The sequence below is a fragment of the Pseudoalteromonas sp. SW0106-04 genome (genome assembly GCF_001293805.1).
Taxonomy (GTDB): Bacteria; Pseudomonadota; Gammaproteobacteria; order Enterobacterales; family Alteromonadaceae; genus Pseudoalteromonas; species Pseudoalteromonas ruthenica.
On sequence record NZ_BCAI01000002.1, the window covers coordinates 57672 to 115342 of the forward strand.

Consider the following 57671-nt stretch of genomic DNA (forward strand, 5'->3'; position numbering starts at 1 on the left):
ACAGCGGCGAAGTGATCTCTCAACTCGGGCGCTCTTTAGACATTCGCGAGCTCTACTCGCAACAATTAGTGCAAGATTCTTCTATCATAGAAGATACTCCCTCCGGATTATTTGGTTACACCTTTCCGTTAATTTTTGAGTTTTCCGGGCGCGCCACCCAAGTGGGTGATGTCACGCTTTTTTCCAGCCGAGATGTGGTTGTCAGCCGTATTATCGTGTCAATCTATCTTCTGGTCGGCAACGCCATGATCAAAACCGCGTTTTTGATCTTATTGTTTTTATTGGCTTTTCGTAAACACCTCACCCATCCGCTCAATCAACTTACCGAGCAGATTGAAAGCCTTGAGCTAGATGACTTAGAAGGGACAAGAATAAACCTCGATAGTAATGAAAAAAACGAGTTGAATGTCATGGCGCAGTCATTCAACAACATGATCAATAAAGTAGTCGAGTATCGCAATAAACTAGAGCACACCCAAAAAGAGTTATTGAAAAGCAATGAAAAACTAGACCAGCAAAACTTACAGCTGGAGCAAGAGGTAGCAAGAAAGACCTCAAACCTAAGCCAAGCGATGATGGATTTGCAGCAGCAGAAATATGAGCTGGAAAAACAAAAGCTCAACTTAACGGAGGAAATTGAACTGCGCCGTCATACCGAGCAAGAGTTGCTAACCAAGCAAAGCGAGATGCAGCGTTATGTCGATGAGCTCAATTTGGCCCAAGAGCGCTTGCTTGGCTCGGAGAAAATGGCAGCGCTGGGTGGTTTAGTCGCGGGTATCACTCATGATATCAACACGCCAGTGGGAATAGGTGTTACCGCAACCTCCTTCTTACAAGAGCGTCTCGATGCCATTGAGCATGCTTATAAAGAAAAAACACTTTCCCCGAAAGCGCTAGAAGAGTTTATTAAAGATGCGAAGCAAAGTACTGAACTGCTCACTTCAAATCTTGCCCGCGCCTCAGAATTAGTTGCCAGCTTTAAACAAATAGCGGTCGATCAGGCCAGTGAAGCGGTGCGCACCATAAACTTTAAAGAGTACTTGGGCGAGGTGATTCGCTCACTGCATCCAAAAATTAAGAAAACTCAACATCAGGTGGATGTAAACTGCCCCGATAACTTGGTGCTTAATTTACCTGCTGGTGCTATTAGCCAAATCTTCACTAACCTAATTATGAACTCACTCATTCATGGCTTTGAAGATGTCGAAAAGGGCACTATCACTATTGATGTGAGCGAAAATGATGGCCTAGTGGATATCAACTATCGTGATAATGGTCGTGGTGTTGATGCCGAACAGCTAGATAAACTGTTTGACCCCTTCTTTACCACCAAACGTGACCAAGGCGGCAGTGGTCTGGGCACTCATATCACCTTCAATTTGGTTAAACAAACCTTGGGGGGCGAGATTGAAGTGAGCAGCGAGCCGGGCCAAGGTTTGCAATACCGGATTACTATCCCAAAAGACTTACCAAAGCCAATGCAAATGTTTAATTAGTAAGGTGACTCCTGCTATGATGGCGCCACATTTAATTCGAGCCCACAGCTCAACGGAAGTAAAACTATGTGGTTTAGCAACCTTATCTGTTATCGCTTTAAGCAAGACATCAGTTACCAACAAGACGATTTTGAAAAAGCCCTAGAGCAAGACGTATTCCGCCCCTGTGGCAGCCAAGACATGCATACCTTTGGCTGGACCAAGCCGTTTGGCAAACATGGTCAGATGCTCAGTCACTTCTCGCAAAGTACTGTTTTAGTGTGCGCTAAGCGGGAAGAAAAAGTACTGCCCCCTGCGGTCGTCAACGAGATGGTGCAGGAGAAGGTCGATCATTTAGAAGCTGAAGAAAACCGCCGCGTTAGCAAAAAAGAAAAAGATGAGCTAAAAGAAAACATTTTGCATTCTTTGCTGCCGCAAGCATTTAAGAAGTCTAGCCTCCAATTTGCTTTTATCGATATGGAAAATGGCTGGGTTGTGGTCAATAGTGCCAGCTTTAATAAAGCAGAAGAGTTACTTGCGTTATTGCGCAAGTCACTAGGTACATTGCCTGTTGTGCCAGCGTTTGCAAATTATGATCTTGGCTTATTTTTAACGTCGTGGTTGAAGGAATTCAACGCTCCAGAAGGCTTCGCGATTGGCTTAGACGCCGAGTTGCAAGAGCAAGATGACAATGGGGCACAAGTGAAGTTTAAAGGCCATGACCTATCCAGTGATGAGGTTAAAAACCACTTAGATAATGGCAAAGAGGTCACTAAGCTGGCGCTGGAGTATCAAGAACGAGTGAAGTTCTTATTGCAAAATGATGGCTCTATTAAACGCGTCAGTTATGCCGATACGTTAAAAGAAGAAAACGCCGATATTCCTAAAGAAGACATGGCAGTAAAGCTTGACGCAGACTTTATTCTTGCCTCGGAAGAAATCAAACAACTCCTTGATGCATTGACCAATCAATTAGGCGATGCCGAGGATTTGTAAGTACAATGCATAACTGAAAAAGGAGCCTGAGGCTCCTTTTTTTAACTGAATATTTCTCTTATATCACCCACGACTTCCTGATACTCATCGTCAGCAAATATTTCCACAGATGGGATAATCCCTTTATCGACATAAACATTCAGTGCGGACGACTTATCTGACACTTGTAAAATGCCCTCCATGATCGCGCCCATGCGGATGAAATCGACAAACTCCACCTCTTTAGGGCGATAATTAGGGTCGGCCCAACACTTTGCTACTTCTACGAATTCATCAGAGAAGTCCCAAGCGGTTAAAATAGCAGCACCAATGCGCCCTGCTAGTTTTTGAATGGCATGAGCTAAAAAACTCGGATTAGCAAACACCTCTGGGTGCTTCTCAGCCTCGGTGAGAATAGGCAAAATACCAATATTGTAGGTCAGTGCTGCCAAGGTGATAGTTTCGGTATTAATCGTGTCATGACGCTGTTGCTTGCGAAAATTCTGCACCAGCGCTATCGAATGGCAGGCAACACGAATTGTCTTTTGCCATGCCTTATCCATATAGCCTTTGATCAGCTCATGCTGAGAGACGAATAGCTGCTCCATGGCCATCGCTGTGGCGATATTTTTTATCTGCCTTAGTCCTATGCGCGTAACGGCTTGGTTTATAGTCGTCACCTTCACCGAGCGACTCATCAAGGCGCTATTCGCAACTTTGATCATCCGAGCTGCTAATGCGGGATCATTGGCGATCACGTCCGCCATATCATGTAAGGTTATATCCGGGTCATCTGCAGCGTTACGCACTCGAAGTGCCACTTCCGGCAAGGTTGGCAGCACCAAAGTATCGTTATTTATGCGGTCAACCAAGATGGTCAGCAAAGCGTTTTCTGTGGACATGTCGCCAGTACCCTTTAAGTCAGCAAAGCCGTTTTTTCTTATAAATTAGCTATAAGTTACCGATAAAGTTTAGAAAGTGATAGCGCAATTGCCCATTTATTTACAAAAAATAATTACCTATGTTCCCATAATCATTATTGCCAGCCAGCCCTTGAGTTGCTTTAATGCCCAACAACACGGGGCTCTCCCCCGCTATAACCGAATCATAAACTCTCTCAATGGACTGTGTTTTTTGTCTTACTTTACAGTCCAATAACGAGTTACACCGAAAGAGGATCCCATGAGTAAATTGTCGAAAATTTCTCAAGCACTGCTTATTAGCTCTGTATTCGCACTTGGCGCCTGCTCCAAGCAACCACAGTCAACTACTGAACAAACAGCGGCGAGCGCACAACCAAGCAGTGGCCCTGAATTGATAAATATTGAACGCGAGCGGCTTAACATTTACACCGATTTTGAGCTCAATACCGACTTGTCACACCTAAGCGGAAATCAGCAAAAAATGCTCGCTAAACTGATTGATGCCTCAAAAATTATGGACCAACTGTTTTGGCGTCAGGCTTTCGGTGGCGAGCAACAAGATTTCTTAGCGAGCCTAGATGATGAACAAGTGCGTCACTTTGCCAAGATTAACTATGGTCCTTGGGATCGCTTAAACGGCGATCAGCCTTTTTTAAGCGGCTATGAGCACAAACCAGCAGGGGCTCAATTTTACCCAGCTGACATGACGAAAGAAGAATTAGAGCAAAGCAGTGTAAAAGATAAAACAGGCCTTTATTCCATCATCAAACGCGATGACAAAGGTGAGCTTTACAGTGTGCCTTATTCAGTAGAATACGCCCAAGCATTGGAAGCTGCCGCAGATTTGCTGCGCCAAGCGAGCGAACTGGCCGATAATAAAGAATTCGCTAACTACTTGAGTATGCGTGCCGATGCCTTGCTAAGTGATGACTATCAAGCCTCTGATTTTGCTTGGATGGATATGAAAAATAACCCCATTGATGTGGTTATTGGTCCGATCGAAACCTATGAAGATCAACTTTTCGGTTATCGTGCGGCTTTTGAATCCTATGTTTTGGTCAAAGACATGGCCTGGAGTGAGCGTTTAGCAAAATTTGCGCAATTCCTTCCGGAGCTACAAAAAGGTCTGCCTGTGGCGGAGCAATATAAGCAAGAGGTTCCCGGTTCAGACGCCGATCTGAATGCGTATGATGTCATCTACTATGCTGGCCACTCCAATGCTGGCAGCAAAACCATAGCCATCAATCTGCCTAATGATGAGCAAGTGCAACTGGAAAAAGGCACTCGTCGCCTGCAACTTAAAAATGCCATGCGCGCTAAGTTCGACAAAATCCTCATGCCTATTGCCGCTGAGCTCATTGTGCCCGAGCAGCGCAAACACATTACTTTCGACGCCTTTTTTGCCAATACCATGTTCCACGAAGTGGCGCATGGCCTAGGTATTAAAAACACCATTACCGGTAAAGGCACCGTACGCCAGTCGCTTCAAGAGCACGCGAGTGCATTGGAAGAAGGCAAGGCGGATATCCTTGGCTTGTATATGGTTGAGCAGCTATTGAAAAAAGGCGAGATTACCGAGGGTACGTTAGAAGATTACTATGTCACCTTTATGGCTGGAATCTTCCGCTCTGTGCGTTTTGGCGCATCCAGCGCGCACGGTAAAGCTAATATGATCCGCTTTAACTTCTTCAAACAAGAAGGCGCGTTCTCCAAAGATGAAAACGGCCTATATCAGGTAAATATGGATAAGATGGCTGCAGCCATGAGCAAGCTATCAAATTTAATTCTTACCCTGCAAGGTGACGGTGACTATCAGAAGGTGGACCAGCTCGTTGCTACCATGGGTGAAATTAAACCTGAACTGGCCGCTGATTTAGAAAAGCTCAGCAAAGCGAATATCCCTGTGGATGTCGACTTCATCCAAGGCAAAAAGGTACTAGGCTTAAACTAAGCCAGTATTTATAGACGACATAAAAACAGCGCCTTTCGGCGCTGTTTTTTTATAGCTGCAAATTCTCTTTAATCTGTTGAATTTGCGCTTCAGTATAAGGTTTAGGTGGGTGTACCCCCCACACCGGTTTGGGCCATGCGGGGTCTTGCTCAAAGCGAGCAATATGATGAATATGCAACTGCTCAACCATGTTACCTAAAGCAGCAACATTTAATTTTGCCGGTTTGAACACAGTTTTTAACATACAGCTAAGCTTCGCCGATTCACGTCCTAACACGATTTGATCGCGATCACTTAAATCAATGATCTCTTTTAATCCGCTTTTGCGCGGTACCAGAATAAACCAAGGGTACTGGCTGTCATTCATTAACAGCACTTTACACAACGGCCAATCCGCCAATTCAATACAATCTCGTTCCAACTCTGGTGCTAATGCAAACATAGCATCCTCCTGTTGCTGCAAGTTTAGTGGCATAAAGTTGCGCTTATGACAGTGCATCAGTACCATCAACGCATCACTACAACAATAAGGTTTACCCGTGTCTAATACAACCAAATACTTATCTGTTGCCTTGGCTGCAAGCTTAGCCTGCGGCGCAGCGACTGCCAAAGAGCTGACGCTCGAGCGCATTTTTGATGACCCTAGCTTGGCTGGTAAAGCGCCTGTAAAGCTTAAGTTTTCTCCAGATGGTAGCCGCGTTACCTACTTGCAAGGAAAGAAAGAAGACTACAATCGCTACGACCTATGGGAATACAACCTCAAAGACAACAGCAACCGCATGTTAGTCGATTCGCAAGCATTGTTCTCAGGGCCGGAAAATCTCTCTGATGAAGAAAAAGCACGCCGTGAGCGCCAACGTATTTTTGGCCGTGGAATTTTGGAGTATACCTGGTCCAAAGACGGACAAGCGTTGCTTTTCCCACTCAATGGGGACTTGTATTACTATCAACTGGCCAGTGGCGAAAGCCGTAAGCTCACCGATACCGAAGCGTTTGAAACCGACGCGCGATTCTCACCGAAAGGCAATTTTGTCTCTTTTATCCGCGACCAGAACTTATATGCCTTAGAACTGGCCAGTGGCAAAGAAATCCAGCTCACTCAAGATGGCGGCGGCGTCATTAAAAATGGCATGGCTGAGTTTGTGGCGCAGGAAGAAATGAGTCGCATGACTGGCTACTGGTGGTCCGGTGATGAACAGAAAATAGCCTTTACCCGTATCGATGAGAGCCCCGTAGAAGAGGCGATTCGTAACGAGATTTATGCCGACGAAGTGAAGCTATTTAACCAGCGCTACCCCTATACTGGCACCGACAATGTGGCCATAGAGCTAGGCGTTGTCCGTATTGATGACAAACAGGTTGATTGGATTGATTTAGGCACCGACAAGGATATTTACATTGCCCGTGCAAAATGGCTCAAAGACAACCACACTCTGTCTTATCAATGGCAAAACCGCTCGCAGCAAGAGCTTGAGCTGCGCTTTTATGATAGCGCCGAAAAAACCCAACGCGTGGCCGTAAAAGAGAGCAGTGATACATGGATTAACCTGCACTTCGATCTGAAGTTTCTGCAAGATAAAGAGCACTTTATCTGGGCGTCAGAGCGCGATGGTTACAAGCACCTTTACCTGTACAAGGTCGATGGCACACTGGTACGCCAAATCACCCAAGGGGATTGGATTGTTGAGTCATTAAAAGGCGTTGATGAGCAAAATGGCGTCGTGTATTTTGCCGGTCGCAAAGACACGCCGCTGGAAAGCCACTTGTATAGCACCCCCCTATTTGAAGCTGGTGAGATTACGCGCATCACCGCAGCGGGTGAATATCATAACGTCGTTCTTGCAGAGGATAGCAAGACCTTTATTGACCGTGCCTCGTCGGTAAATCGCCCTCCCTATGTTGCACTGCGTAAAACCAATAGCGACTTTGTCACTTGGTTAGAGCAAAATGCCATTGATGAACAACACCCACTCAGCCCTTACACCAGCGACTTAGTAGAGCCTGAGTACGGCACCATAAAGGCACAAGACGGTCAGGTAATGCACTACCGCCTGTTCAAGCCTCGCAAACTGAATAAAAAGCAAAAGCACCCGGTCATTGTCAATGTATATGGCGGCCCACATGCGCAGCGAGTTACCAACAGCTGGCGCAGTAAAAACCTATACTTTCAATACATGGTGCAACAAGGCTATGTGGTATTTCAGCTGGATAATCGCGGCTCCTACAATCGCGGAAAGCGCTTTGAAGACGTGATCTACAAACACCTTGGTGAAAGTGAGGTGCAGGATCAAATTAAAGGCGTCGAGTTTTTACGCACCTTAGATTACGTAGACCCGCAGCGCATAGGTATTTATGGCCATAGCTACGGCGGTTACATGGCGTTAATGGGGATGTTTAAAGCTGGCGATTATTTCAAAGCCGGTGTATCAGGTGCTCCTGTTACCGACTGGTCGTTGTATGATACTCATTACACAGAGCGCTATCTTGGCCACCCAAAAACTAATGCCAAAGGCTATGAACAAAGCGCGGTCTTTCCATACAGCGATGGCCTCAAGGGTCCGCTCATGATTTATCATGGCATGGCTGATGACAACGTGCTCTTTACCCACGCCACTAAGCTGTTTAAACAGCTACAAGACAAGGCGTTGCCGTTTGAAATGATGACCTACCCAGGCTCGAAACATAGCTTGCGAGGTAAAAAGGTACAAACGCACCTGCATCAAACCATTACCAACTTCTTTAACCGCCATTTTGATATGGCTCAAGAGTAAGTTTCTACGCTTCAATCAGGCCAGCTTCTGCTGGCCTGATTTCTTTTACAATCTACTGAAAATCCATACTTATTTTTAGGCTCACTCACTTAGAATCGACTAAACTCATAGCATTACCTCGTTCCAAGGATTTGTTATGCAGCACCTTCGTCGCCTTATATTGCACTACTCGTTCTTGCCCTACTCGGTATCATCATCTTAGTCGCGACCTCACTGACTAACCAATACAGCTCTTTGCTGGATGGGCAACATGAGAAAACGCGCAACCTAGTAGAAAATGCACACAGCATCGCGGCGTATTACCACCAACAAGCACAAACGAGCGCCCTCACGGATGAGCAAGCGAAAGTTGCCGCTAAAGATGCCATTCGCACTTTGCGCTATGGTGATTCCAATTATTTTTGGATCAATGACACCAGCCCGACCATGGTCATGCACCCGTTTAAGCCGCAGCTCGAAGGCAAGTCATTAGCTAACACCGCCGACCCCGATGGCGTGAAACTATTCGTGCAAATGGCTGAGCTGGTCGAGCGTCAAGGTGAAGGCTTTGTGCCCTACAAGTGGCCAAAGCCAGGAAAAGATCAACCTGTCGATAAAATAGCGTTCGTTAAGGGGTTTGAACCCTGGGGCTGGGTGATTGGCTCCGGCGTTTATATTGATCACATTGAGGACTCGTTTGCACGTAGCAAAACAATTCTTATCCTCGAGGGCGTTGTTATTCTCGCGGTGCTGTTAGTGATGGGCTATTTAATAGCACAAAGTGTGATGGGGCCTATTCGTCACGCAGCAGACATGATGAAAGATATAGCCCAAGGTGAGGGAGACCTAACCCAGCGTTTAGACAGCAGCGGCAATGACGAGGTCTCTCGCCTTGCCAGGCACTTTAATGATTACACCGAAAAGATGCGCCAATCCATAGAAGCGGTCAATGAGCAAGCCAATAAAGTGAGTGAGCATGTGGCGCAACTACAATCGACGGCCCAGCAAAATCAACATCATATTGAGCTGCAGAGCGACAGCTCAGCACAAGTGGCCACAGCAATGGAACAGGTAAGTCACCAAGTGAAAGACATCAGTGATTATGCCAATAACGCCGAGCAAGCTAGCAACGAAGCGAACAGTTATGCAGATCAAGTAAAATCAGTGGTTCATAACACAGTGAATGCGATCACCCGTTTAAGCACACAAATTGAACAAGTCGCTGAGGTGGTGCAGCAGTTAGCCAGCCAAAGTAATAATATTGGCAGTGTACTGGATGTGATTCGCGGCATTTCCGAGCAAACCAACCTTTTGGCGCTCAATGCTGCCATAGAAGCGGCTAGAGCCGGCGAGCAAGGCCGAGGGTTTGCAGTTGTTGCAGATGAGGTGCGCACGCTAGCCAGCCGCACAGGCCAAAGCACCGATGAAATTCAAGCTATGATCGAGCAGTTGCAACAAGGTGCGGAAAAAGCAGTGCAGGCCGTACAAAACAGCCAACAGATCTCGGACAATACTGTTGAGTCCACCGCGAATACCACCGAAGCATTGGATGAAATCAACCGCTTGGTTGACTCTATCCGGGAGATGAACGCTCATATCGCCCGCGCCACTGAGCAACAAAATGACGCCTCTAGCGAAGTGTCGCAGCGGCTCAATGATTTAGCCCATGCAACCAATGAGTCGCTCTCCAGCACACAGGTTATGAACCAGGCGAGTAACGAACTAGAACAGGCCAGTCAAACACTCGACGGCATAGTTAAGCGCTTCAAAATATGAAGTCATCGCTTTCCGGTCATAAAAAGGCCGCCCAACGGCGGCCTTTTTAGCTTAACAATATCGGCTATTGCTGCCAGCGTTAGCGACAGTATTTAGCAAATAAGCTTGCTACCGTAGCCGCAGTTGGTTTTCCATGCTGCCAATCGCCGCCTTCCACACCACTGCCGGCAATATCCATATGTACATAAGGAAGCGGCTGCTCGCTATCTAAGCCATGCTTATCTAACCCACCCACAATCGCCAAAAAGGCCATCGGGAACTGGTGGCCCCGAGCAGTGACTGCCGATGCGGCATTATTACTGGAAAGCACATCGTCAGCTAAGGTGCGTGGTTGCACAAAATCATAGTCTTCGCGACGCGAACGCGATACCTCGGCGCAATCGGCCCATAAGTCACCCTGCTCCACCAATTGCTGTGAGAGCTGCACTTTACGCGCTGGACCATTTTCAACATAGGCACTATAAGGCCCCACAGCTCGGGCGGCATGCCCGGTGAGAGTAGCAACGGTAAAGAGCTCAGGATTCACCTCGCCTTTAGCCACTTCTTTAGCCTCACTGAGTAAATCACCCATTGCCAAGCGGCCCTCAGCATCGGTATTACCAATGCGCACGCGGATGCCTTCACGGCTGGTAATAATCTCATCAGGAACAAAGCAATCCGAACCAATGGAATTACGAACCACGGCCAAATAGGCAATCACTTTGACTCCTTTAGGCTGTGCTTCAGCGACGGCTTTCATAAACCCAGCGACAGATGCAGCACCGCCTTTATCGCGACTCATGCCGGCCATGAAGCCACCAACTTTTAAGTCCGCACCACCGGTATCGTAAACAAGGCCTTTACCGACAAAGATCAACGTGCGTTCAACATTGCCTTCAGGCACATAGACCATTTTTACCACGCGTGGGTGATGACGCTCTACCGCATAGGATGCGCGAGCGACGGTACTAAGCAATGGATACTCTTTATCAATCGTCGCGATATCACTGATCACATCAACCTTCACCGCAGTACCAGCAAAAGCCTCGACACAATAATCAGCGAAGCGAGGCGGCGCCATACGCTCTGGTTCAGTGCCACATAAATCGCGTGCCACATATTGGCCGGCGGCAATCGCATTGACCTGTTTTAGTTGTTCATCTGTAGCGCCGACTAGGCTAATCGTACTCAGTGCAGAGATAGCATCGCCATGATATTCACGTGCTTCTAAGGGCTGCCATAACGCTTGGTTAGCACCTAAAAAGGCCACTTCCAATGCGAACTCGTAACCTGGACGCTGTTGAATATTATGCACATATAAAGCCGGCTTGATTGCACCTGCTTCCTTCGCTACGGCAATGCCTTTTTTAGCCGCTTCAAAGACACGGCGCACATCATCATAATCCCGCCCTAAAGGGCCTGTGGGAGTCACAATCAAGCGCTTACCTGGCGCTTGTTCGCTGACCAATAATGCCGGCTGCTTACCTACACGGCTATCTATCGCCGCGTGAGCATTGATTTGTTCAGCATAGGCTTGGGGCAGCGCATCAAGGGAGTCACAGATAATAATAAGAGCATCGTTTTCGCTGGTTGCACTAAGTGCATCAAGACTAGCGCAAGACGTAGCGCGTGCATAAGACATAAAAAAGGTCCTAATCTAAAACAAAGGACCTACATTATCGGTGATTTACTGGTTCTTGACTAGCGAAGCTCTGCGCCACCTTAGGGATTGTAAAGTGGCGTTGACAAGTTGTGCTTACGCTTGCTCTGAGCCTTGCTGTTTTTCCCGCTTATGTTTAGCGATCACAGACCACGCCTCAAGCATGACCAACACACTGACAATAAGGACGATGGCATCGAGTACAACAAGCAACCAGTTCCCCTGTTGGTAGTACTCAGCAAGTTTAATGACCCCCGCAAAGAACGCCATAATCAATACAAAGACCATAGGGATCAGCGTGAATTTAGCCGGACGTCCTGCTTTTATAAGCATCACCGAGATCACCAGTAAGGTTAAGCTGGCAAGGATCTGGTTGGTAGAGCCAAATAGCGGCCAAATAATCATGCCACCACTGCCAGATGCACCACCGGCGCCAAAGGCAAGTAACAAACAACACCCCACCGCAACTAACGTAGCAACGACGCCATTTTTAAGTGCCGATATTTTATAAATGTCGCCCCACTCTTGAATGATATAACGCTGGAGACGCACACCCGAGTCCATCGTTGTGCCTGCAAACAACACCACCATTACCGCCAATAGGGTTGACGCAACTTCGGTGGAGATACCCCAGCCACTTTCAATTAAATTAGCACCGCCAGTAATAAAAGCACTCACACTGCCAGCGCCTAAATGACTGTATATTTCATGCCACTCCTCTGGGGAAACAGCTAAGGCCACACCACTAACGGCCACCAGCGTGATAAGTGCTAAACATCCTTCTCCCACGGCACCGAGGTATCCCACAAAGCGACCATCGGTCTCTTTATTCAGTTGTTTTGAGCTCGTTCCTGAAGACACGATGCCATGGAAGCCTGACACCGCACCACAGGCTATGGTGACAAACAACAAAGGAATAATACTGGGCGTGTCAGCAGCGGTTTGCATGTTAAACGCAGGAGCTGTGATATCAGGCATAGAAACAAAGACTGCACCGTAGAGCAGAACCAGCCCCACCAACAGCTGCATGCCGTTAATAAAGTCGCGCGGTTGCAGTAGCATCCAAACAGGTAATAACGAAGCAATTGCTGCATAAACGAAAAGAATAATGATCCAGTTGGCTTTATCCGCTAACCCAAACATTTCACTAGGCAGCGCCAGAGGCATTGAGCTGCCCATGTAAATCGTCGCGTAGAGTACGCCAACACCAATGGCACACAAAGGAATAAGCGGCATATTTCGACGCAGCAGCTGACCTATCACTAAGGCCACCACAATCGCCGACCATGCTGGGAATACCGCATTAGGTTGCGATACAAACGAGTTCGCAATCACCACGCCAAATACCGCATTCACCATCAACAGCACCAAAAACACCACAATCATAAATAAAGAACGGGTGCGTGAGCCTATGACTGATTCTGATAACGCCCCCATGGATTTACCCTTGTGCCGAGCACTGGCCCATAAGGCCCCCATGTCGTGAACACCAGCAAAGAAAATCGTACCAAATACCACCCACAATACAGCAGGCACCCACCCCCAATAAACCGCAATTGCGGGGCCAACAATGGGCGCGGCCCCCGCTACCGAGGTAAAGTGGTGTCCCCACAATACCACTTTATTGGTTGGCACATAATCAACGCCGTCTTGGAGCTCATGAGCTGGAGTTACAAACTTATCGTCCATTTTGAAGATTTTTTCGGCGATAAACTTGGAATAGACGAACCAGCCAAATAGCATGCCGACAATACCAAGCAAGACAATAACTACTGATTGCATAGTCTTCTCTCTTTATTTTTGTTGTCATTACAATACGCTTCGCTTTAGCAAAGTGTATTAGTCGCACGAGCACAGGCCGACGAGGCTAAGTGCCTAAAGTAGCAATTTACCTTATCAGCTTAGTTTAAAAATTCATTAACGCTTTAGTCTAAAATGCTTAACTGAGTAGCTTGTTGCTGTTGCGGTGAAATTCCAACGCCTAGGCCCAGTAATCTCACCTCTGGAGTGTTGCCCCGTTGGTAGGCTTTCGCCGTTAGCGCTGCGAAAGTGTCTAGATTCAAGGCGAACCCACTTTGATCAGCGGTAGTCACCTGAAAATCGGCAAACTTTACTTTGACTGACAACTTGTTAATAGCGTTGCTAAGTTCGTTGCGCTCAAGGCGTTGTTGCAACTCCTCGAGTAAAGCGGGTAAGGCCTGGTGACATTGTAGCAATGAGGTTTTGTTATATTCGTAAGTGTGTTCGACGCTGAGTGACTTGCGAATGCGCTCGGTTTTAACTCGCCCTATTACTTCGCCTGCGCACTTTTGGTATAAGGACACACCAAAATTCCCTATATGCTGCTGCATCCAGTTTACTCCCTTATCCAGCACATCCTGGCCTTTGTATAATCCTTTCTGATGCAACCGCTCTAGCGTCACTTTGCCAACACCGGGGATTTTTTTTAAGTCCAACTGAGCAAGAAAGTCTGGCAGTTGCTCAGGAAGAATTACGCATTGCCCATTGGGCTTATTCTCGTCGCTGGCTATTTTGGCAACAAACTTAATAGGTGCGACTCCTGCTGAGGCTGTCAGTCCAGTTTGTTGGAAGATATCTTGGCGAATTTGCTCAGCAATAAGTGTGGCACTACCACGGCATACCTGTGCTTGAGTCACATCCAAGTACGCTTCATCTAAAGAAAGTGGCTCGATAAGGTCCGTATAACGGCTAAAAATGGCACGAATTTGCTGTGAGATTTGTTTATAAAGTTGCATCCGCCCCGGCACAATAACTAAATCTGGGCACAATTGTTTCGCATGATAATTAGACATCGCCGAACGTACGCCGTACTGACGAGCAATATAGTTTGCCGTTGATAGCACCCCACGACGGCTTCGCCCGCCAATGGCCAAAGGCAGGTTCGCAAGTTCAGGATTGTCGCGCATCTCTACGGCGGCATAAAAGCAATCCATATCAATATGGATAAATTTCTTCATCGCGCTTGTGTGAGGCAAGGGCAGCCCAACAGTTTTAGGTGAAGCTATAGTGACAAAAAGTGTAAGAAAAAGCCACAAACAACTGTATAAAACACTGTATAGACAATCAAACTAGGGTTTTGGTGCGTTATCTCTGCGCTTGCTACGTTTAAACAGTCCAAGCCAAAAAATAAGCTCACCCACGACCGCCACCAGCACCAAGGCAATCACACCTTGGCGACTACCGATGGCGTAGCACAACAGCGCCAAAGGTAAGGCCCATAGCCACAGGTACTTTCTCAGCGTCATTGATGTTTCTCGTAAATGTACTTAACTCTACCTTACTCAGTGCTCGCTACGCTGTATACGAGCAAAATGTAAGCAGTTATTGCTGGTAGCGTACTAAACGCACAAATACATCACTGCTTTTAGCATGAAGACTATTTTTACCACTGTAAAATTCATACACCCAAGCATGATCTGCCGGTGTTACTGCAGATGTGCTGGACCAGTAATTATCATTACTAGCATCTAAAAACAGGTCTAAATTTAGGCTGGGCTCAACACATCGATGTTCAACAATGGATGCGAGTTCTTTACTGTTAGGCAAGTGCCAGTCATCAAAACCGGCAAACTCATCATTAGTGGCGCTTTGCAGTGCCTGCTGCCAGCTAAGCTGTTGCGCCGCCCCAGAGCAACTTTGCAGTTCAGCATCGAACTGTTGCCCATAGCTACAACGTTGCCACATCAGCCCAGTGGCGTTATCAGTAATCGTACCATCAGTATTAATCACAAAGCGCTCTGCCGGGGTACTAGCTTGCAGGTTATAACAGCGCTGTTCAGCCCAAAGCGATGTACTCACCACAGCCGCCACGATTAGAAACGTATAATTCATGATCACTCCTATGGGTTGCGCACCAAACGTACGTAAGCGGTATTACCTTTGGGGTAAGCCAAATCGTTACCTGAGCTCATATCGATAATAAAGGCTTGAGATAATGATTGTCCGTCAACGCTGGTGCGTGATGTCCAGTAGTTTAAATGCCCCAGTAAACTCACCGACGGGGTGTGAATAAAATAGTCCGGGCTAATCATGTGTGCCTGACCATGACGTTGATAATCCACCAAGCTCAGCAACTCTACATAGGTAGGTAGGCGCCAATTGGCACCACCGCAAAAGTCGATGGCATTGACCTCATCAATATATTGTTGCACTGAGCAATCGACATCACTAGGACATGAGCTATTGGCTGGCGCGCGCTCACTCCCGATAAGCACGCCTCCCTCACCGTTAAGCGCCCAGCTGTAGTGATTCTGACCTTCGCGCAAGTCGGTATTTGGTAAAGTGTGGGTGTTGGCTTGTTTCACTTCCCATATAAGGCCAGTGACATTATCGCGTACACAAGCAAACTCGGTGGCAGAGTCGGGCAATTCGTCGGCAAATTCATTCAGTTTAGTAAAGTCAAAGGCCATATCCCCTTTACCCACTTTGTCTAAGCGCTGCGCTACACTGTCTCGGCCTTGCTGCGCATCTTGCCCTTGGAAATCGGTGCTATCACAGCTGATTGCTTGGCTGTTATTAAAGCACGCGCTCATACCAGTGTCGTTAATCAGCCCCAACGCGCGACGCTGCACGCTCACAGTGACCTCATCACTTGCACTGCGGTTAAGTTCATCGCTCACCCTAACGCTAAAGCTCAGTTGTTGTGCTACATCGATGTCGGGAGCAACAAACTGCGTTTCGCACTGGCGCTCACTGGCGAGGGTCACGGCACTGCCGCTTTGTTGCTGCCAGTAACAGCTAAACTGACCACTCACCGTTTCACTATTACCGGCATTAAGCGTCACAGTGTCAAACTCAGTGACTTGCTGGTCGTCCCCTGCGTTAGCGATGACCACTTGCGCGGTTTTATTTAGCAGCAGGCTATACTCGGTGCTCACTTGACCGCCCTCGTCATCACTGACAAACACAGTCCACGCAAGCGTGGTATCACTATCTAGTAGCGGGTGACGAAAACTTAAAGTGGCTTCATCCACAGCGCTAAACTGCAGTTGCGGGCCCTCAGTTTGTTGCCATAGATAACTCGCAATAAAGCCGTTTTCATCAGGATCGCTAGAGCCAGCCGCACTCAGGGTGACAACATCATTATATTGTGAGGGCAGTTGTTCGGGGGCAATTTGCGCTATGGCTATCTGTGGTAACTGGTTTGCTGAAGCGATATTAATGGTAAGCGTGTCAGATACTAGGGTATTGTCTGGGGCCCGATAATCGACCTTAATTTGCGCCGCCCGGTCACCCTTAACGTCCGGGAGCATCAGCGCCAACTCTTGCTCTTCACTGGGTAGCCCTTCGATAGCCGGGCCGGAAAGTTGTTGCCACCTGAAAGTGCCTCCAGGAGGTGACACTTGCGCGTTGATAATTAATTCTGATTTTTCTACCGCATCGCGATCAGCACCAACATTAATACTCGCATTTTCAGTGACTTCGTCGCTGCCACTGCCACCACAGGCAACCAATCCCGTGGCCAAAATGATGCTGAGCGCGCTATGAATAAATCGACCCATGATGTGCTCCCAATTATTGCATAGCCCTACCAACGCAAGTTGCTTGCCAACATCATCAACAAACCGCATTTATCAGGTGTTATAAATAACTGTCCTGGTGAATACGAACAAATAGTTTAGTACCAACTTTGGAGTAATCGACTTTGTATTCTCGCCCATCCAAAGCTTGAATAAATAGCAAGCGTTTTTCTTCTGCAAAAACATCCGGGCTGGCAATGTACACCATCTCAAGATAGCGCTCTTTAGCCTCTCGACGATTTTTGGGAAGCTCTTCTTTAAAGGGCTCTAGGCCGTGCTGAGTCACTTTAATTTTTGGCTGCTCTTCGCCATTAACTATGACCAAATCCAGCTTCTTAACTTTATGAATGATGGTATTACGACCACTTTTTATAAATGCTCTATCGTCAGACATATGTCTTATCCTGTCTACTTGCTACTGTGGCTATTGAGTTGTTGCAACTGCACCACAGTGTTAGCCGGGTCGCGTTGCCATCTATGTAATAAATAGCTGAACGCCCAAATATCACGGTCTAACATAGCGGCGGGTATTAATATTTCATACCCAGTCAAAAATTTTAAGTTCTTCATTCTATTAGCAAACATAGCTAATAATCCAGTATATTTTTGCCCCGACTGGCTGACGTACTCGGTATCCTCAACCAACCACTGTGGCGGGCATTCATTGCCATCGCGGCAATACGCTTTGATCGCCTGCAGCAGATAATGACGTTGTTCCACCAGCAAACGGCCCGCCAACCGGGGTGAAAGCTTATTTAAGAACTCATCTTCTCGCTTTAAGCTCAGACCCACAACATTTAACTCGAGCGTCTGCATTGCTTGTTCGATACTCACCACACCGACCTGTTGTAGGTTATCGACATCGAGCTGCCACCAGCCGTATTTATGATTATAGCTAAGTTTCTGTTTGTCGAGAAAAATGCTGTAAAACGGCTCTCTCAACTTTAAGTACCCCACTAGCATGCCAACTAAAGCGGCGCTTAGTAAGAAAATCTCCGCTATCAATATGTCAGCGCTTTTAAACTGTATAAACAACACCAAGAAAACCAAGACAATTGCGCTGGTAATGAGTATTTCGCTGCCATGACGCGCACTGTGGGCACGAATTTTCGCGTATCGGCTGACGCCTCCCTGTTCTGAGGGCTGCGTATTAGGGGGCATTTTTTTATTACTCATACGCTCTCTTTTTGGTGCCACTACGTATACTCCTATTGTACGTATAATTTGCGAGTTTTATACGCAGCAAGGGTAGGCAAAGGTTACAAAAATGCGGCAAATTGGGAACACAGTGCATCATTTTGCTGAATTTTCGGTTAACACACAAAAATACAGGATTGGCGGTCTATGTGTTAGAGCGCAAGTTTGTAAACTAAGCTCTCACCTTTTTCAGCCGAGAAACCATAGGTACCGTCGATGAACCACAGTAGGCATTCGGGCAAGGCACTTTTCCCTGTCATTATTATCATTTTCTTAGGGCTGTGTATTTACTTATATCTGCCCAAAGGGCAATCACAGCAACCCAACATGGGCGCTCAATCAACTCGCGTGCAAGCTCATACCGTGACCAAAGACAGCCGAGCTATCACCGTTGATGGTATCGGCAGCGCGCGAGCAAACCAGGCCGTATACATTAAAAGCGCCCAAAGTGACTATATCGACAGTATCCATTTTGATGATGGCGATAAAGTGCAAGCAGGACAACGACTGGTGCAATTACGAGATACTGAAGAGCAATTGCGAGTCAAGGAACTGCAAGCCAACCTCTCTGAAGTAGAGCGGCAATTGAATCGTTTGACCGAGCTGGCCCGTTCACAAGCCACGGCAAAGTCACTGTTAGAAGAGCAACTAGCAAAATTCGAAGCCACCCAGGCTCAGCTTGAAGCAGCTAAAACCAAACTCGCGGAAATGCGTGTTACCGCGCCCTTCTCGGGAGTACTAGGTAAACGCATGGTGTCTAAAGGGGCATTCGTGAGCACCAACACTGAAATAACCACCTTAGATGACATCAGTGTGATTAAAGTCGACTTTAATGTGCCAGAGAAATACCTTGCGCAGCTGGGTGTGGGTATGACAGTAACAGCGCGCAGTGACGCCTATCCAAATCAGCTGTTTACCGGCAAAGTGTCTCATGTCAGCTCTCGTATCGACACCAACACCCGTAGCGTGCCAATTAGCGCCAGCTTTGCCAACGAAGACAATATCTTGCGCCCAGGTATGTTACTGGGCACGCAGCTGGAATTGCAAACCTATGAGGCCTTATTGGTACCAGAAAAGGCCATTATTCCACGCCAAAACAAACACTTCGTTTTTCAAATTGTGGAAGGTGTTGCCAAAGAGGTCGAGGTGAAAATCGATAAGCGCTATAACGGTTGGGTAGGCATCAGTGAAGGTCTAAGCAGTGGCGATCAAGTGGTCACAGAAGGCATTATTAAACTGCGCTCAGGCTCAGCCGTGACCGTAGAGGAGGCTGCGCTGTGAGAATCACCGACACTGCGGTTAAGCGTCCGGTTTTTGCTATTGTAATCAACCTTTTATTACTGACCTTCGGGTTGGTGGCATTCTCAATGCTGCCCCTTCGAGAATATCCGGATATCGATAGTCCCATTGTCAGTGTCAGTACTGACTACACTGGTGCTTCTGCGGAAATTATCGAAACTAAAATTACTCAAGTAATTGAAAACCGCATCTCCGGTATTGAAGGCATAAAAAGTATCACCTCCTCGTCGCGCAATGGCCGCTCTAATATCACTATCGAATTTAATATCGACCGAGATATCGATGCGGCGGCAAATGATGTGCGAGAGCGTGTGTCGCGCGCACTGGACAACCTCCCCGACCAAGTGAGACCTCCGGAAGTATCTAAATCCAATTCCGATGAAAGTCCTATTGCCTGGTTTGTACTCAATAGCTCTACGATGAATACCTTGCAGCTATCCGATTATGCTCAGCGCTACATTGTTGATCGCCTTGCGGTTGTTGACGGCGTATCCAATGTCCGAGTGGGTGGTGAACGCCAGTATGCAATGAAGATTTGGCTAGACCGCGAGGCCATGGCGGCACGGGGCGTTACAGCCAGCGATATTGAGCAAGTTTTGCGAGCTGAAAACGTAGAGCTGCCAGCAGGGGAAATCGAGTCTGTTGATCGTGATTTTTCGGTCCGTACCGCGCGTAGCTATATAAGCCCCACTGACTTTCAAAACTTGGTTATTGCTCGTGGTGATGATGGCTATCTCGTGCGCCTAAACGAAGTCGCCGATGTACAGCTTGAAGCCGCCGACGAAGAGAGTTTATTCCGTGGTAATGGCCGCAACATGATTGGCCTAGGTGTGGTTAAACAAGCAAAGGCTAACACCCTCACCGTGGTGGAGAATGCCCGCAAAGAATTAGAAAAAATCAAACGCAACCTGCCCCCAGGTACCACCATCGAAGACAGCTATGACTCCTCTATTTTCATTAAAGAGTCTATCGATGAGGTGTATCGTACGCTGGCCATATCAATGGCCTTAGTGGTTTTGGTTATCTATCTGTTCTTGGGCAACGTGCGCGCCACGTTAATTCCAGCAATCACCGTCCCTGTAGCCTTAGTTGGCAGCTTTATGTTTTTACTTGCCATGGGCTACTCTATCAACTTGCTTACCCTGTTGGCACTGGTGCTTGCTATCGGTTTAGTGGTCGATGACGCCATTGTCATGTTGGAGAATATTCACCGCCGTATTGAGCTTGGTGAGCCTCGATTACTCGCTGCGTATCGCGGCGCTCGCGAAGTGGGTTTTGCCATTGTCGCAACCACGCTGGTACTGATTTCCGTGTTTGTGCCCTTAGTTTTTATGGATGGCCGTATCGGCGCTTTATTCACTGAGTTTGCCATGGCCGTGAGCGCAGCTGTGTTCTTCTCCAGTATCACCGCACTCACACTTTCCCCAGCTCTGTGTTCAAAAGTGCTGAAGCAAAGTGAAAGCGAGGGCCGGTTTAGTCAATGGATGGACCGTCAATTTGCAAAACTTGAAGGCGCTTATGCTCGCACTCTTGAGGGCAATGTTCGACGCTCAAAAATGTTGGCCGTGGTGCTGATGCTAGCGGGCCTCGCCAGCTATCTGCTGTTTCAGCAGATTCCATCTGAACTGACACCTAAGGAAGACCGAGGCACCTTCTTTGTGATGATGAACGGCCCAGAAGGCGCAAGCTATGAAAATAACGCCGCCAATATGGATAAAATTGAGCAACGCTTGTTGCCCTACGTTGATGCCGGAGAGCTGAACCGTGTTCTGGTTCGAGTGCCGGGTTGGGGTGGTCAAGGTGGCGTTGCGATTATCGGCATGGCTGATTGGGGCGAGCGCAAACGCGATACCTGGACGGTAATGAATGAGATCAGCGGCAAGATGCGTGAAGTAACGGATATTCGCGCCTTTGCCATCATGCGCAGTGGCATTGGCGGCGGCGGCTCTTCGCGCCCTGTTGAATTTGTTTTGCAAGGCAATGATTATGACGAGCTTGCCGATTGGCGTGACCGCATTATTGCTCGGGCAGAGAAAAACCCTGGGTTAGTGCGTATCGATCACGATTATAAAGAGACCTTTCCACAATTTTTGGTCAGTATCGATAAGAACAAAGCCGCCGACTTGGGGGTCTCTGTCTCTGATATAGGCCGCACCTTGGAGACCATGCTCGGGCAACGCCGTGTCACCACCTTTATCGACCGTGGTGAAGAGTATGATGTGATTTTAAAGGGCGAGAAACAAGACTTTGCCAGCCCACAAGATGTCTCTAATATCTATGTAAACTCACGCTCCGGGCAACTGGTGCCTCTTGATAGCTTAATCAGTATCTCTGAAGAAGCCACAGCGTCTAGGTTGAATCGTTACAACCGTATGCGCGCTATTACCTTAAGTGCCAACCTCGCTAGCGGCTACACTTTAGAGGAAGCCTTAAGTTTCTTAAACCAAGTGGCTGCCGAGGAAAATGATATTGATGGCGCCATTGACTATAAAGGGGAGTCACAGTTGTTCTATGAAGGCGCCTCCGCCATGGTGTATGTCTTTATTCTGGCATTAACGGTGACTTTCTTGGTATTGGCAGCACAGTTTGAGAGCTTTGTTCACCCCTTGGTGATCATGCTCACTGTACCACTGGGGATTGCTGGGTCGTTATTTGGTTTGCATATAACCGGTTTGACCCTCAATATTTACAGCCAAATTGGTATCGTTATGCTTATTGGCTTAAGCGCCAAAAACGGTATTCTTATTGTTGAATTTGCCAACCAGTTGCGTGATAAGGGTCTGGAATTTCAAACAGCGCTAATCCAAGCTGCCACACAACGTTTGCGCCCTATTATTATGACGTCGCTAACCACAGTGATGAGCTCGGTGCCCTTGGTGCTAGCAAGCGGCCCTGGAGCTGAAAGCCGCATGGTTATTGGTGTGGTGATTTTTACCGGGGTAAGCATCGCGACCATACTCACCTTGTTCGTAGTGCCCAGTGCTTACTATGCCCTTGCTCGTCATACTCAGTCACCAGAGTATTTACAGCAACGCTTGGCAAAACAGCAACAAGACAACCCGCTCAAACAGCAATAGTGCACGAGAAATGCTCACCTGCGAGGGAATTACCCTCGCAGGTGAGCGATAGACATCAGGTGGCCGTTCTACTGTTAAAAGGTAAATACATCGAGGTGTTAGTATGACAAATTTACACACAGCCACCTTTGGCGGCGGTTGTTTTTGGTGCATCGATGCGGCCTTTCGCCGCGTTCGTGGCGTGCATAAGGTTGAATCGGGTTATACCGGTGGGCACAGCAATTCACCAACATACCGTGAGGTATGCAGCGGCGAAAGCGGTCACGCAGAAGTTGTGCAAGTGCACTTTGACCCCGCTGTGATAGATTACACCACCCTGTTGGCGATGTTTTTCACGCTTCATGACCCTACGCAGCTTAACCGTCAAGGCAATGATATTGGTAGTCAATATCGCAGTGTGGTGTATTACCACGATAGCGCCCAAAAGCAGCAGAGCGAGGCGATGATAGTGCAGCTACAAACTCATAGCGCCGCAAAAATTGTAACCGAAGTCAGTCCCGCATCAAGGTTCTATCCCGCTGAGGATTATCATCAAGACTATTACAGCGAAAATCCGAACCAAGGTTATTGCAGTATCTTAATTGCCCCAAAAATAGAGAAGTTCGAGCACACCTTTAGTGACTTGCTCATATCATGACTGCTGTAAAATAATGAAAAAGCCTCCACTTAGGAGGCTTTTTTGTACGGCTATAAGTCGAATTGCAATCCAGCGTATACCTTGCGCTCAGCACCGCGATACGCAGAGGTGACCTCACCCGTGCTCCAATCCGTGGCCGCCACGTTGGTGATATATTCTTTGTCAGTGAGATTATCAACACCGAAGGTGAACGTGAGGTCGCGTAACAATTGATAGCGAGCATTGAGGTTCACCAAAGTATAGCTTGGCAAGTCAGTACGATAGTAACTTAACCTATCGGAGCGATACTGCAGTTGTGCACCGACATACCATTTGTCGAACTGCTTACCTACGGACCAATTGAAAGTTTTTTCGGCTCTAAGCACCAAGGCTTGCCCAGTATTGTCGTCTTCAGCATCAACATAACTAAAGTTAAGCTGGTGATCGATAGCAAACATATCTTGCACTTGTGCACTCAACTCAACGCCTTCAAAACTCGCTTTAGCGATATTTTCCGGGCCGTTGTTGCCCCATGCGATGAGGTTATCAAATTGGTTTTGATACAAGGCAATATCGTATTGCCCAGATTGCAAATCAAGGCGCAGACCGAGTTCAGCATTGTTTGACTCTTCAGGTTGCAAAGCATCGTTGCTGCCCCAGATAGAGCTGGCGTCATTAAACGAGGGTGCCTTAAACGCCGTGCCGTAGCTGGCGCGAAACGTCGCAATGTCACTAAGCGGCACACCCGCCGCTAGGTTGTAGGTGAAATGACCGCCAAATTGTGAATGATCATCATGACGCACAACGGCATTGGTATTAAATGCCTGGCCATCATAATAGCCTCCCACATACACACCTTTATTATTACGCGTTTGCACGGTAAAACCGGACGCAGGCTGCTCTGGTGTCGCCGAGCTGCTGTAGGAGTCGCTAATGTCTTCATAGTAGTAATCGGCGCCACCACTGACAGTGATAGTGGGACTAAAGACATAATTAAGCTGATAGCTTAGCTCATCTCGTGCAGTACTGTACTCATTGCCACGATAACCTGGCACGCCATGTTGCTGAGTATTAATCTCATCATCTTGAGCGAGACTGGTTTGTAGCTTGTGAGCAAAGGCACCATGGTTTTTACGCCAACCCAGTTGCACATGATATTTTTCAAAATCGGTGTAATCATCACCAAAGCTAGTGTCGTATTCGACATAGCCTTCACTGTACTGCCCTAACAACTCTAGCACACCATAATCGCCGAGATCATAGCCGAAACGCGCACCGAAGTTCTGATTTTCATAGCCATCTTCATCTGGGTCTTGCCCAGTGGTGACGTCAAAGCCGTCGGTGTGCTCATAACCAAGGTTGAATGCCGCATTGAACGCTCCTTGGCGAAAAGCAAAAGCACCTTGCGCATTCACGTAGTTGTCACTGCCACTTTGTACACTCACGCTTTGGCTATCGCCGTCTCGGGTGACAATATTGATGACCCCGGCTAAGGCGTCTGAGCCATACCATGCGGCGCGGGCACCACGGATCACTTCGACTCGTTCAATACTATTGAGTGGCACACTAGAGAGCGCCTTATACCCTGTTGTGGCTGAACCAACACGAACCCCATCAACAATAACCAAAGAGTGGCTGCTAGCCGCCCCACGAATAAAGAGGCTGGTACTTTGACCTTGGCCGCCACTGCGGACAATATCGACCCCGGCATAATTAGATAATAACGCCGGCAAATCACGTACGCCAAGGCGCTCGATGTCTGCACGAGTGATCACATCGATACTGGCGAGCACATTTTCGATAGGTTGTTCAAATTTATTGGCGGTCACAGTCAATCGCTCGATAGGCTGTTGCTGCTGCGCAAATACCGCGCCGGAGAAAAGTGCCGCTATGCCTACAGCGACTTTGGTTTTGTTATACATGTTAGTCCCTATACCTGCGCCCACCGCACAGGAAAATGTAATGAAATATGTGTTATGGCCGGTCTCCGGACTGAATGAGCCAGGCTCACATCACCGTTGCGGGGGCAGTGCAGGCTTTTCACCTGTTTCCCGATTATCCCAGTGGCTTAACTGCGCTTTGCGCTTGCGGGCACCATAACAAAGTGGCGCTATTTTGCGGACTGATGACAATAAAGTCAATGGACGTCTAAACATCCATAACTAGATAAGTGACGATGGCATTTACTTCACCAGTAAAAAAGCCAAGTGCGAATGACTTGGCTTGAGAGGTATTTAGTCGCGGAAGTTCTTAAATTGAAAGGGCTGACCTAACTCGGCTTCGCGTACTAATTGCATTACTTGTTGTAAATCGTCGCGCTTTTTCCCGGTGACTCGCACTTCTTCACCTTGGATGGCGGCCTGAACTTTGATTTTGCTGTCTTTAATCAGCTTTACCAACTTTTTCGCGATATCTTTAGCAATGCCTTGTTTCATTGTAACTTGGCGGGTGACGTATTTACCGTGCAAATCAGCTTTTTGAATCTCAAAGCTGTTTACATCTAAGCCGCGTTTTGACGCCTTACTGGCAAACATATCAAATAATTGCATCACCTGTTGCTCGGCTTCTGCGGTAAGTTCGATAAGTTCATCTTTTAGTTCTATCTTGGCATCTACGCCGCGAAAATCGTAGCGGGTTTCGAGTTCGCGTTTAGCGTTTTCGACCGCATTTTTTGCTTCGCTCATTTCGATTTCAGAAACGATATCAAATGAAGGCATGAAATTCTCCGTAACTGGCTTGTCGTTTCGAGGATTATACCCCGAGATCGGTATTTTTGTGCACTGATACACAGTGAATTCAGTTTACAGTTTGTTATACTGCCTGCGATTTCACCAGTAATAAAGGTAAAGTAAAGTGACGCGCAGAGTTTATCAGGGGTTGTTTCTAATCACATTGGTGGTCTGCACCCTGCTATTTGTTCAAGAAGTAAAAGGCTCTGTTACGCAGCTTTTCCCTCATGTCGACAAGGTTGCTCACTTTGGTATTTTCTTCGTGCTTGCCTTTATTATGGATAAAGCCTTTAGGATTCCCTTTTTTGTCCAGGTGATATTGTTGTTATTATACGGTGGAGCAATTGAGTGGATGCAGGATATGCTGCCCTACAGGCAGGCATCTTTTTATGACTTTCTCGCCGACGCTGCAGGCGCGGCCAGCTACTTTGTGATTCACTACCTATGGCAGAAACAACGGGCCAAGGCTTAGCGCCTACTTACCTTATCGGGCCGGGGGCACTTGGCCTCACATTTGCCCACTTAATGGGGCAACACCGAACGGTAAAGCTGTTGGTGAAACCTTCTCACCCTAGCACTTTTTATTATTGTCATGGGCAGCAAAAAAGCCCCGTGGCAGCCACGGCTTGTTTAAAACCGTGCGAACCAATTACAGAATTATGGCTATTCGTTAAAGCGCACCAGCTGCAAGCAGCACTGGCGCAGTGGCGCCCTTACCTAGCCCGCAATGCAAATATTGTTGTTAGCCATAATGGTATGAGCGACCTAGCGCCACTTAAGCAGCAACTGACTCCTCAACAGGGGTTATTCTTTATGCTCACCCAGCAAGCAGCTTATAAAGCCGATGATAAGCATGTCGTCCATGTCAGTCAGGGTGACTCCGTGATAGGAGCCGTCAATGCCTGCGCGCAAAAAAGCTTTAAGGCGCAATTAAAGCAGTGGCAGAGATTAATCCCCGCTCTGACTGGGAGTGATGATATTACCCATGCGCGATGGCAAAAATTACTGGTGAATTTGGCAATAAACCCCATAGCAACCTGGTATCAGCTGCGCAATGGTGATGTGGCCGCTCCTTGTTATGCCAGTGATGTCTTTGCACTACTTCAGGAGGCGGTTACCGTAGCCAAAGCGCAGGGAGTTGAATTATCGCTGCCGCAAAGCCTCGACAGTGCCTATCAAGTAATGCGCCTAACAGCGGGCAACCGCTGCTCGATGTTGCAGGATAAGTTATTGGCAAGGGAGACAGAGATAGCAGCCATGTGTGGCTTTATTGCCAGCTCGGCGCGCCAGCTTAGCCTCAGCGCGCCTATCAATGAACTGTATTATCGGCGAATTACGGGCGATACACCTTCACATTGTTAAAGCCGTTTTCGTGCAGGATCAATGCCTGTAGTTGGCTCATCACCCCTTTAGCACAATACAGATAGTACTCTTTGCTCTGATCCAAATCGCCAAACTGAGTCGCTAAACGGTAAAACGGCAAGTGTTTGACCTTCACCCCGTCAATTTCTAGCGGCTGAGCATCTTCCTCTTCGGGTGAGCGGATATCCAGCACCACCGCATCGGTCGGCAACTGTGATACCGACTCTGCTTCCTTGACCTCTTCTTTAGCTTGAGTATCAATATCGCGAATATCCATCACTCGAGCATTATCAACTACAGTTTCGAGAACCTCGAAATCAAACTGCTGCTCTTGCTGCTCAATGACTTCTAACTTGGCTTTCACCGTCGGTTTGCGCGAAATCACGCCGCAGTACTCGGGCATGGCCTCAGCCATCTCGGAGGTGCCAATGGCGCGAGCAATATCAATGATGTCTTGCTTATCATGCTGGATAAGTGGGCGAATGATCAGCGTGTCGGTCACTCGGTCAATGACACTTAAGTTTGCCAGAGTTTGACTTGATACTTGGCCAATACTTTCACCAGTAACCAGGGCAGGAATCCCCAGCTTTTCAGCAATAATGCTACCAGCACGCATCATCATGCGCTTGAGCACCACACCCATTTGCGAGTCTTCGACATTTTCTAGAATCTCAGCAACCACCGGCTCAAAGTCGACGGTGATAAACTTAACCTTGTGAGTCGAGCTATATTGTGACCAAAGATAATGGCTTGCTTGCTTCACGCCAATTTCATGGGCCGCGCCGCCAAGATTGAAAAACAAGAAGTGCGTACGCGCCCCTTTGCGGATCATTTGGTAGCTGGCCACCCCAGAATCAAAGCCACCAGACATCAGCGATAACACATCCTCTTGAGTTGGCAACGGAAATCCACCCATGCCTCGGTGCGCTTGGGTGACAATGTAAGCGCGCTGGTCTTTAATTTCGATCTTTACCGTTACCTCAGGCCGCGTAAGCTTAACCCGAGCACCGGGTACATGCTGGTTTAGCCCGCCGCCAACATAGCGTTCAACATCGCTCGAAGAAAAGTCATGCTTACCTTGACGCTTACAGCGCACACAAAAGGTTTTACCGGCAATTTCATCGCCAAGAAGTTGCTGTGCCTGCTGGTAAATTTCATCAATGGTGGTGAATTCAATTTCTTTTACTTCATTAAATTGCACGATACCAGGAATACGCCCGAGGCTGTCAGCCATTTTCCGGCGCACTGAGTCATCGGTTAATGCCGATTCAACAGTGAGATTATCCCAGTTGTTGCGCACCTTTACCTGCTCATCAATGCGTCGCATCATGATCTTAATGTTGTTCTCTAACACCTTAGTAAAGCGTTTACGAACGGACTTACTTTTTATCGCAATTTCGGGATGCAATTTAACAATAAACTTGATCATGACTTAACTCACAGCACACAGATAAAGCCACTCTTCTGAATGAGAAAGTGGCGGAAGATTCACCAAAGCGCGCGATTATAGCAAAAACCGCTCGCCTTCGGAAATAATAGCTTAACTATGCGTGGAGGGTGACGTTTGTAGTTGCGCTTGGCGCTGCTGGTAGTGTTGCTTTAACAAACCCAAAGGCTCACGCCCAGCTGCGGTAGTAAAAGCCATAAACAAGGTGATTATTTTCAACAAGCCTTGATAGATATCGCCACGATTCAGCTCGCCGCTTTGGCGACGCGCTTTGATGTATGGAGTCCAGAAGCTGACTGTCAGCTTTAACATATGAGTTAACTCTGCCGCTTGCTCTTCATCGACGTTGAGAATACCGTTGTCACCTAACGCCAAGACAATATCGGTTACCTGATCAAACAAGCGTTGTTGGAAAGCAATATAATCAGCTTTAAGCTCGGCATCGCGAGACAAAATGTCGGTCATGTTGTCGTAGAAAAAGTGAAATTTCCACATGAGCTCAAACAAGGCATCGAAATAATGGCTAAGTTGCGCCATCACCGGTTCATCGTGATTAATCGGCTTAAACTGAGTATCTAAGTGCTGACGGTACAACTTAAAGATATGGCGAATGATGTCTTCTTTGTTTTTAAAGTGGTAATACAAATTTCCAGGGCTGATTTGCAGATGGGCTGCGATATGATTTGTTGTGATAGCGCGCTCACCATGGCTATTGAAGAGCTCAATGCTGGCTTGAATTATGCGGTCCTTGGTACTCATTATTACTTCCCCACCCTGATTGCAGGTGAGCAGTATAAACATCTTAGTCACAGTTAACAATTTATCACATGGCTGAGAGTTGAGTTTGCACTGGCAACTCACATAAAGACTGCTAAAATGCGGCCATTGCATTACATAAAAACAGAGAATCATATGCAGGTAACGGCTATTTACCCAGGGACCTTTGATCCCCTTACTAATGGTCACTTAGACCTTATTGAGCGCGCCGCTAAAATGTTCGATCACGTCATTGTTGCGGTGGCTCATAATCCGAATAAAAAGCCTTGCTTTAGCCTTGAAGAAAGAGTGGAGTTAGCAAAGCAAATTGTCGCCGACCTTGGCAATGTCACAGTCATTGGCTTTAGCGGCCTACTTGCTGACTTGGCTAAAAATCATAAAGCGAATGTATTAGTGCGAGGCATTCGCGCGGTATCCGACTTTGAGTATGAATTCCAACTGGCCAATATGAATCGCCGCTTGAACCCCGACTTAGAAAGCGTATTTTTGACTCCCGCAGAGGAGAATTCATTTATCTCATCGACCTTAGTAAAAGAGGTTGCCTTACATGGTGGTGATGTTTCTGAGTTTGTTGTGCCGCAAGTCGCCGCCGCTCTGAAAGAAAAGCTCGGCTAAATATATCGGTGGTAACGCTACCCGTTATCACCTACTTTCTTTGGTGCCAGAGAGGCTTTTAAAAACCGCCCTATTCGACATAGACCTAAGAAGTCTTTGTTGATAATTAAAACCAAGATCATCATAAGATCCATAAAGTTTATTCCAAAGCTATATACACTCCAGAGCCACCAAGGTTCTAAATTCCCCTTTAAATGTAAATCTACATACATCAAATAGTGCAAAATACCATTAAACGTCAGTCCACATAAGCAATAATAATAAGCGACTATTTTATGAATACTTGTATAAATAAATGCTATCAACAGTGCAGTACCTACGTCAGCAAAAAACCAATAGAGGTAAGCATGACTATAACGCTCAACAAAGGCAGTACTGACATAAGATAAGGTAATAATTAAACATATCCAAAGTGGAGAGCGGGCTCTCCTCCTTTCATCTGAAAAACTAACTAGGTTGAATAGTAGGGCCATCATAAAGCCCCAATTTATAAAGACTGATATTAGTGGAGCTATTTTATCTACTGCAGCGAGAAACATTTAAAAAAGAACCAGTCTGACTTTTTGGTAAGTTGCTCCTTGCAAATATTTTTAATTCGAATGATACACAAAAAGTCCCTATCTACTATCAACGCTACTATCATAATGAGATCCGCTAGGTTGATACCTATTGAGTAAACCGACCATAACCACCAAGAGGTATAGTTTTCTCTGATCACGATATCATAATGCATAGAGAGCATAAGAAGAGAGTTAAAACTTAACCCAATTAAAACGTAAGTAACTCCTGGCGAGAGGCTACGACGGGAGGGGACAAATAATATAGGAGAGATGAGTAAAAGCGTGACCAAGTCGTAATAGAACCAAGTCAAATAAACTTCTACTCCGGAGAAGAAATCAAAAAAATGATCACTGACCCCATAAGACAAAGCCATAACAAAACTGCACCAGATTAGCTTGGTGTCATTTTTTGCACGGTACAATCTTAACATTAAGTTAAAAAAAAGCGCCATGAGGAAGCCCCAAACTACGAAGGCCCCCATAAATATACCTAAACTTTTTTCAAGATACATCCGCCATTCTCTTAGCCCTTTAAGTTAGTTCTCTTTCTTTTTACCATCGGGCAATACTACTGTTCCACCGCCGCGCTGGATTTCAGCTTGGCTAGCAGCGACAGCATCACTTGATAAACTTACTGTATCAGATTGTAACGTCTGGGTGCTAGTAGTTTGTGCGGTAGGCTGTTGTGTTTGTTGTTGTAACTTAGTGTAAGCCTGTGTTTGTAGTTGAGCATTAGCATTAACTTGCATGATGTTAACTCCTTTAAAATTTTGTTAATTATTTGCTAAGCAAACCTAACTTAACATGCTTTGGGTACACACGTCACACTTCAAAGGCAATTTCTTAGCAACTCACTTTAAGCTTATGCACCACGCGTGCCAATATTTTTTGACACGCTCAGAAGCCCCAACTAAGCAACGTTTTTACATGGTATATCACCCACAGAGTGTTGCTGGTGTAGGTAGAAATCCATAGCAACTTCGTCACAGTTATCTTTACGCAGACAAAGCTCACAGTCTTTCATCACCTTTTCAGGAAGGCTTTCTTTGCTGCTGTCTGCAAACCCAAGTTTAGCAAAGAAATCCGGTACACGCGTAAGTACAATCACTCTTTTAAGCGCCAATTTTTTGGCTTTCACTAACAGGTGATGAACCAATAAACGCCCCTGCCCTTTTACTCCGGTATCGGGGTTAACCCCTAATGAGCGTATCTCCGCTAAGCCAGTATCATAAATATACAACGACGCACAGCCTGTTACCTGGCCATTCACTTCGGTCACGGCAAACTCATTAATGGAATGCACCATATCGCTTTTAGCACGGGGTAAGTTCTCTCCTACCTTGGCCCAATATTGCACCAGCTCACTGATAGCTTCAACATCATGCAGATTGGCATCTCGTACTTTAATTGTACTTTGCTGTTTAGCTTGCTTAATAGCGAATTCCACTTGCTTTGGCGACGTTCCACCTAGAGCCTTACGTGCCGCCAAACAGGCATCGAGTGCCAACATAGGATAAACATCTTCAGCAATAACATCGCACACCGATTGAAATTCGGATAAACTCAACTGCTCCAGGCTTTTTCCTTCTGAAATTGCCAGCTGCACCAGTTGCCCAACAATATGATGCCCTTCACGAAACGGGATCCCTTTTGCCACCAAATAATCAGCGAGCTCGGTGGCATTCGCATGCCCACCTTGAGCGGCGGCTTTAGTCTTATCACTATTGACCTTAATGCCGTTTACGCATGCTTGCGCCATATGTAAACATGCCAGCCAAGTCGGCAGCGCATCGAAAAGCCCCTCTTTATCTTCTTGCATGTCTTTGTTGTAGGCTAAAGGCAGCGACTTTAACGTCATCATCATCGCACTCATAGCACCAAAGACACGCCCTGTTTTGCCGCGAATCAGCTCTAAAGCATCGGGGTTTTTCTTTTGCGGCATTAACGATGAGCCGGAAGTAACGTTATCCGCCAACTCAATAAAACCGGCTTCGCCAGAGTTGTAGAAAATTAAATCTTCAGCAAAACGTGACAAGTGCAACATCGAAATGGATGCCGCGCTCAGCAGCTCGACCACAAAATCTCTATCAGAGACCGCATCCAAGCTATTACGAGTCGGCGCTGCAAAACCAAGATCTTGCGCCAAATGCTCGCGGTCAATGGCATAGGCAGTGCCCGCGAGCGCACCACTTCCGAGTGGACATTGATCCATGCGCTGAACCGCATCATTAAGGCGACTACTATCGCGCTCTAGCATTTCCACATAGGCCATGCACCAGTGGCTAAAAAGTACTGGCTGAGCGCGCTGTAAATGAGTGTAGCCAGGCAGTACGGTGCCCAGCTCTCGCTCGGCTAAGGCGATCAGTGCATTCTTGGTATCACTGATGGCTTCACTCACTGTCGCCGCCGTTTTTTTGCACCACAAACGAAAGTCGGTAGCGACTTGGTCATTACGGCTGCGGCCAGTGTGTAGCTTCTTCGCGAGGTCACCCACTTTGTCAATCAGCGCAGCTTCAACAAAAGAGTGAATATCCTCTTCACCGCTGATAGCCACACTTTCGGGCTGCGCTTGCACTTGCTCCAACAACTCATACAACGCCGCAACTAAACGTCGGTGTTCATCATCGTTGAGTACCGCCACACGATTTAGCGCGCCGGCCCACGCCACTGAACCAATGATGTCTTGCTCCGCCATGACATAGTCAAATGGCAATGAATCATTAAACTGTTTAAATGCTTCATCCGGTCCAGATGAAAAGCGCCCGCCCCATAATGCCATTGTTGCTCTCCTCGTTACTTCTTCAGTGCTGCAATTCTGCTTGAAAGTGAAAATAGCCGTATAAAGCCCTCGGCATGAGATTGGTCATACACATCGTCCTCGCCGAAAGTGGCAAAGTCTTCGCTGTATAAACTGTTTTCTGACTGCTTTTGCACGGCGATTGCCTGACCTTTGTATAGTTTCACCACCACTTCACCATTGGCATGCTCGGCAAATGCATTGGCCGCCCCCAGGATCGAATCTTTTAAAGGCGTAAACCAACGGCCGTCATAGACCAAGTGCGCAAACTCTAGGGCAAAAGTGTCTTTCCATTTACGGCTCGCTTTATCCAGCACAAGTTCGTCAATAGCCTGCAAAGCGGCCATCATCACCGTGCCACCAGGTGTTTCATAACAGCCGCGAGATTTCATACCCACCAAACGGTTCTCAACAATATCGACACGGCCAACCCCGTGCACAGCAGCAATGTCATTAAGCTTCACTAAGCATTGATAGGGGCTCAGCGCTTCTCCATTTACGGCAACCACTTCACCACGTTGAATGGTTAGCGTCACTAACTCAGCTTCATTTGGCGCTTGCTCAGGCGATTGCGTCATGGTCCATACTTGCTCGCTGGGCTGACACCAAGGATCTTCAAGCTCCCCACCCTCATGGGAGATGTGCCATGCATTGGCATCACGACTATAAATTTTCGTTGCCGATGCAGCGCAGGGAATATCTCGCTGCGCTAGGTAATCCAGTAACGACTCCCGGCTTGATAGGTGCCACTCTCGCCACGGTGCAATCACTTTTAAATCTGGTGCCAACGCCGCAAAACAGGACTCGAAGCGTACTTGGTCATTACCTTTGCCGGTGCAACCATGAGAAAGGGCATCGGCACCCACTTTGCGGGCTATTTCAACCTGTGCTTTGGCAATAATAGGACGTGCCATTGACGTTCCTAGCAGATAGGTGCCTTCATATACACAGCCGGTTTTGAGCGTCGGGTAAATATATTCAGCCACCATCTGCTCTTTTAAATCCACTACGTAACATTCAGATGCCCCCGAGGCGATGGCTTTTTCCTCGACCCCTTCGAGCTCTTCGGCGCCTTGGCCAACATCGGCGACAAAGGCAACCACTTCACAGTCATAGTTTTCTTTTAGCCATGGCACGATGGCTGATGTATCTAGTCCGCCGGAATAGGCCAGTACGACTTTTTTAATTGCGCTCATTTCGGATCCTTAGCAAAAATTTGGGTTCAAAAGGGTTAACAGCAAGGCGTTTTGCGCATACATACGATTTTGTGCCTGCTGAATAATTTTGGCCTGCGGCGAGTCCATCACTTCAGAGGTGATTTCAAACTCACGGTGCGCTGGCTGACAGTGCAAAATAGTTTGCGCGCCGGTCATATCCACCAGCTGTTTATTGAGCTGATAAGGCAGGTATTTATCTTTGACCTGCTGGAGCGGGGTGTCATCCCCCATCGACACCCAGGTATCGGCATAAAGCGCATTAGCTCCTACAGCAGCCTCGACTCTATCACTCACTAATACTGACGCGCCTTTGCTCGCGGCAATTTGCTCTGCTTGCTTAACAATCTGTGCATCTGGACCGCTGCCTTTAGGGCATACAGCCACGAAGTCAGTCCCTAGGGTGGCGGCCAACAACATTAATGAGTGGGTGACGTTATTGCCCTCGCCGAGATAAGCCAGCTTGAGCTCGCTAACCTCACCGTGCACCTCTTGCAAGGTTAAAAAATCCGCCAATGCTTGGCAGGGGTGGTATAGGTCGCACAAAGAATTCACCACCGGTTTAGATGAAAACTGTGCCAGCTCTTGCACTGTGTTATGGTGATTAACCCGCGCCACGATGGCATCGGCCCAGGTGCTGATATTCAAAGCAAAGTCCTTTACCGACTCGCGGTTGCCCATGGCGCCATTTTGCTGATCTAAGTAGACCGCATGGCCGCCAAGTTTATTGATGCCTATATCGAAGCTTAGGCGAGTTCTGAGGCTTTGCTTTTCAAATAAGGTAACCACCGATTTGCCCGCTAAAGCTTGGGCATAATCATTGGGTTGCGCTTTCATTTTTTGCGCTAGGGTGAGTAGCGCGAGTACAGCTTTGTCGTCCAGCTCGAGGCCGGTAATAAAATCATGTTTCATGGTCTGTGCTTACATTGTAATTTGCGTGCCAACATGCTCACCATTGAGCAATGCAACTAAGTTCTCTGGCTTTTGCCAGCTCGAAATGTAAACACCCCGTCGTAAATGCTGGGCAGCAAGAAGGCTGGTCTTTACTTTGACCTCCATCCCACCCGAGATAACTCCTTGGGCTATCAATTCATCTATTTGCTCAGCACTTAATTGGTGTAACGGCTGAGCGGATTTATCCAATACGGCCTCAACGTCGGTCATAAAAATCAATTCACCATCAAGTTGTTTGGCAATTGCCGCTGCGGCCTCATCAGCGTTCACGTTGAACCATTGTCCTTGCTCATCAAAACCAACTGAGCTCACTACGGGCAGCTTCCCCACCTCTAGCAAGGCTGGAATAGCCGAGCGAGCACCTTGACTACACTCACCCACCCGACCCAGTGCCTTGAGTTTTTGCTGCGCATTGACCCCGGCTTCGTATAAACTCAGCCCTGCAGGCTCAAGGCCATTGGCTATCGCTGCTCCCATCAATTGTTTGTTGGCACACCCAGCTAGGGCACCAACGATATAGGGCATTTGTTCGGCAGGACTGATGCGTAGACCTTGGTGCTTCGCCGTGGCGAAGCCCGCATCGTGCAGCCAGCGGTCAACCAGTGAGCCACCGCCGTGAACCACAACAAAACGGGTATCGGTCATGGTCGCCAAGGTTGCGAACAACGCTTGCACTGACTGCGGGCTGTTTAACAGGGCACCGCCCAATTTGATCACCCAAGTGGTGTTGCTACTCGTCATTATTTTCCTCTTTATACCAAACCAATCGTTGGGTCTAATCCAGCGTTAATGTTCATACATTGCAGCGCTTGACCTGATGCGCCTTTTAGTAAGTTATCGATGGCAACACTGATAATCAGTTGCTGCTGTTGCAAATGCCAGCCAATATCAACATAAGGGGTTTGCGCGACGCCTTTAATTGATGCCAAACCACCAGCACCGAGCAGGCGAATCAAAGGTTCATCGGCAAGGCATTGATAAGCATCGGTGATGTCGTTAAGCGTGGTCCCTGCATTTACTTGCGCGTATATGGTTGCCAAGATACCGCGATTAAAGTTTCCTAAATGCGGGGTAAATAGCACTGGATGCCCTAATGCTTGTTCAATTTCAGGGGTATGGCGGTGATTAAACACGCCATAAGGGGCCAGTGATACCTCGCAAAAGTGCGTGTTCATATTGGCTTTGCGCCCCGCCCCAGTCACCCCGGATACGGCATTTATGATCACTTTTTGCTGTGGCGCTAATAACCCTGCTTGTTGAAGCGGTTTAAGGGCGTTTAGGCTGGCTGTTGGGTAACAGCCCGCCACAGCAACCAGTTGTGCATCCATAATGGCACTGTTATGCCACTCAGCTAGCCCATATACTGCTTGGCGCAATAGGTCAGGGTGGGGATGTTCAAAGCCATAGTACTGGGTATAGAGTTCGGCATCGGCAAAACGAAACCCGCCAGAGAGGTCAAAAACTTTAATATCCTGCTCGAGAAATTGCGGCGCCAATTCAACACTTACTTTATGCTCGGTACACAGGCACACGGCGTGCGCATGCTGACCAATATCAGCAATAGCATCGGCTGTTAGGCCCTGTAGTGGCATATCTAATAACCCACGGTGCTGAGGATAAAGATCGCTGAGTTTTTTATCGCGATCATGACTCCCGGCAGAGACATAGCAGCCCTGCAAGACAAAATGAGGATGCTTGGCAACTAATTGCGCCAACTCAGCGCCGCTATAACCACTTGCGCCAATAATTACGATGTTCATGAAGATGCTCTTTTTTGGTTTAATCAAGGGCGAGATGCCCAACGCAACACACTCTCACACTAGGATTTCCGAGGTGAGCGGCTTATCGTCGTCGCGCCGTACAAAGGGGGTGATGAACCATTATAACCAAACCAATACTTATGCTTAAAAAGTGAATTGATATTCACTATAAAGACATTTATATTAATATGCAACAATCGCGAATAATTATTTGGAAATGTATGGCTCTTCCCGACTTTTTGCACCTTTACCGGGAGTTAATCGCTACCCCATCGATCAGTTCACTGGATCCGAAATTAAGCCAAAGCAACCGCGCCGTTATTGAACACTTGGCATCTTGGTGCGAGGAGCTAGGCTTTGCATGTGAAATAAAACCACTCAGTAGTGATGCCAATAAGTTTAACTTGATAGCGAAGCGTGGCCATGGCAGTGGCGGATTGATGTTGGCAGGGCATACCGATACCGTTCCTTTTGATCAAGGCCGTTGGAGTATGGACCCCTTCACTTTGAGCGAGCGAGACAATAAGCTCTTTGGTCTTGGCAGCATCGATATGAAAGGGTTCTTTGCTTTTGTGCTCAATGCCATCGCTGAGTTGGATGCGAGTAAGCAACAACAACCGCTGCTTATTCTCGCCACCGCCGATGAAGAAACCACTATGGCTGGTGCCCAAGAAGTGGCAAAGTATCCAGACTTAAAACCGGCTCGCTGCGTTATTGGCGAGCCTACCGACATGACCCCTGTATTTACTCACAAAGGGCATATGACATCAGCGGTTCGTATCATTGGCAAAAGCGGGCACAGCTCTGATCCTGAGCGCGGCATCAATGCCATTGAAGTGATGCACTTGGTGATTGAAAAATTATTGGTTCTAAAAGAGGATCTTAAGAATAAATATTCAATTGAACATTTTGCCATTCCCTACCCGACATTGAACCTTGGTCACATACATGGCGGTGATAACGCTAACCGCATTTGCGGATGTTGTGAATTACAGTTAGATATGCGCCCGTTACCAGGATTGAGTATTGTCGAACTGCAAGCCATGTTATTAGCGGCAACTCAGGACATCACTGCTCGCTACCCTGGCTGCGTTGAAGTCATTGATATGCACGACCCGATCCCTGCCTTTGCAGGGACCACTGATAGCGCGCTAGTGCAGCTGGCGCAAAAGATTTCGCAACAGCCAGCAATAGCGGTGAACTACTGCACTGAAGCCCCCTTTATTCAGCAATTGGGCTGTGAAACCATAGTCATGGGCCCAGGCTCCATTAACCAAGCACATCAGCCCGATGAATTCTTAGCCATGGACCGTATTGATCCATCACAACGTATTATCAAAGAACTTATTCAACAAAGTTGTTGGTAATACAGACTTTATGACGCACGGATAGCGAACACAAAAAAGCCCCTCATGGAGGGGCTTTAAACTAATCAACAAGATTCAAAGATACAATGTTACTGTAAGCCTAAACGCTTAAGTTCACGCTCAACCATCTTGCTTGAAAGTGGCACATAACCATCTTTCTCAACAATTTTTTGACCTGTTTGTGATAGCACCATTTTTACAAACTCAGCATCGATAGGAGATAGTGGCTTATTAGGGTGCTTATTCACGTAGACGTAAAGGAAACGTGATAGTGGATATTTGCCCGTTGCAACGTTATCAAGTGTTGCATCAACAAACTTATCGCCTTTTTTCGCCAGCGGCACCGTACGTACACCTGAGGTCTTGTAACCGATACCTGAGTAACCAATCGCATTCACAGAAGAAGAGATTGACTGTACTACCGATGCAGAGCCAGGCTGCTCGTTTACGTTATTACGGAAGTCACCTTTACATAGGGCTTTCTTCTTGAAGTAACCATAAGTACCAGATACTGAGTTACGACCATACAATTGAATATCTTTTGCCGCCCAATCACCCGTTAGGCCAACATCGCCCCAACGGTTAATCTGTTCGCTGGCGCCACATTTACGCGTTGAAGAGAAAATGGCGTCAACTTGGTCAATGCGCAAGCCTTCAATGGGGTTGTCTTTATGCACGAATACCGCCAAGGCATCAATCGCTACGCGAATTTCTGTCGGCTTATAGCCATGGCGCTTTTCAAACGCTTCGATTTCCTTTGACTTCATCTTACGGCTCATAGGGCCGAAATTTGCCGTTCCTTCAGTGAGCGCCGGTGGTGCCGTTGATGAACCTGCTGCTTGGATTTGAATATTGACGTTAGGATAAATACGCTTATATTCTTCAGCCCAGAAGGTCATCATGTTTGCTAGCGTATCGGAACCAACCGATGAAAAGTTACCAGAGATGCCGCTCGTTTTTTCGTACTCTGGAATTGCTTTATCTAGAGCAACTGCCTGACCTGCTGTCAGGGCACTTACAGCAACCCCCATTGCAGCAACTAAGTTTTTAAATTTCATTGGGTTCTCCAATTTGTTCTTCCCGTGTTTCAACTGCTGTCATTGTGCAGTGACAAGATGACAGTTAAATTACTTGAGTATTACAGTTTTATGACTTTGCTAATTTTGTACGTGTTCTTGTGCTGGTACTAACCAACTTGGTTCAAAGGCGAACCAAAAACATGAGCCTTTACCGACGACACTGTCAATATGCAGGTGTGAGTCGTGACGCGACAACACATGTTTGGTAATAGCCAGACCGAGGCCAGAGCCCCCCGTTTTCCGGCTTCGCGCTTTATCCACTCGATAAAAGCGCTCGGTTAAACGGTTGATATGTTCAGGTGCGATGCCCTCACCATTATCGGTCACGCTAAAGACCGCTTGACCGTCTTGGCGATACCAACGCACCGTAATTTCTCCCTCATCGGGGGTGTAATGCACGGCATTAAATACCAGGTTTGAAAACGCGCTGCGCAGCTCATCAGCAGCGCCAACGATATCTAAACTGCTATCGACATCAAAATACAGGCGGTGGCCTTTATCTTGATTCAACGATGTCGCTTCTGTTTCGATAACTTCCAACATTTTCGGCACGTTGACTGGTTTATCATTGTCGTGTTTGCGTGCTCCTTCAATTCGCGACAGCGACAACAACTGATTGACCAAGCTATCCATTCGCTGACACTGCTCAATCATCGTGCCATGGGCTTTATCCCACATCGCTGGCGGTGGTAAGTTGTCGCCATCAAGCATCTCTAAGTAGCCGGTAACCACAGTTAAAGGTGTACGCAGCTCATGTGATACGTTGGCCACAAAGTCTTTACGCATCTGCTCCAATTGCTTAAGGCGAGTAATATCACGGACCACCATCATGATCTGTGATTGTGCGTAGGGCATCACCCGAAATTCCAACACTTGTTCACCGGTGTGGGTTAAATCAAGCTCAAGGGCATCGTTGAATTGGTGCTGCTGCATATAGCGGCTAAATTTGGGGTGTCGAATAAGGTTATCTATACGCTGACCGTGATCAGTGGGCCACTGCAAGCCCAATAACCGCAGCGCTAATTGGTTACACCAGACAATACTGAAGTCCTGTTGCAGCACAATCACAGCATCAGGCACGGCTTCGGCCCCTTCGCGGAAACGACGGATCAAGTCAGCCAGCTCATTGCGCTTTTTACGGTTGCGTTGTTGGAGCTGGTAAATTCCCTCGAAAACCTGCTCCCAAGCCCCTTCTCCCTCGGGCGGATTAAAGCTACGTTGGTTAATAAGCCAATCACTAAGGCGATAAAGCTGGCGATAATGCCACAGCAACAATGTGATAGCGCCCAAAAATAGAAGCAAAAAAGGCGCGCCTACTAGCACGCCTATCAACAATAAAGGCAGGAAAAAGATAACTAAACGCTTGGTAAGTGTGCGTTTATTAACCACTCGGTACATAGATTCGCTCTACTTAAAACAATGTGTCATCGGCTTGATGCCGATGCAATGAGCAATAAAGATAGTTATACCTTGCTAGAAAAACGATAACCAGCACCACGCACAGTTTGTACTAAGCGGTCATGTCCCATGGGAGCAATTGCTTTACGCAGGCGACGAATATGCACATCAACGGTGCGATCCTCAACGTAAACATTAGTTCCCCATACATGATCCAGTAGCTGCTCACGACTATATACTCGCTCAGGATGGGTCATAAAAAAGTGTAGCAAGCGAAATTCGGTAGGTCCCATATCCAACTCGCTGCCATCGGATGTCACACGATGAGAAATAGGATCTAAACGCAAGCCGTGTACTTCGATAGCCTCTTCGAGTGATGTCGGCGCCACACGGCGAATAACGGCTTTAATGCGTGCCATTAATTCTTTCGGAGAGAATGGCTTAGTCACATAATCGTCAGCTCCCACTTCAAGGCCTTTCACCTTGTCTTCTTCTTCACCTCGGGCGGTGAGCATAATAATGGGAATTGCGCGGGTATGATCGTTTTGTTTAAATTTCTTCGCAATCTGAATACCGCTGCCTCCGGGCAACATCCAATCCAGTAATACCATATCTGGGTAGGGCTCTACCATGGCTGCTATGGCAGAGTCGTAATCCTCAGCTTCAATGGCTTGAAAACCATTCTGTTCTAAAACAAACACCAGCATTTCGCGGATGGGCGCTTCATCATCGACCACAAGAACTTTACGTGACATTCCGTTTATCTCTTTCGCTTTATTGAACTGAATTTACTGATGTCATTATTATGACTTTTTGTGACAATTTTATGAAAGCGTACACCTTCAATGGAAATGCTGCAAAATTAAACTTGGGATCAAGACGTTAGGAGCCGTAATAGCAAGGATCATCGCCTTACCAACTGGGCCTTTACAAGATCAGATTTATACCAAGTTGGCTATCAGTGGATCAGAGTTTTACCCATTGATCTGCCCTGAGATCACACTCTTACCAAGTGACGTTCTTTATGTGTATAAATATCGCTCAAACCTTGTTTGAATATCAACCACATATAGTTTCATTGCCTGAGCAGCGCGTAAGAACGTGATCCCATAATCAGTGCAGTTGATAAAAATCTGATCCCACTATGATCCACTCAGTAAAATAGTGATCCATAAAAAAGCCCCGCTTATGCGAGGCTCATTAAAGTGGTGAACGCGACTATTTTATTTTTGCATCCAGTTCGCCGTTTAAATAACGAAGGTGCATATCATCTAACGAGATAGGCTTAATCTTGTCGGCCTGGCCTGCTGTGCCAAAAGCTTGATAGCGATCAACACAAATTTCCGTCATCGCTTTCGTTGCCTCTGCTAGGTATTTACGCGGATCAAAGTTAGCGGTGTTGTGCGCGAGGTGGCGACGAATAGCCCCTGTTGCAGCTAAACGTAAGTCGGTATCGATATTCACCTTACGTACACCATGCTTGATACCTTCGACAATCTGCTCAACAGGCACACCATAGGTCTCTGGGATCTCACCACCGTACTCATTGATAATCGCTAACCACTCTTGTGGTACGGATGATGAACCATGCATAACCAAGTGAGTGTTAGGGATACGGGCGTGAATTTCCTTGATACGATCGATAGCAAGAATGTCCCCTGTTGGTGGGCGGGTGAACTTATAAGCACCATGTGACGTGCCACAAGCAATAGCCAAGGCATCGACATTGGTTTTAGCAACGAAATCCGCCGCTTCTTCTGGGTCAGTAAGCAGTTGATCTTGTGTCAGCTTACCTTCGGCGCCGATACCGTCTTCCTCACCTGCTTCACCGGTCTCTAGAGAGCCAAGTACGCCCAGCTCACCTTCTACCGATACACCACCAGCATGAGCCATTTCGACGGTACGACGGGTTACATCAACATTGTACTCATAAGATGAAGGCGTTTTACCATCTTCAAGTAATGAGCCGTCCATCATGACCGATGAAAAGCCAAGCTGGATAGAGCGCTGACACACGCCAGGAGACGTACCATGATCTTGGTGCATAACCACTGGGATATGAGGCCACTCCTCTACCGCAGCAAGGATCATATGGCGAATGAATGGGGCACCTGCATATTTACGTGCACCAGCTGAGCCTTGCACAATCACTGGGCTGTTTGTTTTATCAGCCGCTTCCATGATGGCACGCATTTGCTCTTGGTTATTAACGTTAAAGGCTGGCACGCCATAACCATTTTCTGCTGCATGGTCGAGTAGTTGACGCATACTGATCAAAGCCATTTCGCTTATCTCCAATTTTTGATAGCACCGAGACTATCTGGTTTTTGAACGGGATGAAGCTTGGTTTCCCAAGCGAGGGCTTAATGCCCAAAACACAAGGCCGGCAAAGTGAGAGAGGCCGGCCTGGTGATTATTCGTTATTTTGCTCGCTCTTCAAGCATAGCAACTGCGGGTAGTTTTTTCCCTTCAAGGAACTCCAAGAAGGCTCCACCACCTGTGGATATATAAGAAATTTTATCCGCGACATTGTATTTATCGATGGCCGCCAAGGTGTCACCACCGCCAGCAATAGAAAACGCTGATGATTCGGCTATGGCTTTGGCAATGCTTTGAGTGCCATTACCAAACTGATCAAATTCAAACACGCCCACTGGACCATTCCATACAATGGTGCCCGCTTGCGCAATAATATCGCCAAGCTGTTTAGCGGTATCGGGGCCAATGTCAAAAATCATGTCTTCTTCGGTGACATCGGCAACCTCTTTGAGTTGCGCGACCGCAGACTCTGAAAATTCATTGCCGACAACCACATCCACAGGCACCGGAATATCACCGCCATTACTGCGAGCGGTCTCTGTGAGTTTTTGAGCCTCGCTAATAAGGTCTTGTTCGTACAAAGACTTACCTACCGGATGACCAGCTGCAGCAATAAAGGTATTGGCAATACCGCCCCCTGTCACTAATTGGTCAACGACGTTCGACAGTGAGTCTAACACGGTTAACTTGGTCGATACCTTCGAGCCACCCACAATCGCAACTAACGGACGCTTCGGGTTATCTAGTGCTTTACCGAGTGCCTCGAGTTCAGCCGCAAGTAAGGGGCCTGCACAGGCGATTGGGGCGTGAAGACCTACGCCGTGGGTTGAAGCTTGTGCTCGGTGTGCGGTACCAAAGGCATCCATCACATATACGTCACACAACGCTGCAAGTTGTTTTGCGAGGGTCTCATCATTGGCCTTTTCGCCTTGATTGAAGCGCACATTTTCAAATACAACCACTTCGTTGTCGCCAATCTCTACGCCATCAAGGTAATCTGTGGCAAGACGGACATTTTGTGACAAGGCGTCGTTAAGATAGTCAACTACAGGAGCCAGTGAATAAGCCTGGTCATATTCTCCCTCGGTAGGACGGCCAAGGTGAGACATAATCATCACTTTAGCGCCTTTTTCAAGGGCGAGCTTAATGCTTGGTAGCGCTGCACGCAAACGCGCATCTGAGCTTACTTTACCGTCTTTGATTGGCACATTGAGGTCTTCACGGATCAGCACCCGCTTTCCGGCTAAATCTAAATCCGCCATCTTAATGACCGACATTCTCTTCTCCTTAGTTATACGTTTTATTCATTTGCGTTTATTGGCGCATCCAGGCTGCACTGGTATCTAACATACGATGGGCAAACCCCCACTCGTTGTCACACCATACCAATAACTTTATCAACCGTTTATGACTAACCCGTGTCTGTGTACCGTCTATGATACAAGAATGGGGATCATGGTTAAAATCAACAGATACCAATGGCTCCTCGGTATAATCCAAAATACCTGCCAAGCGCCCATGTACAGCCTTAGCAATCGCTTGGTTAACATCATCTAGAGAAACATCAGTATTTACGGTGACACTCAAATCCATTGCCGTCACATTGATGGTTGGAACACGTACGGCTATCGCTTCAAAACGGCCATGAAATTTGGGTAAAATACGTTCAATGCCACGCGCTAGCTTAGTATCCACTGGAATAATAGACTGGCTAGCCGCCCGGGTACGTCGTAAATCATCGTGATACGCATCGATCACTTGTTGGTCGTGCATAGACGCGTGAATAGTGGTGATAGCGCCTGACTCAATGCCAAAAGCATCATCCAATACTTGAATCACCGGAACAATACAGTTTGTTGTGCACGAGCCATTGGAAACAATGCGTTGCTCACTGTGAAGCACATCATCGTTGATGCCATAAATAATCGTTGCATCAACATCAGCATCTGCGGGTTGAGAAAATAATACTTTTTTAGCGCCTGCCTGAAGGTGCTTTTGCGCATCCTCACGGGAATGGAAAACCCCGGAACACTCCAAAACGATGTCAACGTCATGTTGGTGCCAAGGCAAAGCGCTCGGGTTTTGCTCGCAGTACAAGGCGATTTCATCACCATCAACGACTAAAGCTTGCTCACGAAGCTCGACAGGAAAGGAAAACCGCCCATGGGCAGTATCATATTTTAGTAGATGGGCTATGCCCTCAGGTTTGGCCAATTCATTGATTGCCACAATCTCGAACTCGTGGCGACGTTCACTCTCATACAAAGCGCGTAAAATGTTACGCCCTATTCGCCCAAAGCCGTTAATCGCAAGCTTTATTGCCATAATTACAGACTACCGCCATCAAAGCAGACACAGGTCTAAGAAGAATGGCGGCTATTGTAATCGACTCGCGCTCTGAGTGTAAGGGGTGCGCAAAAATAAAACGCTGATAGAGGGAGTTACGACAGGCCGCCAAACAAAGTAAGTAAGGCTATCAGTGCCAAGAAAAATAACACATTGCGTTTTACTAAGCGGATCATGCACTGCGCTTCGATGGTGCAGCCATAGTGAGCCAGTTCTATCTGTTCAGCAGCCAAGGCTGTTTCGGTAATAACCTGACGATTGCTGACTCTAAAATCAAGCACATGGCGCAACCAACATTGCGTACCTTTGCTAAAGTTGCCAATCACCAAGTAGCCCAAACTGGCAATTCGTGCGGCAGGCCATTCAAGCCAATGACCGACACGAACTAACAATGTATGCTGTTTTGATAGAGGATGGGATGTCTGCTCACTATCATCTACACAAGTCCGTACCAAGGCATAAAAAACGGCCCCAGGTGCGCCCAAAACAACAAACCAAAAAATCACCGCACAATAAAAACGAAAATTGACCCACGCTAAAGTTTGCGCAAAGGTTTCACCACCGCTTTCATTTTCAGTACGTTTTTGTCCCATTTGCAACGCATATAAAGTGGCTGCTTCACCATCGTCTCGGGTCAAAGCATTGAGGTAGCCCTTATAATTCGCGCGCATGTGCGCGCAACCAAAACAGATGAGTATGACCAACGTATTGACCGCTAATTGCCACAGAATAAAATCACTCGCGTGCACAAAAGCAGCAATAACTAAGGTTGGCACTAGTAACCACAGCATCAGCCCAATGCCGTTATGCAGCTGTTGCAAACGCGACAACAGGGGCGCACTTTTGCGCTCATACCAGTGCGCATAAGTCGCTATTTGCCAACGCGCTGAGCGAGCGCCTAAGCGTTCAGCTATTAATGCAAATAAGATAGATATCAAAGTCATGGCGACTACTTTGCTCGCTTAAGTTGACCTTAGTTTATCGCAATCTTGGGCAAAAGTAAGGTCAAAAAAATGTTCCCAATCAAAGCCTTCGCCGGGGTCTGTTTTTCGCCCGGGAGCAATATCGCTGTGACCCACAATGCGCTGTCTATTCAAATGCGGATAGGTACGTAATAAGCTTTTTGTTAATTGTGCCAAAGTGAGATACTGCGCTTGGGTGTAGGTGGACTTATCGGTGCCTTCTAGTTCAATGCCGATGCTAAAGTCATTACACCGCTGGCGCCCTTCGAATTGTGATACTCCAGCATGCCAAGCACGTTGGGTAAATGGCACATATTGGCGTAACTTCCCATTTCGATCGATCAAGCAGTGCGCTGACACACTCACGCCTGCGAGTGAGGAAAAACTCGGATGTGCTTGGCAATCGATCTGCCCTGCGAATAAATCATCAATATAGGGTGTACCGTACTGGCCCTCAGGCAGTGAAATGCAGTGAATCACCAGTAAGGACACTTCACTTTGCGGACGCTCATCATAATGCGAACACGGCAACTGCTGCGCCTGTTTGCATACGCCCAGATCATCTATATCCATGTTTTTCGTTTATTAACTTGATTGTGCCTGCATGTTAAGAGGCTAAGAATCACTGCGCAAGTTGATCTGTGGAGAAAAGTTACACTCGCCAGTGTGATTGACGCTGACCAATTCATCATCGCGGCGCAGCACCGCCAACCGCCGGTGTTTACTGATGGTACGAACAAACTCGAGCTCAAAGCCCATTTTGGTGAGCGCATATACCTTATCTACCTGTTCGCCGGTCAAGTTCGCATAATGTTCGCGAAACGTCCTTTGACCACTGCGGCGTTCGCTATCTGCTTTTTTCGCCTGTGCCATGGTATTAATCCGTTGGGAATCCCTTTCCAATATAGTCGAATTTGCTCATAAAAAAAGCGCCATGTGGTTGCATTGGCGCTTTTTAGTGCTCACTCTGCACGCTGCTCGCGCCCTAAAAGAGCCATAGCAGCTTCTTTTACGTTCTTATTTTCATATAAGACTTGGTAAATTTGCTCAGTAATTGGCATCTCGATACCGCTGCGTTTAGCCAGCATATACACTTCTTTGGTGTTACGGTACCCTTCTACAACCTGGCCTATTTGTTGCTGCGCAGAGTCGACATCGAGCCCCTGCCCTAAAGCTAAGCCAAAGCGACGGTTGCGCGATTGATTGTCGGTACAGGTAAGAATCAAATCACCTAAACCTGCCATGCCCATGAAGGTTTCCGATTTGGCACCCAGTGCACAACCCAATCGGCATAACTCCGCAAGCCCACGTGTGATCAACGCGGTTCGAGCATTGGCACCAAAACCAAAGCCATCAGAAATCCCGGCGCCTATCGCAATAACATTTTTCACCGCCCCACCTAATTGGATACCAATGAAATCATTGTTTCGATAAACCCGGAACGAGCGTCCACAGTGCAACAAACCCGATAAGCGTTCACAAAACTCATCACTGGTGGCCGATACGGAAATAGCGGTAGGTAGACCGGCGGCCATTTCTTTAGCAAAGGTTGGCCCCGATAACACCGCTAAATCCATATCTTCGCCAAGATGCTGCTTAGCAACATCTTGAAGGAGACGACCGGTGTTCGGTTCCAAACCTTTCGTTGCCCAGGCAACCTTGGCATTGCTACGTAGCATGGGTGCGATGGTCTGCAATAGATCCGCAAAAGCATGGCTAGGTACGACCACCAAAACGATGTCGCTACTGGCAACAGCTGTTTGCAAATCACTTTGCATCTCTAGGCTATCAGGAAAAGCGATATCACCGAGGTACTGCTGATTTTTTCGCTCATCGGCTAAACGCTGTATATGATCGCTGTTGCGTCCCCAAAGAGTCACTTTGTGACCGTTTCGAGCAAAACAAATAGCAAGGGCGGTGCCATAAGACCCCGCCCCTAAAACCGTTACAGCGCTGGATGCTGAAGTGGTCATGACTTATGCGTCAGCTTGCTCAGCAGCACGTTGCTGCATGTACTGGGCAAATAACGCATCAAAATTCACTGGTGCCAAATTCAGTTGTGGGAAAGTACCACGGTTCACCAAGTTTGATACGGCTTCACGCGCATACGGGAATAATACATTCGGGCAGAAAGCGCCAAGCATGTGTGCTGTTTGCACCTCTTCCATTTCACCAATAGCGAAAATACCTGCTTGCTGGATTTCACAAAGGAAAGCCGTCTCTTCACCTAGCGTTGCTGTAACAGTTAACGCTAATACAACTTCAAAAATACCGTTATCAAGTTTGTTTGAGCGAGTATCCAAATCTAACTTTACTTCAGGCTTCCATTCTTTTTGGAAAATTTCAGGTGAGTTAGGTGTCTCGAAAGAGATATCTTTGGTGTAGATACGTTGAATAGAGAATTGCGCCTGTTGTTCTTGTGCTGCGCCTTGATTTTGTTCTTCCATTGTTGTTCCTATCAATATTCTTTTTGCAATAAATTAGCCGCGTGAGGACGCGGCAGCATATATGTTCGCAAGCAATTACGCGTATAGCAGGGTGTTTAACTCACCACTGGCTTCTAACGCCATCATATCATCACAGCCACCCACATGATGCTCACCAATGAAAATCTGCGGCACCGTGTGCGCGCCATTTGCGCGGGTGAGCATTTCATCGCGTAGCTCTGGTTGTACACCAATATCAAACTCAGTGTAAGTTACCTCTTTTTTATCCAGCAAGGCTTTCGCACGCTGACAAAAGGGGCAATAGGCTTTAGTGTATAATACAACGTTACTCATAAATGCTTCCTAATAAAGTTATCGGCCTGATACCACAGGCAGACCTGCGCTTTGCCAAGATTGCATTCCACCTGACAAAATAAATACGCTTTCAAAGCCTGCTTTATTCAAGCCATTGGCAATACCCGAAGCCGTCATGCCTGTCGCACATACCAATATAATGGGTTTGCTTTTGTACTTTTCAAGCGCACTAAAGTCACCCTGCTTTGCTTTTTCAGCGCTCAGGTGCACGGCATTAGAGATATGCCCAGCGTTGTAGTCCTTTTGCGCGCGAATATCCGTTACTACGGCATCTTCACGATTCACTAAAAGGGTTAATTGCTGTGGATTAATCTGCTTGATGGCAGAAAACTTACTTTTAAACCACCCCGATATCAACATCGCGACAATCGCTAGCCAAATGATGCTTAAAATAGGATGGTTTCCGATAAATTCTATGTATTGTTCCATACGTCTTACTGTATTGTTCAAACCTTGCGGGCGGCACAAGTATACACACTTGCCTTCGACTTACCAATTGATGAAATATTTTCTACTGCTAAGGCGGATAAAAAACGGTAGGATACATTATAAGAGCGCAGTTCTGTGGTCACAGTGAACATCCATAGAGCTGTATTCTTAATAATTATTATCAAGCAATTCATTTGTCGTGCCGACACTAGCAGGAGATCCAATGACACAGCCAAAGAAACCTCTCGTACTGATGATTCTGGACGGTTGGGGTTACCGTGAAAACAGCGAAAGTAATGCGATTTTAGCCGCCAACACCCCCGTTTTAGATAAGCTTTGGGAACAGCGCCCGCACACTCTGATTTCCGGTTCTGGTATGGATGTTGGTTTGCCTGATGGGCAAATGGGCAACTCTGAAGTAGGCCATGTTAACCTCGGTGCTGGGCGTGTGGTATATCAAGATTTTACCCGCATTACCAAAGCCATCGACGATGGAACATTTGCTGATAATAAAGCGCTTACCACTGCGATAGATAATGCCGTAACAGCGAACAAAGCAGTCCATCTGATGGGGCTGTTAAGCCCAGGTGGCGTCCATAGCCACGAAGAACATATTATTGCCGCTATTGAGCTGGCTGCCGAGCGCGGCGCTGAGCATATTTATGTGCATGCCTTTTTAGATGGTCGTGATACGCCTCCACGCAGCGCTGAAGCATCACTTAAACGCATCGATGAAACCTTCGCTCGCCTCGGTAAAGGTCGTATCGCCAGTGTTGTTGGGCGTTACTTCGCTATGGATCGTGATAATCGCTGGGATCGCATCGAAAGTGCCTATAACTTAATGGTCCTCGGCGAAGCTGACTATCAAGCCGTAGATGCAGTGTCAGCTTTGCATGCAGCCTATGAGCGTGATGAGAATGATGAATTTGTAAAAGCAACAACCATTGGCGATAGCCCCGCAACCATCAATGATGGTGATGCAGTGTTATTTATGAACTTCCGAGCGGATCGAGCGCGGCAGATGAGTCGCGCTTTTGTTGATGCCGAATTTAACGGCTTCAGTAAAAAGAAAGCGCCGCAATTAAGCGGTTTCGTTATGCTGACTGAGTATGCTGCAGACATCAAGGCGCCTGTGGCATTTCCACCAGAGCCACTCAATAATGTGCTGGGTGAGTGGCTTGCCAAACATAACAAAACACAATTACGCATTTCAGAAACAGAAAAGTACGCTCATGTGACCTTCTTTTTCAGCGGCGGTCGGGAGCAAGAGTTTGATGGTGAAAGCCGTGAGCTTATCCCCTCGCCGGATGTTGCTACCTATGACTTACAACCAGAAATGAACTCTCAATTGCTAACCGACAAACTAGTGGCGGCTATTCAAAGCAACAAGTATGACGTCATTGTGTGTAATTATCCTAATGGCGATATGGTTGGCCACTCAGGCGTATTTGCAGCAGCCGTAAAAGCTTGTGAAGCGGTGGACAGCTGTATTGGCCGCGTGGTGGAAGCGTTAGAGCAAGTCGGTGGCGAGGCCTTAATTACCGCCGATCACGGTAATGCCGAGCAAATGGTAAACCCACAGACTGGTCAAGCGCATACCGCCCACACCAGCGAGCCTGTGCCATTCATTTACGTTGGCCGTGATGCTCAAGCTATTGATGGCAAAACGCTCAGTGACGTAGCTCCCACTATGTTGCATCTACTGGGCATGGAGCAGCCAGAAGAAATGACTGGTTCACCCATCATGCGTCTTAAGTAACCTCGATGCCGATGGTTTTATTGAGTCACAAACGTCAAAAGGTGTCGCTGCTGTGCGCGACACTTTTGGCGTTCCTAAGCTTCAATAGCTTTGCTAACGAGAACCGCACCAAGCAAGACTTAACCGAAGTCCAACAAGAATTAAAAAAGAGCCAACAGAATTATCAGCAGCAGCAACGCTCGCTGGATAAGTTACAGAGCCAACTCAAGAACTCAGAGCAAGCTATCGCTGTAAATGCAAAGGAGTTACGTGCGCTCGATAACAAGCTCGCAGACAACGAACGGCAACACCAAAAGTTACAACAACAGGCTGAACAGCTGGAGTCGCGTCGTAAAAAGCTTGATAAAGTACTTGCAGCCCAAGTAAAGAGCGCCTACATGGTGGGTGGGCATGATTATTCAAAGATGCTGTTAAACCAACAAGACACAGCCAAGTTAGAGCGCACCATTAGCTATTACGACTATTTCAACAAAGCTCGTTTGCAACAGCTTGAAGCGTTACAACAGACAATGCGTGAAATAGCGCAAAACCAAGCAGCGCTGCAACAAAACAGACAACAACTGGCGAAGCTACGCGAGCAAGAACAACAGCAGCAACAGCAATTAGTTGCAGCTAAAGCACAACGTCAATCTCAGGTCCAAGAGCTACAAGGTAAATTAAATCAACTGCAAAGCTCGATAGCGTATTTAAAAGATAATGAGCAGACCTTACTGGATACCCTAGCGGAGCTAGAGCGCAGTAAAGACCGCCAAGTAGCTATGTTAGGTCTGGGTAGCAGCAAAGGAAAATTAACTTGGCCGACACGGGGTAAGCTTACCCACCGCTTTGGCACCCGTAAACGCCAAGGGTTCAATTGGAAAGGGGTGGTGATCGCAGCCAGTGAAGGGAGCAGTATAACCAGTATAGAGGATGGCCAAGTGGTCTTTGCTGACTGGCTAAGAGGTTTTGGTTGGGTCATGGTGGTCGATCACGGCAAGGGTTATATGAGCCTATACGGCCACGCTCAAGCATTACTTAAAGAAGTGGGCGATCCAGTTTATAAAGGCGAAACAATCGCTTTAGTAGGCCAGAGCGGCGGTCAAATTGATCCTGGTCTATACTTTGAAATACGCCACAAAGGACGTGCCGTTAACCCAACGACATGGTGCAAGTCCTCCTAATTGAATAGAGGCTGCACCTCAAGGGGGCAGCCGATGTTTGTATTCACAACTTACCTATACAAGCGCTTGTTACTAGGGCTCAGTTTTTTAGCCTTAGTGGTACTAGCGCCTGCTTCATTGGCAAAGGACAGCCAACTCGATGAAGTGCTTTTTCACATCAACAACTACTACGTTGAGGAAGTGGACCGCGACAAGTTAGACCAACATGTACTCAGCAGTTTATTACAAGAGCTTGATCCATATAGCGAGTTCCTTGATGAGCAAGAGTTAAAACGATTATTCGATGTCACCAATGGCCAATACAAGGGCCTGGGAATCGAAGTAGAACAGCGTGACAAACATGTAGTGGTGATCTCCGCCCTACCCAACTCACCCGCCCGGGCCGCTGGCTTACAACGTGGTGACGTTATCGTGTCTATCAATGGCACTAAGGTGAATAATACTACTTTAGAAGAAGTCTCTGCTCTGATCAGCAGTCGTGAAGATGGTCAAGTGCATTTAGCCGTTGCTCGCGCAGGCCATTCACAACGCCTCGACTTTCAGCTTACCCGTCAGCCTATCCACATTGAAAGCGTCGCCAGTGAGCTCAAGGCCAATGGCATGGGCTACTTACGTATTAATAGCTTCAACAATCATAGTTTTCATGATGTCGCGCGTCACATCACCATGATGCAAAACGCCAACGGCGCCATACTCAACGGTTTGCTTATTGACCTGCGTGACAACCCAGGCGGTACCCTCGACAGTGCCATTGCCATTGCCGATTTATTTTTGTCTCAAGGTGTTATTGTCTCCACTCGAGGTCGCTTTGTGGAGGCTAATCAACGCTTTGAAGCAAAAGCTGGGGACATAATTCAAGGCGCCCCCATGGTCGTGCTGATCAATGAGGGCTCAGCTTCCGCTGCAGAAATTGTTGCCGGCGCGCTCAAGGATAATGACCGGGCAACCGTGGTAGGGACTCGCTCCTATGGTAAAGGGTCGGTGCAGTCATTGATCCCCTTAGGCGATGGCCGCAGTGCTTTGAAGCTGACCACAGCGAAGTACTATACCCCCTCTGGCGTGTCCATTGAGGGGACTGGCATCGTTCCTGATGTGCCGATATTGCAACCTGCCCTTTCGCAATCAAATAAAGAAGTTATAATCAGCTTAGCTGAGGGGCAAAGTGCGCATAAAAACTTAACCGCACTGCTTGATAAACAATTACTAAAAGCTCAGCAACTATTAGAACAATAAAAACGCAGGCTCGGCTTTTAGCACGGGCCTGCACACTAATCATCAACAAAGATAAAAACACATTGTGCGCTTTTTAATATGGACTACGTTGTGTGTGCTGGTGCTCTTATCACCAGTACATGCGAAGCAAATCGCTATTGTCATTGATGACATAGGCTATCATCGTAATGACATGGCTGCCTTGCACTTGCCTGGCGCTGTAACTTACTCGGTGCTCCCTTTTACTCCTTACGCCACTCACTTTGCTCAACAGGCAGGGGCCTTAGATAAAGAGGTGCTTTTGCATGCCCCCATGCAAGCTATAAACGGTAAAGCGTTAGGGCCTGGGGGGCTGACAATGGATATGTCAAAAGAAGCTTTCCAACACGAGCTACGCAAGGCATTAGCCAGCCTACCCAATGCGCGCGGCGTCAATAATCACATGGGCTCGCTGCTAACCCAGCAAAATGCGCCGATGAGCTGGACTATGGAAGTGCTAAAAGAGCAGGATTTGTTTTTTCTCGACAGTAAAACAACTCCCAATTCAAAAGCGCAAACAATTGCCGGGCTATACGGTGTCAGCAATATTGCTCGCCATGTTTTTCTCGATAATATCACCACCGAGCAGCAACTACGTTATCGTTTTGAGCAGCTAAAGACTCTCGCCGATAAGTATGACTACGCAGTTGCAATTGCTCACCCCTACCCCGAAACGTTTGCCTTTTTGCAACAGGCATTGCAAGAGCTCGAGGGCGAAGGTTTCCAACTTGTGCCTTTATCTCAGCTAGTGCAGCAGCGCACAATTCGGCTTGCGCAGGCCGATAAAAAAAGTGTAACCGAGGAAGAGTAGAGGCCTCTAAAACAATCATAAGTGGCATGGCTGCTGATGACTGGACTCTGGTGCCGATAAACCACCTCCTCAGTATTCAACACCTGCCCAAGTGCTTGTTCTATGAACATAAAATTAATCTGTATCTTTTACACAAACAGTGAAAGCTTTTCTTTTCCTCTAGAGCACAAAAAACAACAAACCCATTAAAATCAACACTTTAAAAGTTGGCATGGACTTAGCAACGTATATTCCGAAACGCAAATCTATGGAGGGTACATTATGTTAGGTTGGTCAATTGCATTTTTAGTTATCGCTTTGGTCGCAGCACTTTTAGGTTTCGGTGGCATTGCTGGTGCAGCCGCTGGCATCGCTAAAATTATTTTCTTTGTATTCTTGGTACTGCTGGTTATCTCCCTTGTTGCTGGCGCCATTCGTGGTAAAGCGCCAAGGTAGTTATTAGTTTTACAGCACAAGCGGTCACAGGCGGGATAAAACCCGCGACCGCAACCAAAACACGTTTTTTGAATCCAGATTTAAAGAGTTAATATCTAAGGAGAGTTCTATGTTTAATCATTCAGCAACAAAAGCATTTATCGCTACATTATTTGCCGCAGTATTCGCTATGGGCTGTGAAGACAGTGGCGGTGCCGAAGAGGCAGGTGAAAAGATTGATGAGGCGATCACAGACACTCAAAACGCGGTCGAAGACGCGTGTGAGAATGTTAAAGAAAACGCCGGTGCAGAAGAAACAAACTGCTAATACAGGCTTATCTTCAAACAAAAAACCCGCGAAGTTCGCGGGTTTTTTTACGTCTCTAATTATTTAAAACTGACTGTTGGCCGCCGCAACCACATTGTCTACGGTGAAGCCAAAGTGCTTAAACAATTCGCCCGCTGGCGCTGATTCACCAAAGCTAGTCATGCCGATAACTTTACCATTCAAACCAACATACTTGTACCAGAAGTCGGCAATGCCTGCCTCTACGGCGACACGGCGAGTCACACTGCTGGGTAGGACACTTTCTTTGTACTGTGCGTCTTGTTGATCGAACAAGTCCGTTGATGGCATAGACACCACGCGTACCTGACGACCTTGAGCGCGAAGCTCAGAAGCTGCATCCATAGCAAGTTGTACTTCCGAGCCTGTGGCAATCAGGATAACTTCTGGCTCGCCATCACAGGTTAATACATACCCACCTTTTTTCACATCAGCAAGCTGCTGCGCATCGCGTGCTTGCTGAGCAAGACCTTGACGCGTAAAGACCAGCGACGTTGGCCCATCTTTGCGCTCTATCGCTTGCTGCCACGCAATGGCTGATTCAACTTGGTCACATGGACGCCAATTCACTAGATTCGGTGTATAACGTAGGCTCGCCATTTGCTCAACCGGTTGGTGAGTCGGTCCATCTTCACCCAGGCCGATGGAATCGTGGGTGTAAACGAAAATGCTAGGCGTCTTCATAAGAGCGGCCATGCGCACCGCATTACGCGCATACTCCATAAACATTAAAAAGGTTGCACCGTAAGGAATGAAACCTTTGTGCAAGGCAATACCATTCATAATGGCGGACATGCCAAATTCACGCACCCCATAGAAAATATAGTTACCTGACGCGTCGTCTTTACTAAGGCCTTTTGAACCACTCCAAATCGTTAAGTTCGACCCTGCCAAATCGGCTGAGCCGCCCATAAACTCAGGTAGCATGGGGCCAAAGGTATTTAAGGCATTTTGCGATGCCTTACGTGTTGCAGGGCTATCAGGGTTTGCTTGTAACTGCTCAATATAGGCTTGTGACTTCTCGGCCCAATCAGCAGGCAATTCACCATTTTGGCGACGTTCAAACTCCGCAGCAAGCTCAGGGTATGCCGCTTTGTATGCCGCAAACTTATCCTGCCAACTTTGCTCTGCTTGCGTGCCCTTCTCTTTGGCGTCCCACTGTTGATAGATATCATCAGGAATCGCAAAGGCGTCATGAGGCCAACCTAAGAACTCGCGAGCAGCTTTAATTTCATCATCGCCCAACGGTGCACCGTGGCAATCATGGCTTCCTGATTTATTCGGAGAGCCGTAACCAATCACTGTTTTACAACAGATAAGCGTTGGCTTGTCACCTTGGGCGCGGCCTTCATCAATAGCAGCGCGAATAGCCTCGCTATCGTGACCATCCACATTACGGACCACGTGCCAGCCGTAAGACTCAAAACGCGCGGGAGTGTCGTCACTAAACCAGCCTTCAACCTCACCATCAATAGAAATACCGTTGTCGTCCCAAAACGCAATCAACTTACCAAGGCCTAGAGTTCCTGCAAGCGAACACGCCTCGTGAGAAATCCCTTCCATCAAGCAGCCGTCGCCCATAAAAGCGTAAGTATAGTGATCAACAATTTCATGGTCAGCGCGATTAAATTGAGCAGCAAGGGCTTTCTCCGCGATTGCCATTCCTACCGCATTGGTGATCCCCTGTCCAAGCGGGCCCGTAGTAGTCTCAATACCCGGAGCATAACCGTATTCAGGGTGGCCCGGAGTTTTTGAATGAAGCTGACGGAAGTTTTTAATTTCCTCAATAGGAAGAT

The 57671-nt window shown here is 47.4% G+C and carries 54 protein-coding genes and 1 riboswitch (2 of these 55 cut by a window edge); of the genes, 18 read left to right on the plus strand and 36 right to left on the minus strand.

Annotated features, from left to right (window positions below; genetic code table 11):
- On the plus strand, window positions 1–1496 hold the 3' portion of the coding sequence (locus W04_RS02850) for a HAMP domain-containing sensor histidine kinase (protein WP_053909735.1). Its footprint begins 265 nt before the window's first position; only the last 1496 of its 1761 coding nucleotides appear in the window; its start codon lies off the left edge, out of view; the stop codon is at window positions 1494–1496.
- 66 nt (window positions 1497–1562) lie between these two features.
- Window positions 1563–2471, plus strand: coding sequence for a recombination-associated protein RdgC (gene rdgC, locus W04_RS02855; RefSeq protein WP_022943426.1), 909 nt, complete (start codon window positions 1563–1565; stop codon window positions 2469–2471).
- Window positions 2472–2512: 41 nt separating this feature from the next.
- Here the strand turns inward: rdgC and W04_RS02860 are convergent, their stop codons facing one another.
- Window positions 2513–3352, minus strand: coding sequence for an HDOD domain-containing protein (locus tag W04_RS02860; RefSeq protein WP_045979301.1), 840 nt, complete (start codon window positions 3350–3352; stop codon window positions 2513–2515).
- Between the two features lie 280 nt (window positions 3353–3632).
- On the opposite strand from W04_RS02860, the gene W04_RS02865 reads away from it, so the two are divergent.
- Complete coding sequence (locus W04_RS02865; protein ID WP_053909736.1) at window positions 3633–5324, plus strand: Zn-dependent hydrolase; 1692 nt, start codon at window positions 3633–3635, stop codon at window positions 5322–5324.
- Window positions 5325–5373: 49 nt separating this feature from the next.
- Here W04_RS02865 and W04_RS02870 read toward each other — a convergent pair whose 3' ends face one another.
- On the minus strand, window positions 5374–5766 hold the full coding sequence (locus W04_RS02870) for an HIT domain-containing protein (protein ID WP_053909970.1): 393 nt from the start codon (window positions 5764–5766) through the stop codon (window positions 5374–5376).
- 130 nt (window positions 5767–5896) lie between these two features.
- Here W04_RS02870 and W04_RS02875 point away from each other — a divergent pair, with 130 nt between their 5' ends.
- The gene (locus W04_RS02875; protein WP_231658018.1) at window positions 5897–8095 is read left to right on the plus strand and encodes a S9 family peptidase; all 2199 of its coding nucleotides are present in this window, start codon (window positions 5897–5899) and stop codon (window positions 8093–8095) included.
- Between the two features lie 129 nt (window positions 8096–8224).
- Entirely contained in the window at window positions 8225–9850 is a 1626-nt protein-coding gene (locus W04_RS02880) for a methyl-accepting chemotaxis protein (protein ID WP_053909738.1), read from the plus strand.
- 79 nt (window positions 9851–9929) lie between these two features.
- On the opposite strand, the gene W04_RS02885 is transcribed toward W04_RS02880, so the two are convergent.
- The 8 genes from W04_RS02885 to W04_RS02915 all read right to left on the minus strand — a co-directional run bounded on the left by W04_RS02885 (window position 9930) and on the right by W04_RS02915 (window position 18205).
- Window positions 9930–11471: a leucyl aminopeptidase family protein gene (locus W04_RS02885; RefSeq protein WP_053909739.1), complete on the minus strand. Its 1542-nt coding sequence runs from the start codon at window positions 11469–11471 to the stop codon at window positions 9930–9932.
- A 114-nt stretch (window positions 11472–11585) separates the two neighbouring features.
- On the minus strand, window positions 11586–13271 hold the full coding sequence (locus W04_RS02890) for a carbon starvation protein A (protein WP_022943419.1): 1686 nt from the start codon (window positions 13269–13271) through the stop codon (window positions 11586–11588).
- A gap of 143 nt (window positions 13272–13414) precedes the next feature.
- Window positions 13415–14467, minus strand: coding sequence for a DNA polymerase IV (dinB, locus tag W04_RS02895; protein WP_053909740.1), 1053 nt, complete (start codon window positions 14465–14467; stop codon window positions 13415–13417).
- A gap of 111 nt (window positions 14468–14578) precedes the next feature.
- Window positions 14579–14755, minus strand: a complete 177-nt coding sequence (locus tag W04_RS18835; protein ID WP_157576258.1) for a hypothetical protein — start codon at window positions 14753–14755, stop codon at window positions 14579–14581.
- 76 nt (window positions 14756–14831) lie between these two features.
- Window positions 14832–15341 carry a DUF1566 domain-containing protein gene (locus tag W04_RS02900; protein ID WP_053909741.1) on the minus strand — a complete coding sequence of 170 codons (510 nt, stop codon included), beginning with the start codon at window positions 15339–15341 and terminating at the stop codon, window positions 14832–14834.
- 8 nt (window positions 15342–15349) lie between these two features.
- Entirely contained in the window at window positions 15350–17011 is a 1662-nt protein-coding gene (locus W04_RS02905) for a DUF1566 domain-containing protein (RefSeq protein WP_053909972.1), read from the minus strand.
- 79 nt (window positions 17012–17090) lie between these two features.
- Entirely contained in the window at window positions 17091–17423 is a 333-nt protein-coding gene (locus tag W04_RS02910; protein WP_053909742.1) for a hypothetical protein, read from the minus strand.
- A 14-nt stretch (window positions 17424–17437) separates the two neighbouring features.
- On the minus strand, window positions 17438–18205 hold the full coding sequence (locus W04_RS02915; protein ID WP_231658007.1) for a DUF2982 domain-containing protein: 768 nt from the start codon (window positions 18203–18205) through the stop codon (window positions 17438–17440).
- Window positions 18206–18442: 237 nt separating this feature from the next.
- Here W04_RS02915 and W04_RS02920 point away from each other — a divergent pair, with 237 nt between their 5' ends.
- From W04_RS02920 to msrA, 3 genes are all read left to right on the plus strand, one after another.
- Window positions 18443–19507: an efflux RND transporter periplasmic adaptor subunit gene (locus W04_RS02920; RefSeq protein ID WP_053909743.1), complete on the plus strand. Its 1065-nt coding sequence runs from the start codon at window positions 18443–18445 to the stop codon at window positions 19505–19507.
- Complete coding sequence (locus tag W04_RS02925) at window positions 19504–22602, plus strand: efflux RND transporter permease subunit (protein WP_053909744.1); 3099 nt, start codon at window positions 19504–19506, stop codon at window positions 22600–22602. The genes W04_RS02920 and W04_RS02925 overlap by 4 nt, the downstream gene beginning before the upstream one ends.
- Window positions 22603–22705: 103 nt before the next feature.
- On the plus strand, window positions 22706–23239 hold the full coding sequence (msrA, locus tag W04_RS02930; protein ID WP_053909745.1) for a peptide-methionine (S)-S-oxide reductase MsrA: 534 nt from the start codon (window positions 22706–22708) through the stop codon (window positions 23237–23239).
- 50 nt (window positions 23240–23289) lie between these two features.
- Here the strand turns inward: msrA and W04_RS02935 are convergent, their stop codons facing one another.
- Both W04_RS02935 and W04_RS02940 read right to left on the minus strand, forming a co-directional pair.
- Window positions 23290–25140, minus strand: a complete 1851-nt coding sequence (locus tag W04_RS02935; protein ID WP_053909746.1) for a TonB-dependent receptor domain-containing protein — start codon at window positions 25138–25140, stop codon at window positions 23290–23292.
- A gap of 38 nt (window positions 25141–25178) precedes the next feature.
- A riboswitch (cobalamin riboswitch) is annotated at window positions 25179–25332 on the minus strand.
- Window positions 25333–25452: 120 nt separating this feature from the next.
- A complete protein-coding gene (locus W04_RS02940; protein WP_022943408.1) occupies window positions 25453–25935 on the minus strand; it encodes a YajQ family cyclic di-GMP-binding protein in 483 nt (160 codons plus the stop codon).
- A gap of 136 nt (window positions 25936–26071) precedes the next feature.
- On the opposite strand from W04_RS02940, the gene W04_RS02945 reads away from it, so the two are divergent.
- Both W04_RS02945 and W04_RS02950 read left to right on the plus strand, forming a co-directional pair.
- Entirely contained in the window at window positions 26072–26419 is a 348-nt protein-coding gene (locus tag W04_RS02945; protein WP_053909747.1) for a VanZ family protein, read from the plus strand.
- A complete protein-coding gene (locus W04_RS02950; RefSeq protein ID WP_053909748.1) occupies window positions 26392–27309 on the plus strand; it encodes a ketopantoate reductase family protein in 918 nt (305 codons plus the stop codon). The genes W04_RS02945 and W04_RS02950 overlap by 28 nt, the downstream gene beginning before the upstream one ends.
- Here W04_RS02950 and thiI read toward each other — a convergent pair.
- Together thiI and W04_RS02960 are read right to left on the minus strand one after the other, a co-directional pair.
- Complete coding sequence (thiI, locus tag W04_RS02955; protein WP_053909749.1) at window positions 27281–28738, minus strand: tRNA uracil 4-sulfurtransferase ThiI; 1458 nt, start codon at window positions 28736–28738, stop codon at window positions 27281–27283. The genes W04_RS02950 and thiI overlap by 29 nt on opposite strands.
- A gap of 111 nt (window positions 28739–28849) precedes the next feature.
- On the minus strand, window positions 28850–29515 hold the full coding sequence (locus W04_RS02960) for a TetR/AcrR family transcriptional regulator (protein ID WP_026110898.1): 666 nt from the start codon (window positions 29513–29515) through the stop codon (window positions 28850–28852).
- 153 nt (window positions 29516–29668) lie between these two features.
- On the opposite strand from W04_RS02960, the gene coaD reads away from it, so the two are divergent.
- On the plus strand, window positions 29669–30148 hold the full coding sequence (gene coaD / locus W04_RS02965; RefSeq protein WP_022943403.1) for a pantetheine-phosphate adenylyltransferase: 480 nt from the start codon (window positions 29669–29671) through the stop codon (window positions 30146–30148).
- A 17-nt stretch (window positions 30149–30165) separates the two neighbouring features.
- Here coaD and W04_RS02970 read toward each other — a convergent pair whose 3' ends face one another.
- The 8 genes from W04_RS02970 to argC form a co-directional block, all read right to left on the minus strand.
- Window positions 30166–30687, minus strand: a complete 522-nt coding sequence (locus W04_RS02970) for a hypothetical protein (protein ID WP_053909750.1) — start codon at window positions 30685–30687, stop codon at window positions 30166–30168.
- Window positions 30669–31220, minus strand: a complete 552-nt coding sequence (locus W04_RS02975; RefSeq protein WP_053909751.1) for a hypothetical protein — start codon at window positions 31218–31220, stop codon at window positions 30669–30671. The genes W04_RS02970 and W04_RS02975 overlap by 19 nt, the downstream gene beginning before the upstream one ends.
- 24 nt (window positions 31221–31244) lie before the next feature.
- Window positions 31245–31457, minus strand: coding sequence for a hypothetical protein (locus W04_RS02980; protein ID WP_053909752.1), 213 nt, complete (start codon window positions 31455–31457; stop codon window positions 31245–31247).
- A gap of 161 nt (window positions 31458–31618) precedes the next feature.
- Entirely contained in the window at window positions 31619–33487 is a 1869-nt protein-coding gene (argH, locus tag W04_RS02985; protein WP_053909753.1) for an argininosuccinate lyase, read from the minus strand.
- A 14-nt stretch (window positions 33488–33501) separates the two neighbouring features.
- On the minus strand, window positions 33502–34701 hold the full coding sequence (locus tag W04_RS02990) for an argininosuccinate synthase (RefSeq protein WP_022943398.1): 1200 nt from the start codon (window positions 34699–34701) through the stop codon (window positions 33502–33504).
- Between the two features lie 9 nt (window positions 34702–34710).
- On the minus strand, window positions 34711–35631 hold the full coding sequence (locus W04_RS02995) for an ornithine carbamoyltransferase (RefSeq protein ID WP_053909754.1): 921 nt from the start codon (window positions 35629–35631) through the stop codon (window positions 34711–34713).
- A 9-nt stretch (window positions 35632–35640) separates the two neighbouring features.
- Entirely contained in the window at window positions 35641–36414 is a 774-nt protein-coding gene (gene argB / locus W04_RS03000; RefSeq protein WP_022943396.1) for an acetylglutamate kinase, read from the minus strand.
- Window positions 36415–36425: 11 nt separating this feature from the next.
- Entirely contained in the window at window positions 36426–37433 is a 1008-nt protein-coding gene (gene argC / locus W04_RS03005; protein WP_053909755.1) for an N-acetyl-gamma-glutamyl-phosphate reductase, read from the minus strand.
- A 221-nt stretch (window positions 37434–37654) separates the two neighbouring features.
- On the opposite strand from argC, the gene argE reads away from it, so the two are divergent.
- Window positions 37655–38800, plus strand: coding sequence for an acetylornithine deacetylase (gene argE, locus W04_RS03010; protein ID WP_053909756.1), 1146 nt, complete (start codon window positions 37655–37657; stop codon window positions 38798–38800).
- Window positions 38801–38889: 89 nt separating this feature from the next.
- Here the strand turns inward: argE and W04_RS03015 are convergent, their stop codons facing one another.
- The 13 genes from W04_RS03015 to W04_RS03075 form a co-directional block, all read right to left on the minus strand.
- Window positions 38890–39858 (minus strand): PstS family phosphate ABC transporter substrate-binding protein, encoded by a 969-nt coding sequence (locus W04_RS03015; protein ID WP_045979281.1) that lies wholly within the window; start codon window positions 39856–39858, stop codon window positions 38890–38892.
- A 99-nt stretch (window positions 39859–39957) separates the two neighbouring features.
- Window positions 39958–41277 carry a phosphate regulon sensor histidine kinase PhoR gene (phoR, locus tag W04_RS03020; RefSeq protein ID WP_053909757.1) on the minus strand — a complete coding sequence of 440 codons (1320 nt, stop codon included), beginning with the start codon at window positions 41275–41277 and terminating at the stop codon, window positions 39958–39960.
- A 65-nt stretch (window positions 41278–41342) separates the two neighbouring features.
- The gene (gene phoB, locus W04_RS03025; protein WP_022943391.1) at window positions 41343–42032 is read right to left on the minus strand and encodes a phosphate regulon transcriptional regulator PhoB; all 690 of its coding nucleotides are present in this window, start codon (window positions 42030–42032) and stop codon (window positions 41343–41345) included.
- Window positions 42033–42495: 463 nt separating this feature from the next.
- Window positions 42496–43560 carry a class II fructose-bisphosphate aldolase gene (gene fba, locus W04_RS03030; protein WP_053909758.1) on the minus strand — a complete coding sequence of 355 codons (1065 nt, stop codon included), beginning with the start codon at window positions 43558–43560 and terminating at the stop codon, window positions 42496–42498.
- Window positions 43561–43697: 137 nt separating this feature from the next.
- Window positions 43698–44873: a phosphoglycerate kinase gene (locus tag W04_RS03035; protein ID WP_053909759.1), complete on the minus strand. Its 1176-nt coding sequence runs from the start codon at window positions 44871–44873 to the stop codon at window positions 43698–43700.
- A gap of 37 nt (window positions 44874–44910) precedes the next feature.
- Window positions 44911–45921 (minus strand): erythrose-4-phosphate dehydrogenase, encoded by a 1011-nt coding sequence (gene epd, locus W04_RS03040; protein WP_053909760.1) that lies wholly within the window; start codon window positions 45919–45921, stop codon window positions 44911–44913.
- Window positions 45922–46037: 116 nt separating this feature from the next.
- The gene (ampE, locus tag W04_RS03045) at window positions 46038–46886 is read right to left on the minus strand and encodes a beta-lactamase regulator AmpE (RefSeq protein ID WP_053909761.1); all 849 of its coding nucleotides are present in this window, start codon (window positions 46884–46886) and stop codon (window positions 46038–46040) included.
- A gap of 18 nt (window positions 46887–46904) precedes the next feature.
- Window positions 46905–47477 (minus strand): 1,6-anhydro-N-acetylmuramyl-L-alanine amidase AmpD, encoded by a 573-nt coding sequence (ampD, locus tag W04_RS03050; protein ID WP_053909762.1) that lies wholly within the window; start codon window positions 47475–47477, stop codon window positions 46905–46907.
- A 42-nt stretch (window positions 47478–47519) separates the two neighbouring features.
- Window positions 47520–47777 (minus strand): hypothetical protein, encoded by a 258-nt coding sequence (locus tag W04_RS03055; protein ID WP_022943385.1) that lies wholly within the window; start codon window positions 47775–47777, stop codon window positions 47520–47522.
- Window positions 47778–47866: 89 nt separating this feature from the next.
- Complete coding sequence (gene gpsA, locus W04_RS03060) at window positions 47867–48877, minus strand: NAD(P)H-dependent glycerol-3-phosphate dehydrogenase (protein ID WP_053909763.1); 1011 nt, start codon at window positions 48875–48877, stop codon at window positions 47867–47869.
- 3 nt (window positions 48878–48880) lie between these two features.
- Window positions 48881–49351 (minus strand): protein-export chaperone SecB, encoded by a 471-nt coding sequence (gene secB, locus W04_RS03065; protein ID WP_022943383.1) that lies wholly within the window; start codon window positions 49349–49351, stop codon window positions 48881–48883.
- Between the two features lie 75 nt (window positions 49352–49426).
- Window positions 49427–49684, minus strand: coding sequence for a glutaredoxin 3 (grxC, locus tag W04_RS03070; RefSeq protein ID WP_053909764.1), 258 nt, complete (start codon window positions 49682–49684; stop codon window positions 49427–49429).
- A gap of 18 nt (window positions 49685–49702) precedes the next feature.
- A complete protein-coding gene (locus tag W04_RS03075; RefSeq protein ID WP_022943381.1) occupies window positions 49703–50134 on the minus strand; it encodes a rhodanese-like domain-containing protein in 432 nt (143 codons plus the stop codon).
- A 223-nt stretch (window positions 50135–50357) separates the two neighbouring features.
- On the opposite strand from W04_RS03075, the gene gpmM reads away from it, so the two are divergent.
- The 6 genes from gpmM (at window position 50358) to W04_RS03100 (ending at window position 55857) form a co-directional block, all read left to right on the plus strand.
- The gene (gene gpmM, locus W04_RS03080; RefSeq protein ID WP_053909765.1) at window positions 50358–51893 is read left to right on the plus strand and encodes a 2,3-bisphosphoglycerate-independent phosphoglycerate mutase; all 1536 of its coding nucleotides are present in this window, start codon (window positions 50358–50360) and stop codon (window positions 51891–51893) included.
- A gap of 5 nt (window positions 51894–51898) precedes the next feature.
- Window positions 51899–53053, plus strand: a complete 1155-nt coding sequence (locus W04_RS03085) for a murein hydrolase activator EnvC (RefSeq protein WP_306341146.1) — start codon at window positions 51899–51901, stop codon at window positions 53051–53053.
- 33 nt (window positions 53054–53086) lie between these two features.
- Window positions 53087–54286 (plus strand): S41 family peptidase, encoded by a 1200-nt coding sequence (locus W04_RS03090; protein WP_022943378.1) that lies wholly within the window; start codon window positions 53087–53089, stop codon window positions 54284–54286.
- Between the two features lie 64 nt (window positions 54287–54350).
- A complete protein-coding gene (locus tag W04_RS03095; protein WP_051034422.1) occupies window positions 54351–55115 on the plus strand; it encodes a divergent polysaccharide deacetylase family protein in 765 nt (254 codons plus the stop codon).
- 261 nt (window positions 55116–55376) lie between these two features.
- On the plus strand, window positions 55377–55550 hold the full coding sequence (locus W04_RS18675) for a DUF1328 domain-containing protein (RefSeq protein ID WP_022943376.1): 174 nt from the start codon (window positions 55377–55379) through the stop codon (window positions 55548–55550).
- Window positions 55551–55659: 109 nt separating this feature from the next.
- Window positions 55660–55857, plus strand: coding sequence for a hypothetical protein (locus tag W04_RS03100; protein WP_022943375.1), 198 nt, complete (start codon window positions 55660–55662; stop codon window positions 55855–55857).
- A gap of 63 nt (window positions 55858–55920) precedes the next feature.
- Here W04_RS03100 and tkt read toward each other — a convergent pair whose 3' ends face one another.
- Window positions 55921–57671, minus strand: partial view of a transketolase gene (gene tkt / locus W04_RS03105; RefSeq protein WP_053909766.1) — the 3' portion only. It continues 241 nt past the right edge of the window; 1751 of the gene's 1992 nt are visible here — the last part of the coding sequence; its start codon lies off the right edge, out of view; it ends in the stop codon at window positions 55921–55923.

Bases quoted from the DNA above. Each gene is read 5' to 3' on its own strand.
- W04_RS02890 (WP_022943419.1), bottom strand. From the start codon at position 13,271: ATGCAATCAGTAGTTATTGTCTTGCTTGGTATTGTCGGCATGCTATTT.
- phoR (WP_053909757.1), bottom strand. From the start codon at position 41,277: ATGTACCGAGTGGTTAATAAACGCACACTTACCAAGCGTTTAGTTATC.
- grxC (WP_053909764.1), bottom strand. From the start codon at position 49,684: ATGAGTAACGTTGTATTATACACTAAAGCCTATTGCCCCTTTTGTCAG.
- argH (WP_053909753.1), bottom strand. From the start codon at position 33,487: ATGGCATTATGGGGCGGGCGCTTTTCATCTGGACCGGATGAAGCATTT.
- W04_RS02865 (WP_053909736.1), top strand. From the start codon at position 3,633: ATGAGTAAATTGTCGAAAATTTCTCAAGCACTGCTTATTAGCTCTGTA.
- W04_RS02870 (WP_053909970.1), bottom strand. From the start codon at position 5,766: ATGTTTGCATTAGCACCAGAGTTGGAACGAGATTGTATTGAATTGGCG.
- W04_RS02940 (WP_022943408.1), bottom strand. From the start codon at position 25,935: ATGCCTTCATTTGATATCGTTTCTGAAATCGAAATGAGCGAAGCAAAA.
- W04_RS18835 (WP_157576258.1), bottom strand. From the start codon at position 14,755: ATGACGCTGAGAAAGTACCTGTGGCTATGGGCCTTACCTTTGGCGCTG.
- W04_RS02980 (WP_053909752.1), bottom strand. From the start codon at position 31,457: ATGCAAGTTAATGCTAATGCTCAACTACAAACACAGGCTTACACTAAG.
- W04_RS03075 (WP_022943381.1), bottom strand. From the start codon at position 50,134: ATGGAACAATACATAGAATTTATCGGAAACCATCCTATTTTAAGCATC.
- W04_RS03085 (WP_306341146.1), top strand. From the start codon at position 51,899: ATGCCGATGGTTTTATTGAGTCACAAACGTCAAAAGGTGTCGCTGCTG.
- coaD (WP_022943403.1), top strand. From the start codon at position 29,669: ATGCAGGTAACGGCTATTTACCCAGGGACCTTTGATCCCCTTACTAAT.
- W04_RS02935 (WP_053909746.1), bottom strand. From the start codon at position 25,140: ATGTATAACAAAACCAAAGTCGCTGTAGGCATAGCGGCACTTTTCTCC.
- W04_RS02910 (WP_053909742.1), bottom strand. From the start codon at position 17,423: ATGTCTGACGATAGAGCATTTATAAAAAGTGGTCGTAATACCATCATT.
- argB (WP_022943396.1), bottom strand. From the start codon at position 36,414: ATGACGAGTAGCAACACCACTTGGGTGATCAAATTGGGCGGTGCCCTG.
- phoB (WP_022943391.1), bottom strand. From the start codon at position 42,032: ATGTCACGTAAAGTTCTTGTGGTCGATGATGAAGCGCCCATCCGCGAA.
- gpsA (WP_053909763.1), bottom strand. From the start codon at position 48,877: ATGACCACTTCAGCATCCAGCGCTGTAACGGTTTTAGGGGCGGGGTCT.
- ampE (WP_053909761.1), bottom strand. From the start codon at position 46,886: ATGACTTTGATATCTATCTTATTTGCATTAATAGCTGAACGCTTAGGC.
- W04_RS02990 (WP_022943398.1), bottom strand. From the start codon at position 34,701: ATGAGCGCAATTAAAAAAGTCGTACTGGCCTATTCCGGCGGACTAGAT.
- argE (WP_053909756.1), top strand. From the start codon at position 37,655: ATGGCTCTTCCCGACTTTTTGCACCTTTACCGGGAGTTAATCGCTACC.
- secB (WP_022943383.1), bottom strand. From the start codon at position 49,351: ATGGAAGAACAAAATCAAGGCGCAGCACAAGAACAACAGGCGCAATTC.
- epd (WP_053909760.1), bottom strand. From the start codon at position 45,921: ATGGCAATAAAGCTTGCGATTAACGGCTTTGGGCGAATAGGGCGTAAC.
- W04_RS02975 (WP_053909751.1), bottom strand. From the start codon at position 31,220: ATGTATCTTGAAAAAAGTTTAGGTATATTTATGGGGGCCTTCGTAGTT.
- ampD (WP_053909762.1), bottom strand. From the start codon at position 47,477: ATGGATATAGATGATCTGGGCGTATGCAAACAGGCGCAGCAGTTGCCG.
- W04_RS02950 (WP_053909748.1), top strand. From the start codon at position 26,392: ATGGCAGAAACAACGGGCCAAGGCTTAGCGCCTACTTACCTTATCGGG.
- W04_RS18675 (WP_022943376.1), top strand. From the start codon at position 55,377: ATGTTAGGTTGGTCAATTGCATTTTTAGTTATCGCTTTGGTCGCAGCA.
- rdgC (WP_022943426.1), top strand. From the start codon at position 1,563: ATGTGGTTTAGCAACCTTATCTGTTATCGCTTTAAGCAAGACATCAGT.
- W04_RS02905 (WP_053909972.1), bottom strand. From the start codon at position 17,011: ATGGGTCGATTTATTCATAGCGCGCTCAGCATCATTTTGGCCACGGGA.
- thiI (WP_053909749.1), bottom strand. From the start codon at position 28,738: ATGATCAAGTTTATTGTTAAATTGCATCCCGAAATTGCGATAAAAAGT.
- W04_RS02960 (WP_026110898.1), bottom strand. From the start codon at position 29,515: ATGAGTACCAAGGACCGCATAATTCAAGCCAGCATTGAGCTCTTCAAT.
- dinB (WP_053909740.1), bottom strand. From the start codon at position 14,467: ATGAAGAAATTTATCCATATTGATATGGATTGCTTTTATGCCGCCGTA.
- W04_RS03055 (WP_022943385.1), bottom strand. From the start codon at position 47,777: ATGGCACAGGCGAAAAAAGCAGATAGCGAACGCCGCAGTGGTCAAAGG.
- W04_RS02915 (WP_231658007.1), bottom strand. From the start codon at position 18,205: ATGAGTAATAAAAAAATGCCCCCTAATACGCAGCCCTCAGAACAGGGA.
- W04_RS03035 (WP_053909759.1), bottom strand. From the start codon at position 44,873: ATGTCGGTCATTAAGATGGCGGATTTAGATTTAGCCGGAAAGCGGGTG.
- W04_RS02970 (WP_053909750.1), bottom strand. From the start codon at position 30,687: ATGTTTCTCGCTGCAGTAGATAAAATAGCTCCACTAATATCAGTCTTT.
- argC (WP_053909755.1), bottom strand. From the start codon at position 37,433: ATGAACATCGTAATTATTGGCGCAAGTGGTTATAGCGGCGCTGAGTTG.
- fba (WP_053909758.1), bottom strand. From the start codon at position 43,560: ATGGCTTTGATCAGTATGCGTCAACTACTCGACCATGCAGCAGAAAAT.
- W04_RS02920 (WP_053909743.1), top strand. From the start codon at position 18,443: ATGAACCACAGTAGGCATTCGGGCAAGGCACTTTTCCCTGTCATTATT.
- W04_RS02900 (WP_053909741.1), bottom strand. From the start codon at position 15,341: ATGAATTATACGTTTCTAATCGTGGCGGCTGTGGTGAGTACATCGCTT.
- W04_RS02995 (WP_053909754.1), bottom strand. From the start codon at position 35,631: ATGAAACATGATTTTATTACCGGCCTCGAGCTGGACGACAAAGCTGTA.
- W04_RS03090 (WP_022943378.1), top strand. From the start codon at position 53,087: ATGTTTGTATTCACAACTTACCTATACAAGCGCTTGTTACTAGGGCTC.
- W04_RS02860 (WP_045979301.1), bottom strand. From the start codon at position 3,352: ATGTCCACAGAAAACGCTTTGCTGACCATCTTGGTTGACCGCATAAAT.
- W04_RS03100 (WP_022943375.1), top strand. From the start codon at position 55,660: ATGTTTAATCATTCAGCAACAAAAGCATTTATCGCTACATTATTTGCC.
- gpmM (WP_053909765.1), top strand. From the start codon at position 50,358: ATGACACAGCCAAAGAAACCTCTCGTACTGATGATTCTGGACGGTTGG.
- W04_RS03015 (WP_045979281.1), bottom strand. From the start codon at position 39,858: ATGAAATTTAAAAACTTAGTTGCTGCAATGGGGGTTGCTGTAAGTGCC.
- msrA (WP_053909745.1), top strand. From the start codon at position 22,706: ATGACAAATTTACACACAGCCACCTTTGGCGGCGGTTGTTTTTGGTGC.
- W04_RS02885 (WP_053909739.1), bottom strand. From the start codon at position 11,471: ATGTCTTATGCACGCGCTACGTCTTGCGCTAGTCTTGATGCACTTAGT.